Source organism: Duganella kummerowiae (assembly GCF_053572355.1).
The window spans coordinates 1-40492 of sequence record NZ_JBKFEH010000016.1 but is presented as its reverse complement, the minus strand read 5'-3'; the positions used below and the strand labels follow the sequence as shown (position 1 = coordinate 40492).

Sequence of the window (40492 nt, the reverse complement as noted above, 5' to 3'; positions counted from 1 at the left end):
GTACACGGTGTCGGGGCGGTCGAACTGGTCCAGTTCCTCGCCGTTCTGGGTTGTCAGTTCCCAGCCCAGGGTCTCGATGAATACCTTGTGGCGATAACGGGCCATGTCCGTGTACAGCGCCGTGGAGAGTGCCCCAGTGTGTCCTGCGATAACGTTCATTCCCGCCCCCAAAGTGTCCAGATACATCCGTTGTCGATGTTGTCATTGGACGCTTTTCCAGGGCCTGGCGAAACTGTCACTATTTACAGCGGAAGCGGAGAGCCGGCGGGCGTGGCTGTCCGGCGGCGTGGTTGCGTGGGGAGTGGGCACACCGGCCCAGGCGCGGCGGGGAAGGCAGGGGATGGGGCGCGATGCCGGCGCACGCCGGCAGGGCGGAGCGGCGCGGCGCCGCCAGGCCGGCGTCAGCCGGCCAGCAGCGCGCGGCCGGTGGTGCGGCCGGCGGTGCGGCCGGCGCTGGCGTCCGGCGTGCGGCCGGCGCGGCGCGGGGCGGTCCCGCCATCGAGTTTGAAGGCCGCCACCGATGCGGACAGCAGGCTGGCCTGCTGCTCCAGCGAGGCCGAGGCGGCAGCCGCCTCCTCCACCAGCGCGGCATTCTGCTGGGTGGTCGCGTCCAGCGTGGCCACCGCCTGGTTGATCTGGCTGATGCCCACTTCCTGCTCCTGGCCGGCGGCGCTGATCTGGACGATGATGTTGGCCACGCGCTCGATGCTGGCCACGATTTCGCCCATGGTGGTGCCGGCTTCGCGCACCTGGCTCACGCCGCCGTCCACCTGGCTCACGGAGTCGCTGATCAGGGCCTTGATGTCCTTGGCTGCTTCGGCGCTGCGGTGGGCCAGGCTGCGCACCTCGGACGCCACCACGGCGAAGCCGCGCCCCTGTTCGCCGGCGCGGGCCGCTTCCACGGCAGCGTTCAAGGCCAGGATGTTGGTCTGGAAGGCGATGCCGTCGATCACGCCGATGATGTCGGCAATGCGGGTCGATGCGGTGCGGATGGATTCCATGGTGTTGATCACGTTGCCCACCACCTCGCCGCCGCGCGCCGCCACCTTGGAGGCGTCCTGCGCCAGCTGGTTGGACTGGCGCGCATTGTCGGAATTCTGGCGCACGGTGGCGGTCAGCTCTTCCAGCGAGGACGCCGTTTCCTCCAGGCTGGCGGCCTGCTCCTCGGTGCGGCCGGACAGGTCCAGGTTGCCGGTGGCGATCTCGGAGGTGGCGGTGGCGATGCTGGCGGCGCCGTCGCGCACGGTGCGCACGGTGTCGGCCAGTTTGGCCTGCATGGTTTCCAGCGCGCGCATCAGCTCGGTCATTTCATCGTTGCCGCGCACTTCGATATGGCTGGACAGGTCGCCCTCGGCCATGCGCGAGAACAGCGTGACCGACTGGCGGATCGGCCCCAGGATGGAACGCAGCAGGGACGCTGCCGCCGCCAGCATCAGCAGCACGCCGCCGATAATGGTGCCGGCGGTCAGCCAGCGCTGGCTGGCGTAGCGCGCCTGGCTGTCGGCGTAGTGGAGCGCATTGGAATCGGCCTGGAATTCGCCCAGCTTCTGGGCGCTGTCCGACAGCCTGGCAAACAGCGGCTGCATCAGCGTCATGGTGATCTTGTCGGCCAGGGCCGCATCCTTGGCCCTGAGCGCGCGCACCAGAGGCAGGTAGGCCTGGTCGATGAAGGCCTTGCGGTCCTGGTCCACCTGGTCGGACAGGCGCTTTTCGTCGGCGTTCTGGGGCAGCGACAGGTAGCGCGCCCAGGCCTTGTCGGAGACGGCCATGAAATTCTCGGCGCGCCCCAGGGTTTTGTCGGCGTCCGGCAATTCCGGATGCATGGTGACGCGGTCCAGCACCAGGCGTGAGCGGGCCAGCGCCAGTTGGGATTCGCCGATGGCCATGGCCGAGGGCATGGTGTTCTCGTTGGCGTCCTGCAGGCTGAGATTGACTTGCTGCATGCCGTACAGGCCGCTGACGCCGGCAATCACGATCAGCAGGCCCAGCAGGGCCATGGTCGCGATCAGCCTGAATTTGATGGTGATCTTCATGATGAAACACTCCGTATAACGAAGGGGATAGCCGCGAAGGAGGAGGCCAGGCAGGCTCGGCACTCGGGCGGCATCGGGCAGCGAGGTGGCTGCGTTAATCGGTACGAAACGGGGGTCTGGTTTCATCGCGAGCAATGGAATTGCCGCATGGATACAATTCTACGCCTGAGTGTGACAATTTGAAAGAATTTTGTGACTAGCAAGCAGCATCTTGCCGCGAGAATGTTACAAGGCCTCGGCCGGGCTGCATGCGTACGCAGTTGCGGCACCATGCCTGGGCGCGCAGACTGTGTTCAGGCCGTTTCCGGCCGCGCGTCTGGCCGACCATGCTTCGCGCTGCCAATGTAGAGGCAGGCAATCAGGTAGCGCTGGACAACGATCAAGCGTCCGGTTTGCCTTTCCTTGCCGGAAGGAACGGATCGAGCAACTGGCCGCCGAGGCTGTCCGCCAGCGGGGTATCGGTGCCGTAGGCGGCCGGCCAATGCCGGGGCAGATAATGGGTGCCGAACACCCGGTCCAGCAGCGGCAAGGTGGAGGCGTAGTTGCGGTTGATGTGGTCGTGGCGGCTGTGGTGCCAGTGGTGGAAGGCGGGCGTGGCCACCAGCCATTCCAGCGGTCCCAGCCGCCAGCGCAGGTTGGCGTGGATGAAGTATCCCCACATGGTGCCCGCCACCAGCAGGAGGGCTGGCGCCCCGCTGCCGGCCATGCTGGGACCGGCCAGGCCCAGCAGGTAGAGCGGCACCAGGCCGAACAGGCGGGTGACGATCATGTCCACCGGGTGGGTGCGGGTGTTGGCCAGGAAGTGCATGTGTTCGGTGCTGTGGTGCACGGCGTGGTAACGCCACAGCCAGGGCAGCTCATGGCTGAGCCGGTGACCCCAGTAAAAGCCGGTTTCCCCCACCAGGAACACCAGCAGCAAGCGTACGGCGCCGGACAGGCCATGGACGGCATCGGTCAGGCTGGCCGGCACCAGCTGGCGCGCGGCAGCGGCCAGCAGCGCGGCCGGCACGCTCAGCAGGACGATGGGCACCAGGCTGCTGATCACATAGTAGGCCAGGTCGTGCAGGCGCTCGCGGCGGGAGCGCGGCGGGTGCTCGCAGCCGTACCAGCGTTCCAGCGGGACGAAGATGGCGCTCAGCAGCGCCAGCCAGGCGCACAGGCGCAGGACGGCGCCCAGGAAGTCGTTCAGGGTGGGCATGATGGACGCGGTGGAGGATGACGGCGCCAGTGTAGCCGCTGATGGCGGCGCGGTGTAAGGGCCGGCAGGCCGGCCGCGGCGTGCGCCGCGGACCGGGTCGGCGCGGCGGTTCCGTTCAGGCCTGCCGGCGCGCGGCGCGGCGGCGCGCCATGACGCCGACCAGGCCCAGGCCACCCAGCAGCATGCCCCAGGTTTCCGGTTCCGGCACGGCGGCCGTCAGCGACACGTTATCGAGCAGCAGGAACGGCGGGGCGCCAGCCGAGCCGCCGTTGGCCAGGAAAGACAGCACCTGGGAAGCGCCGCTGGCGGTGAAGGTCATGCTGGCGGTTTGCCAGCCGCTGAAGCCGCCGCTTTGTATGCTCAGCGGGCTGGTGTTCTGGGTGCTGCCGCCGAAGCTCACGGCCCAGTAGTCATTGATATTGGCCTTGTCGAAGCCGGCCTGCTGGCCCAGGGCGTAGTCGAAGCTCAGCGTGTACAGGCTGTTGGCGGCCAGTCCGGTGACGGTTTGCGACAGCGCGCCGGCGTACCATTGCGGATCGGAGGCGAACACATTGCCGCCGGTGGGCGAAGCGGTGATGCCGTTGGCATGGCCCAGGTCGTCCCGGGTGCGCAGCGCGATGGCCGAGGCATTGGTGGTGTAGATGGCGCTGTCGAGCACGAAGTTGTAGCCGGCGTCCCTGGCATTGCCATTGTAGGCGCTGTTCCAGCCGACCAGCGTGGTGCGGCCGGCGTCGCCGTTGGAGGTCAGCTGCTTGTTGGTGCCATTGGTGGTTTGCTCGAAACCGCCATTCTGCACCAGGTTGGTGGCGGCGTGGGACGTACCCGAAGCCAGGGCGGCGACGGCGGAAAGGGACAGCAGCAGGGATGTGATGCGCATTGCGAAAGCTCCAGTGTGACGAGTCGTTGGTAGGGTGACTGCCGGCAATTGCTGGGCCGACGACAGTTCGGTACAGGGTTGCGGCACCGAACTGGCTATTGCATTGCGGTTATTGTAACAGAGATTAATCCATAAAAACTAAAATGTTTTTTAGGAACGTTTAATTTCCATATAGAACTTCGTTGATTCTTACCCGCGCCGCACTACAATTGGCTCATGGAGCAGCCATATGGGGTTCCGGGGACGCGTAACCGTAATTATTTTAAAAAATAGCAACTTCCTCGACCGCCCGTTGTACAATCATCCACTGCCGGGGGCGGCCGATGGCGCACCGTCCCGCCACCCGAGCCGACGCCACGCCATGCCAACAGCCCTTCATCAAAGGTCATCGAAGTGAGTAGAAATTCATATCGCCTTCCTCACCTGCTGCTGGCGATGGCACTACCTATCACTCCTCTGGCCGGCGCGGCCAGCCTGGCCAGCGTGGCCACGATTTCCTTTGCCGAACAGCCCCCGCGCCTGCTGCGCGGAACCAGTTTCTATAGCGCTACGCGCGGGGTCCATCTGGAAAACGGCGACATCGTCGACACCGGCGCCGGCGGCATCCAGATAGAAGGCGTGGCCGGTGCTATCCTGGCGCTCGGCCCGTCCAGCCGGGTGTATTTCAAACTGACGCCTGGCGAGTCGGAACTGCAATTGCTGAGCGGCTGGCTGAAGGTACAGCCGGCCCGCGCGCCTGGCGGCCATCCCCCCACGGTCATCAGCGGCGCCGTCAAATTTTCCTCGAACGCCTCGGTCATCGTCCACGACGATGCCGGCGTCATCGAAGTGTTCGTGGAAGACGGCGACGCCGCGATCACGGAGTCCGCCATCGGCAAGCCGCCGCGTACCATCAGGATGGCGCGCGAGCAATATGCCGCGGGCAGCCCGGCGGCGCCATTCAAAGTGCTGGCGCGTCCTTCCAAGGAATTCCTGGCAGGCTTGCCGCCCCCTTTCCTCGACCGCCTGGTCCCGGTCAACCTGAAAGGTTATGCGGCGGAACCGAAGCAGGACGGACCCGCCAGTTACGCCCAGGTCTTGCCGTGGCTGACCGATGTCCCGGCCCTGCGCCAGCTGCTGCAGCGCCGTTTCAATCCGGTCGCCACCAAGAGCCCCGCGGCCACGCGCCGCTGATGAAAGGCGCCGCCACAACTGCCGCCACGCCAAGTCGCACTATTCTTTTTCCCCACATCCATAACCCCTTACTGCCGCCGCCACTACCGCTATGAAAATGTCGATTGCCGCGAAGTTCAACATCGTGTTCCTGACCATTTTCGGGGGCGGTTTTGTCGCCGCCAGCGCGGTCACCAACTATCTGCTGCAGGACAATGCACGCGAGGAGACGCTGCAGAACGCCCGCATGCTGATGGAAGCGGCCAGCGCCGCGCGCAGCTACACCTCGACCCAGATCGTTCCCTTGCTGGAAACGCGGCTCAAATACGAGTTCCTGCCACAGTCGATCCCCTCCTACGCCGCCACCGAACACCTGAATCATCTGCTCAAGTCGCACGCCGATTTCAGCTACAAGGAAGCGACCCTCAACCCGACCAATCTGCGCGACCGCGCCTCCGATTGGGAGGCCGACATCGTCAACACCTTGCGCGCCAAGCCCGCGCTGAAGGAAGTCGTTGGCGAGCGCAACACCTCGACCGGCCCGGCACTGTACGTGGCCCGTCCCTTGCAGATCACCAACGCCGCCTGCCTGCGCTGCCACAGCGTGCCAGACGCCGCACCCAAGACCATGCTGGATATCTATGGCCGCAACAACGGCTTCGGCTGGAAACACATGGAGGTGATCGGCGCCCAGGTCGTGTCGGTGCCGATGGAAGTGCCGCTGCGCCGCGCCAGTCTGATGCTGCGCACCTACATGTTGTCGATGCTGGGCATCTTCGCGTTCTTGTTCGTGGCGCTGAACATCATGGTGCACTTGTTCGTGACGCGCCGCATCACCCAGATGTCGCGCCTGGCCGACCAGGTCAGCATGGGCCAGTTCAACGCCGAGGAACTGGACGTCAAGGGCAACGACGAATTGTCGGTGCTGGCGCGTTCCTTCAGCCGCATGCGCACCAGCCTGGCCAGTGCCATGAAGATGCTGGAAGAATAAGGCGCTGGCACAGTCATGCTGGAACAACTGGGTAAATACCGTATCGAAAGCATCCTCGGCAAAGGCGCCATGGGGGTGGTGTACAAGGCCTTCGATCCGCACATCGAGCGGGTGGTGGCGCTCAAGACCGTGCGCAAGGAACTGTTCAGCGACGCCCAGCAGGCCGAACTGATCAACCGCTTCAAGAACGAGGCGCAGGCGGCCGGCCGCCTGCAGCATCCGAATATCGTCATGGTGTACGACTACGGCGAGGACAGCGAATCGGCCTACATCGCCATGGAGTTCATCGACGGCACGCCGCTCAACACCTTGATGGTGCCTGACCAGCCCACGCCCCTGGCGCGTGTGACGGCCTGGATGAGCGACCTGCTGACGGCGCTCGACTATGCCCATGCGCGCGGCGTGGTCCACCGCGACATCAAGCCATCCAACCTGCTGATTACGCGCACGGCCCAGGTCAAGATCAGCGATTTCGGCATCGCCCGCATCGAGTCCTCTACGCTGACCCAGACCGGCGCCATGGTAGGCACGCCGAGCTACATGTCGCCCGAGCAGTTCCGCGGCGACGTGGCCGATGGCCGCTCGGACGTGTTCTCTGCCGGTATCCTGCTATACCAGTTGCTGACTGGGGTGCGGCCCTTTGTCGGCTCGTCCTCGGTGGTGATGCAGCGTATCCTCAACGAAATGCCGGTACCGGTGTCGCAGCTGCAGCCTGCCTTGGGGACGGCGTACGACCGCGTGCTGGAACGCGCCATGGCCAAGGCGCCGGAGCAGCGCTACCCATCGGCGCGCGCCTTCCTCGACGCCCTGTCCCAGATCGGGCGCCAGGATGGCGCCGATCCGGACGCCACCACCATGGCCGACGCCGACCGTACCGTGATGGCGGCCAGCCTGCACCCCATGCCACAGCCGGCCGGAACCGGCGGCAGCCACACCCTGGCCGGAACCGGCGCCCTCAGCGCGACCATGACGCCATGGAAGCTGGAAGCCCTGCCCGAAATGGAAACAATCCTTTCGCGCCAGATAGGCCCGATGGCGAAATTCCTGCTGAGGAAAGTGGCGGCGCAAGCGGACGGCATCGACCAGTTGGCCGACATGCTGCTGCCGCACATTCCCTCCGATATCGGCCGGCTGGAATTCCAGCAGGGCGTGGCGCTGCTCAAGAAGAAGCTCGATGCCAGCGGCACCGGCAGCGGCACGGCCGGGCTGCGCACCGGCACCAGCGGCCCCGCATCCACGGCCGGCACCGGCCTTGGGACCGGGCTCAGCACCGGGCGCTCCGAGATCCGCATCCCGGTCGCGTATGACGAGGCCTTCGTCGACAGCATTGCTCTCAAGCTGTTGCCGCTGATCGGCCCGATCGCCAAAGTGGTGGCAAAACGCGCCGCACGCCAGACCAACGACCGTGGCGACTTCCTGCGCCTGGTGGCCGAGCATATCGAGTCGGTGCCCGAGCGTACCCGCTTCCTCACCGAACTGGGCGGCGCCTGATGCGCGCCGCATGGCCATGAGCAGCTGGCAGCCGCTGTCGAGCGGCCAGCCGCATCGCCTGCCAGCCGGGGTGGCAGTGGGCGCTACCGACGTCGGCACGGTACGCACCAGCAACGAAGACAACTTCCTCATCGATGAGGCGCTGGGACTGGCCATGGTGGCCGACGGCATGGGCGGCCACGCCGCCGGCGAAGTGGCCAGCGCGGCCGCCTTGACGACGCTGCGCGACTATCTGCGCGCACACGCGGCGGCCCAGGACGGTGCCGACGGCGAGGCCGACGTCGACGCCACCTGGTTCGACCCGGCCATGCGCAGCGTCAGCCTGGTACATGACGCCATCGACGCCGCCAACCATGGCCTGTATGCGCAGAATCTGGCGCGCCAGCAGCCCGAGGGCGGCATGGGCACCACCCTGTGCGGCTTCTGGCAGCCTGCCGGCAGCGCGGCGCTGGTCCTGTTCAATGTAGGGGACAGCCGCCTTTACCGGCAACGCAACGGCCTTCTGGAGTTGCTGACGCGCGACCAGACCCTGTACCAGCAGGCGCTGGAAGCCGGCATGATCGAGAATCTGCCGGCCAGGAATTTGCTGCTGCAGGCGATAGGCCCCTCGCCGCGCATCCTGCCGGAGGTCCTGAGCCAGTTGCCGCAGGCCGGCGATGTACTGATGCTGTGCAGCGACGGCCTGCACGGCGCGGTGCCGCATGCCGAGATGCAGCAGGTGCTGGCCGCCGCCAGCGCCGACAGCCTGGCCGCCAGCTGCGCACGCCTGATCGCCCTGGCCAAGGCCTACGGCAGCCGGGACAACATCACCGTGCTGCTGACCTGCTGCGCCGCAGCGCCGGTGGCGCCAGTAGCGCCGCGATGATCAGACCCCGGGCCAGCCGTGGCCGCGCCAGTCGCCATCGAGCAATGCGGCAAAAGCGGATGGCGGCGGCAGGCCACGGCTGAGCGCCACGCAAGGCGCCACCTGCGGCGAACCATCGGTCCACCACAAGCCCTGCCCCGCCAGCGCGGCGGCGGCGATGCCGCGCAGCAGGCCGGAGGCGCCGGCCGCCTGCAGTTGCGGCTCCAGCCCCTGCGCCTGATCCAGGGCGATAACCGTTGCCGGCGCCGACACCAGCGACGGCGCCTCCAGCGCCGACAGCGCGGCATCAAAGGCGTCCAGCGAAAACTGCTCCGCCAGCGATGACAACGCCAGCTCCTCCAGTCTTGCATGCCAGGCAGCGTGGCTGGTCAAACAATCCGGCAGCGAGGTACCGGCTGCCAGTTCGGCCGCCAGCGTCAGGGGAAAATGCCGCCCGACCCGGTCCACGCTGGGCATCATCAACCCGGCCCACGCCGAGTGGCCACAGACCCCGGGCGCCAGCGCGAAGTGCCAGATCGGACTGTTCATGTAAGTCGCCAGCCAGCGTGCGCCCAGCGCAGCCTTGCTGGCCTGCAGGCCCTGCTGCAGCCAGCCATCCCAAGGTTGTACGAAGGCCGGCGCCAGGCGGCGCGAGACAAAGTCCCCATGGCTGGTGACCTTGCCGAAAAATCCCGCGCCCGGCGCCAGGTGCATCGCGCTCACCAGCCGGCCGGGCAGCGGAACTGCTCCAGCGCATCGCGCCGGAACGGGTTGATGACGCTGCTGGCGTTGAGCTGATACACCACCTTGCGGCCGTCCAGGTCATAGGTCAGCTTGTAGCGTTCGCCCTGGGCGCTGGGCTCCAGCAGGCCTTTGTCCAGCAGGTGGAACCAGGCCCACGGCCCGTCCGCGCGCAGGTCGGTGCGCGCGGGGGGCGTGGCTTCCAGATGCACCTGGCCGCTGCCCTTGCCGCTGGGCAGGGCGATCTGCACCGGCCGCGCGGTGGTGCCGGCCGCATAGACCACCGGCTGGCCGTCGAGGTCCAGCGTGACCTTGCTGAGCGCCGCATCGGCGCTAACCGGTGTCAATTCGAAACGTAGCGAGGGCTGTCGGCCACCGGCGCCGAAGAACATGTCGCGCAGGCGCGCCGCACGCTGGAACTGGTTCAGCACGTCCTGCGGCACGCCCAGCGGGGCGCCGCCGGTGGCGCGCCACTTCCACTGGCCGCCAGCCATGTCGACCTGGGCCGCCAGGTTCTTGGCGAAGAAATCATCCATCACGCCGCCGGGGCCAAAGAATTTGCCGAAATCGTCAGGCGTGACTTCCTTGGCGGCGCTGCGCACCAGCGGATAGCGGCCGGCGATGGCGTCCTGGCAGAAGGCGGCGGCAGACGCACTCCACAAGGCCTGCAGGCGTGCCCGCTCGCTGCCCAGGGTCAGGCCGGCGCCGGCGCCATCGATTTGCTGCAGCATGCCGCCCAGCGGCGCCGGCTTGCCCTCGCCCTCGCGTTTCAGGCGCTGCATGGTGTCGGCCGGCGGCGGCGGGCTGCCGGCGCGGCGCGCGCCGTCCGCCGCGTCGAAGTAGGCCGACGCATCCTTCAGCATGGCGAGCAGGCCGTCCAGCGGCGCCGGACCGGGCGCGCCCGCCGTACCGACCAGCTTGTGCAGCGCATCGAAATGCAGGTCGACCGGATTGACGGCCTTGGCTTCCGGTGGCGGCGCGTCATCGCCGCCCAGGGCCGATTCCAGTTTCTGCCGCGCCGCCGCCAGCTTGCCGCGCACCGCCTCGTCCAGCGCGGCGGCGGCCGCTTTGCCGCCGGTACCCTCGAGTGTGGTTTCCTTGGCGGCGGCCTGCATGAAGGCGCGCAGCGGCGAATCGGCGGCGGCCAGGGCGTTGGTCACGCGCGCGCCCTGCTCCAGGGTCGAGAATGGCACGATGCGCACATCGGCCAGCAAACCATCCCACTGCTTGATGTAGTCCGTGTAATACAACTGCAGCACGGCCGAGCGCATCTGCTCACCACTGACGGCGGCCAGTGCGCCTTCCGATTCGCGCCGGTCCAGCACCCAGCTGTCCTTGGCGACGTCCAGCATGGCCTGGGGCAGCTGCTTGAGCAGCTCGCGGTAGCCGGCCACGCTGTAGACCCCGGAAATACCGCGTGTCAGCGGTTCGCCGCTGGCGCGCGACAGCAGCAGCGAGACGTCGCGCCCGACCGCGCGGTTGACACTGAACTCCGGCAGCCGGGCCTGCGCCACCTGCCGCTTGAGCCGGTTGTAGACCCGCTGCGGCAGCGGCATCATGGCCAGCGTCAAGCGGGTTTGCGCGATCAGCCCGGCATCCAGCGCGGGCGGTTCGGCGCTATCGTCGCCGCTGTCGAACAGGGCCGCCACGTGGGCCGCCAGCTGCTCGCGCTGCTCGGGCGTGGCGTCCGGCAGATGACGGCGCCAGTCCAGTCCCAGCCAGGCCTGCACCGATTCGGCGTCCAGATGCATGGGCTGGCCCAGCATCAGATATACGCGCAAGGTCTCGTACAGGAATTCCTGGTTGTTGGCGTCGCCGCGCCGCAGGGTATCTTCCAGCCGCCCGGCGATGCGTGGCAGCAGCGCGCTGCGCAGCAGGCGCCGGTACAAGGTGTAGGCGCCCGCGCCCAGCTTGTCGGCCTGGTTCAGGCCGAAACGGTTAAACAGCGGCACGCCGGCCTCGCGATCGGCGTAGCCGCCCGGCAGCGCGCGCGCGGCATCCAGCAGAGGCAGCAGGGCCAGCACACTGCCCTGGGCCGGCGTGGCCAGTGCCAGCTGGCTGATCTGCGCGGTGCGCGCTTCCAGGTCGGCCACGTAGCGCTGATTGCGCACATAGCTGGTGCCCAGGCCGGCCGCCGTCACCAGCAGCACCAGCCCGGCCACGCCTCCGGCCAGCCAGCGCAAGCGCTGGCGGCGCAGCTCGAACTTGCGGTCGGCGCCGGCCAAGCCGGCTTCCTTGAAGATCACCTCGCGCAACAGCGTGGTGATGAAATAGCTGCGCCCGCTGGCGGCATTGGGCGCCAGCACCTTGCGGTCCAGTCCAAAGGCGGAGGCCAGCGACACCATCACGCGGTCGATCGGGCTGCCCTCCTGCGTGCCGCTGGTGAAATACACGCCGCGCAGCAGCGCGGGCTGCTCGAAGCGGGTGGCCTGGAACACCTCGTTAAGGAAATCGCCCAGCACGTCGCCGATGGCGGCAAACTGCTGCGGGAAGCGGTACAGCAAGGCGCGCCGCTGGAGGTCGCGTTCCTGCTGCATGCGTGCCAGCACGCGCACCTGCAACTGGCGCTCCAGTGCCGCGAAGCGCCCGGCAAAGCCGGCCAGCGCCTGGCCGGGCTGTCCGTCGGGGTCGGCCTCGAAGGTCATGCCCCAGACCTGGGCCCGCTCTTCGCGGCCCAGGTCATCGAAGAACTCGACGAATCCGGCCAGCAGGTCGCACTTGGTGACCGTGACATAAATCGGGAAGCTGCTGCCCAGCCGCTCGTGCAGCTCCTTGATGCGGGCGCGGATGGCCAGGGCCTGGACCTGACGTCCAGCCGGCCCCTGCTGCAGCAGATCGGCCACGCTGACGGCGACGATGATGCCGTTGATGGGGCGGCGCGGCCGGTGCCGTTTCAACAGGCCGAGAAAACCGATCCAGCCGGCCTGGTCGAGTTCACTGTGGCTGTCCTGGGTGGTGTAGCGCCCGGCAGTGTCCAGCAGCACTGCCTCGTCGGTGAACCACCAGTCGCAATGGCGGGTGCCGCCCACGCCGCCGATGGCGCCCGGACCCAGCGTGTCGGCCAGCGGGAACGTCAAGCCCGAATGCAGCAGCGTGGTGGTCTTGCCGCTGCCCGGCGCGCCGACCAGCATGTACCACGGCAGTTGGTACAGATACTGGCCATTCCATTGTTTCTTTCCGGGCGCCGCCTTGCGCAGCACCGCCAAGGCCTCCCGCATGCGCTTGGCCAGCAAGGCCTGCTCCTGCAGCGCCTCCTGCTGCTGCGCCTGGCCGGCGGCGGGCGCGGCCTCCTCCGGCGGCGCCAGGCTGGCCATCAGGCGCCGGTTGGCCAGCGTCGCGGCGATCCAGCGCCAGATGAAATAGCCGGCCCAGGCCAGCAGCAACAGCAGAATGATGAACCAGCGCACGCCGCTGGAGGCGAACGGCTCCTTGCCGTCAAAGGCCAGCAGCGGCCCCTCGAACCACACCAGCAGCGACAGCAGCAGCACGCCCAGCAGGGTCAGCACCCAGCGCTTGAACAGCCAGGAAAATAATCGTTTCATAGTTGTCCGCCGCGGCGGCCAGAAAATGTCAAAAACATGCGGCACATCATGGCGCCAGCGCCGGGGTCAGCACCACGATCTCGACGCGCCGGTTGCGCGCGCGATTGACCGCGCTGTCGTTGGCGACCTGTGGCTCGGTGTCGCCACGCCCTTCCGCGCTGTAGCGCTGCGGCGGACCCGCGCGCTGCGCCAGCACCGCCGCCACCCCGGCCGCGCGCGCCTTGGACAAATCATAGTTGGACGGGAAGCGCGCCGACAGGCCGGGCTTGGTGTCGTCGGTGTGGCCGATCACGATGACCTTGCCGGGCAAGGTGCCGAGCGCCGCGCCGATACGCTCAAGCAGGGGCGTCAGCTTGCTCTGCACCTCCGCGCTGCCGGAGCCGAACATGCCATCGCCGCGCACGGTGATGACGCAGCGCTCGGCAGTCTCGCGCACGCTGACCAGTCCCTGTGCCACTTCGGGCGCCAGGAAGCCGGCGATGCGGGACGCCGCCGGCGGCGCCACTGCCGGCGCTGGCGCAGGCGCCACGGTGCGCGCCACGCGTATCCTGGACAGGCCGGCGAACACGGGGTCGGAAGCGCGGTTCAGGACCACGCTGCAGACCAGTTGCACAATCAGCAGCAGCACGGCGGCCGCCGCGATCAGCACCCATACCGGCGTGCCGCGCAAGGGCGAGGCGGCGGCGGGCGCAGTGCCACGCCAGGCTGGCGAGAGGTCGGTTTCGTAGGCGCCGCGATGCTGGCGTATCAATTGCAGCAGGCGCTCGCGCAACGTCGCCAACTGGGCCTGGCCCTGGTCGAGCACGCGATAGCGCCCCTCCAGCCCGAGCGACAGGCAGACATACATCAGCTCCAGCAAATCCAGGTTGGCGGCCGGGTTCTGGCTCAGGCGCTGCAGGATGAGGAACACCTTTTCACCGCCCGAGGCCTCATTGTGAAACGCCACCAACAGGCTGCGCGTGCCCCACACCCCGCTGCCCCAAGCCGTGCTGGCGATGGTTTCATCGAGCAGTGTGCACAGGATGTAGCGGGCGGCGGCGATGGCTTCGCTGTCGATGCCGTCCGCGCGGGCCTCGGTCTCGAAGACCTTGAGCGCCAGCGCCAGGCGCTCGCGCAACTGCTGCAGATCGGGCGGCTGGGCCGTGGTGCGCAGCGGCACCACCAGGTCCAGCAGCGCATTGGCGGCGCGTACCAGCGGATTGAGGCCGCTGCCGGATATCTTGTGTACCGCGCTGGCGGCGGTGGTCGCGGTGGCGGCGCCCGCCGTGCCGGCCGGCTGGGTGGCCGGCGGCGTTGCGGCGCGCCGCCCACCCGGCGTCGGGACCATCATGGTGGCGTCCGGATCCGGCTGCGGTTCGAGTGGGTCCTGTGTGCTCACGTATGCCTACCTTCTGATGGCCCAGAACTGCATCTGCAATCCCGGAAAATCGCCCGCCACATGCATCGCGAATCCGGCCGACTGGTGCAGGTGCTGGAAGTATTCGCTGCTGCGGTCCAGCTCGAAATAGGTGTAGCCCGCATAAAACGGCAATTGGCGCGGGGCCACCGGCAAGGCGCGCAGCCCTATGCCCGGCAACTGCAGGTTGACCAGGTCGCGGATCTTCTCCACCGAACCGATCTTGACCTGGGCCGGGAACGCGGTGCGCATCATCTCGGCCGGCATCTGGGCGTTGACCGCCAGCACAAAGGTAGCGCTGCGCAGCAGCTCCTTGTCCGGCAGCACCGCCACCCGGATGCCGAACTGGCGCTCCTCGAGCGTGATCGGTACCGCCTGCGCATCCATCACGGTGGACAGGGCGCGCCGCAGGTCCACGATCAGGGGCGCGAAGGTCTCGGCCAGCGCGTCATGGCGGTACGGGCCGTAGGAGGCGGCGCGCTTGCCGGCTTCGGTAAAGGTGGCCAGTTCGCCAGCCAGCTCCAGCATGGCGCTGTACAGCCGTTCAGGATGTACGCCGGTGGCGCTGGCCAGGTGGCTGAACAGCGGCTGCACCCGGTTGAGCAGCTGCAGCAGCAGGAAATCGGCAATTTCCGCGGCCCCGGTGGCGCCGGGCTGAGACAGCCGCGCGGCCAGCGCCTCGGCGCGCTGGTGCAGCAGGCCCACCAGCTCGTCGGCGAAGCCGGCCAGCCGGGGTGCTGCGCGGAAGTCCAGGCATGGCGCGCAGTACTCGGGATCGAGCACCACGCGGTTGTCGGCGCGCCGTTCGACGATGCGGGCGATGCCCAGGGTGGCATAGGCATGCACCACTTCGCTTTCCAGCGCGATGCGCAGCCGCAGCTTGCCGATCTGTACCAGGGCGCTGTTGTCCAGGCCATTGCTGTCCCAGACCTCGTAGTCGTCGCTGCGGTGGCGGGCGAAATTATCCGGGCCGTCCAGGTTGGCCACTTCCGCCACGCCGTGCCGGCGCAGTGGCAGGGCCAGCACCACCAGCACGTTGCGCGCATCGGCAGGCACTTCCAGCGGCAGCGGCAATTCGTCTTCGGCCGGCAGGTCGAATGGGGTACCGTCCGGCAGCACTGCGCGGCACGCCATCAAGGCCAGCTTGCCCAGCGCCAGTTGCTGCTCATCGAGCTTGAGACCGGCAAAGCCGTAGCCATAGGGCGTCAGGGCGGACACCCGGGCCTCCAGCTGGCTCTGCCAATAACGGTCGTGCTGCTGCAGATGCTGCGGCTGCAGCAGCATGCCTTCCGACCAGACCACCTTGTTTTTCCACGCCATGATGCCTCGTTGTCTAATTGATCCCAGGCTTGTTGCCAGCCCGGCGCAGGCGTTCGACCTGCTCTTCGTATGCTTGCGCGAACTTTTCGCTGAACAGGCGCTGTACGTCATCGTCGGCCTCGCGCGCGATCTCGCCGTACAGTTCCACCAGGCTGTCCCATAATTTCGCCTTGCGCGAGCTGCTCAGCATCTTGTCCATCACGCTGGGCACGGCCAGCCGGCTCTCGATACGGGCCGGGTCGAAGCGCTGCAGCACGGACGCCAGCGCGGCCCGCATGCCGGCGATGACGGCCAGCTCATGCGCCTTCACGTCGTCAAAGGCGCTGCGCATGGCCTGCACCGGCGGCATGTAGCCGGCCATGGCGTTGGTCAGCATCTGGGTCAGTGCGCTGTCCGGGTTGGGGAAGAATTTCAGCGGATTGTTGGCGCTGACCGAGATCATGGTCATGTCGATCCGGCTTTCCTTCTTGGTGAGGGCGCGCGCCATCAGCACATCCATGGCGCCAGCCGTGGCCTCGCGCAGCATGGCGCCCACGGTCTCGGCCACCTGCACCCCGGAGCGGTTCAGCTGCAGGTCCGGCAGTCCCAGTCCGCGCAGCAGGGCTTGCAGGATGTCGCTGTCGCTGTCGGACCGTGCTGCGCCGGCCGCTGCGGGAGGGGGCGCGCTAACGGCAGGCACGGCAGGTGCGGTTCTGTAAGCGGGCGCCATCAGCGTATGCGCATCGTCGGCGCTGGCGGCCGCGCTGTTCAGGAAGGCGGCGAGCGGCGCCGACGGCGCCTGGGGCGATGCCGGCGGCGCTACCGCCATAGGGGGCGGCGCCGCCTCAGGCGACGTCGGCACTGGCGCTGCGGACGGCGCCGGCGCCGCTGCGAAAGCTGGCGGCGTCAACCCTGCGAACAGGTCTGGCGCCGGCGATGTCAGCGGCGCTGGCACAGGGGCTGCTGCGCGCGGCAGCAGGTCGGCCAGCGGATCGTAATCGTCCGGGATGGCAAAGGCGGCCGCAGGACGGGCCGCCGACGCCGGCGCCACCGGGCCGGACGTCGGGCCGGACGACGGCGCGGCTGCGGCGGGCAAGCGGAACGGTACCAGCTCCGGCGACACATGGTCGCTCTCGGCGGCGCGGTATTGCGGCGCCAGGTTCAGGCCCAGATCGCCAGGCAAGGCCGCCGGCGCGGGCGGCGTGCTGGCGAACAGGTTCAGCCCGAGAGGATCATCCATGGCCGAGCCGGCGCCCCCGCCCGGCTCGATGTCCAGGATGCGCGCAGCGGCCAGGCTGTCGATGCCGGCCGCCGCCAGCGGGGGCGGCGCCACCGGCGCCGGCACCAGCTCCAGCGGCGGCAGTTGCACCGGCGGCGGGGCCGGCGGCGGCTCGAACAGCGGCAGCGCCGTATCGTTGAGCGGCGCCGGCGGCAGCCACGGCGCCGGCGCCGCGGCCGCAACGGCGATCCGCGCCTCGAGCTGATAATCGCCGATGACGAGACGGTCTCCATCGTTCAGCGCTATCTCGCGGCCCTTGCCCAAGGGCCGGTCATTGATCACGCTGGGATTGCTGCCCACATCTTCGAGGAAATACGTTCCGGCGCGACAGCTCACCCGCGCATGCACGCGCGAAATATATTTACCGGGATCGTCAAGCACCAGCAAGTTGTCGGGCGAACGGCCCAAGCTGCCGCCGGCGTCGGTGAAATGCCCCACCGGCGCCTGCGGCGCCGGCTGGTTGCGATAGCTGAGGATACTCAAGGTTAACAGCATCGGGTCAATGGTGATAAGTGGGACGTGAAGTCTCGGCCCTACCGGAAAGATCAGGCTGGACGGTGCTGCGGACTGGCACAACAGAGGCTGTCATGGCGAGCTCCAATTATACGTTGGGGCCAAGCGCATCGGCGCTAGAAATTGACCAAAGGCCACAATTTCAGTCCTGCGCCCGGCACCGCCTGCGGGCGCCATCAATTGATCTTCACGAGGCCGCCGGCCAGCGTCGTCAAGGAACCGCCATCGAGCTCCATCATGGCCCCGGCCTTGACCTGGGTTTTGGCGTCGGAGGCGATCGCGATCTCCACCGACTTGATGGTGATCCTGGCCGCTTCGATCTTGACGCTGCTGGCGCCCACCTTCAACTCGATCGAGGTGCCGGCTTCGATGACGATGGTCTGCCCCGCCTTCACCTTCTGGTTGGCGCTGACGTCCAGCGTCTGGTCCTTGCCGACCTTGATCTTCTGGTCCTTGCCAACCTCGATGGTTTCCATGTTGCCGATCTTGACCTGCTGGTCATGTCCGACGTCCAGCCGGCGGTCGTTCTTGATGGCGATGTCCTGGTCGCCCTTGTCGGCGGTCTCGAAGCCGACCTTGAGCTGGTCGTTGTTCTTCACCACGCGCAGGAAATCGCGCTCGGCGTGCAGATACACTTCCTCGCCGTCCTTCTTGTCCTCGAAGCGCAGCTCGTTGCAGCCCTGGCCATCCTTGGACGAATTGGACATGATGGTGGACCTGGTCTGCCCGGCCGGCAGCGCATAGGGCGGCATGGCGTCCGAGTTGTACACGCAGCCCGTGACCAGCGGCCGGTCAGGATCGCCCTCCAGGAATTCGACCACCACCTCCATGCCGACACGCGGGATGAACATGGCGCCCCAGCCCTTGCCGGCCCAGCCCTGCGAGACCCGCACCCAGCAGGAACTCTTCTCGTCCTCGCTGCCCTCGCGGTCCCAGTGGAACTGCACCTTGACCCTGCCATACTTGTCGGTCCAGATTTCCTCGCCAGCCTTGCCCACCACCATGGCCGTTTGCGGTCCCTGCACCAGGGGCTTGCGCGCCACCGGCTGCGGGCGGAAGGCGTGTTCGGTCCCGACCGCTCCCAGCGCGACCAGGAACTCGGCGCCGCCACCGCTGCCGCCGCTGCGATAGTCGTTACCCCTGAGCACATAGGTGGCGTCGGTCACCAGGAACTCCCGGTTCTGGTCGGTGCGCGGGTGTTCGGCCAGCTTGAACAGGCCGCCCGTGTACAACGCGCGCGCATTGCTAGCCGCGTCGATGCGCTCGCACTGTCCATGCAGCGTTTCCATGCGGCGCCTGGCCTGCGCGCTACCATCGGCGACCGCCGTGTACAGGCCCGGATAGTCATACATGTCGAAGGCGGTCTGCCTGAAGGCGGCCGGAATGGCGGATTTGACTTTCAAGCCGCCGCGGGCGCTGGAAGCGGCTTGTTCGAAATCGAAATCGTTGAGCGCATAGCCGCTGGACTGGATTTCGCCCGACATGGACCACGACGTCACCGCCTCCTCGTGGTGGTGGGGCGCACCGTCGCCGCCGAAATACTTCAAGGCTCCGCCGGCGATGGGCTGGTGGGCGCCGTAGGAATCGGCCAGCACCATGACGTGCCTGTGCTCCTCATGGGTGAAGTAAAAATAGATGCCGGCCTGCTCCAGCAGGCGGCAGACAAAATTGAAGTCCGTCTCGCGGTACTGTACGCAATACGGCAACGGCTTATGGTTGTCGCTGAGTGCATTGCGCGACAGCTCCACCAGGCCGCCATACTGGGGGGCGCCGCACACGTCCGCCACGATGTCCGGGATGGATTTATCCTGGAAGATGCGGCAATCGGAGCAACGCGTCAGCAGCCACAGCCCGGGATGGATGGTGGCCTCGTACAGCGCGCCGTCGCCATCCCAGCCGTTGCTGCGGAAACGCGTGACGACGCCGTGGAAATGACGCAGGCCGCCATCCTCCAGCGCCAGGTGCACCGCCATGGTCTTGCCCAGCACGTCGGCGATCTGGATGTCCGGATTGCTGCTGGACAGTTGCACGCGGAATTCCGACAGCCGCCCCAGCTGCTCGCTGCCCTCCATGCTGCGGAACAGCAGCGTGTCGGCCGCCAGCGCGGAGGTGACGGATATCTCTCGTTCGGTCTGTGTTGCGGGCATCGGCTTCTCTATTTTGCGGTATCAGGGTATCAGGGTCTTGACGGTGCCGGGCATGCTGATGGCGATCACGCCGCCCCAGTTGCACATGCATTTGGAGACGTTGTCCAGCGCCGGCATATTGGCAATCAGCACGGTGGGGGCTCCAGGCGCCCACGGCGTCACGGTCATCGGAATACATGGCATGGGGGTCAGCACGCCGAGCGCGGCGGCGGTGGCAGCCGCCACCGTGGGATTGGCCAGCGACATGCAGGTACCGAACGGCATGATGTTGACCATGGGCTTGTGGTCCATGATGTTGGCCGCCGGCGGCCCTTCGCACAGCACCCTGTTCGTCGGCAGCACCATCAGCGAGGACGGCGCCGCGCCAAAGCTGCAAGTCATCATCGCACCCGTCGATACCTGGCTAGGCATGCTCTCTCTCCTGTGCGCGCAAGCACGCTTTTGTGCCCGCCAGTATGGCGGAATAAGTAGGTCGCCGCAATGTTTTGCGATAAGCTGGACGCCTTGCCACGACACAGGACATCCCATGCGCAAAACCTCCGCCATTGCCCGCAACCGTCCGGCGCCGCTCGACGCCGCGCTGCGCCTGGCCATCGACGCCCACCGTGGCGGCCAGGCGGCCGAGGCCGAACGCCGCTACCGCGCCATCCTGGCCAAGGCGCCCCGCCATCCGGATGCGCTGCACTACCTGGGTGTGCTGATGCACCAGCAGGGGCAACGCGACAGCGCGCTGGCCCTGATCGGCCGCGCCCTGTCCCTGGCGCCGGACTATGTGGACGCCCGCAACAACCTGGGCAACGTGCAGAAGGAACTCGGCCTGGCCGCCGAGGCGGCCGAGACCTACCGCGCGGTGCTGGCGGCCCGGCCCGAGTTCGCCCCGGCCTGGAACAACCTGGGCGTGGTGCTCAAGGCCCAGGGCCTGGCGGCCGAGGCGGTGACGGCCTACCAGCGTGGCCTGGCGCTGGCGCCCGACTTCGCCGAATGCTGGGCCAACCTGGGCAACGCGCTGCGCGCGCTGCACCAGCCGCAGGATGCCATGACGGCCTACCGCCGCGCCATCGAACTGGCGCCGCAAAGCATGGACGCCTATCACAACCTGGGCCAGGCCCTGGTCTCCAGCGGGCGTCACGAGGAGGCGCTGGTGGTGTACCGCGAGTGGCAGCTGCAGCAGCCGGACAATCCGGCCATCGCCCATATGATCGCCGCCGTGGCGGGCGGCGCGGCGCCGCAGCGCGCCAGCGATGGCTATGTGCAAAGCACCTTCGACCGTTTCGCCAGCAGCTTCGACCAGGTGCTGGCCGGCCTGGGCTACCGCGCACCTGCCATCTGCGGCGCGCTGGCGGCCGACCTGCTGGGCGCGCCGCAGGCCGCGCTGGACGTGCTCGACGCCGGCTGCGGCACCGGCCTGTGCGCCCCCATCCTGCAGCCCTATGCACGCACGCTGGACGGGGTCGACCTGTCGCCCAAAATGCTGGAGCAGGCCAAGCTGCGCGGCGGCTACCGCCGCCTGGAGGAGGCCGAGCTGACCGCCTGGCTGGCGGCCCATCCGGCCAGCTACGACCTGGTGGTGTCGGCCGACACGCTGTGCTACTTCGGCGCCCTGGACGAGGCGCTGGCCGCCGCCGCCGCCGCCCTGCGTCCCGGCGGCCACCTGGTGTTCACGCTGGAAGAATTGCGCGCTGCGGAAGCCGTCGCCGATGCCGACGCCGCACCCTACCGTCTCAACCCGCACGGCCGCTACAGCCACAGCGAAGCATACGCGCGCGATGCGCTGGCGCGGGCCGGCCTGAGCGTGCTGGAATTGCGGCGCGAGGTCCTGCGCACCGAGCTCGATGCGCCGGTGGCCGGATTGGCGGTCGCGGCGCGGCGCTGAATACTGGCCGCTCATCGCGCCGCGCCCGGCGCCATGCGCTCGATGCCGGTTTCGCGCAGGATCACGCGGGCGTTGATGGCGTTGTCCAGACCCGGCTCCGCGCGGTGCCAGTGGTCCTGCTGGCGGCGTATCACCAGCACCACCGGCAGCGCCCCTGTCTTGCCGTCGCCGCCGCGCTGGGCCGCCAGCAGCCGCGCCAGCGGCTCGCAGGCAAAGCGGTTGCAGATGTCGCTGCGCATATCCCGTGGCAGGCTGCAGCCATGCCGCGTGTGGTTGATGCAGGAGCGGGCCTGCGGCGCCGGCGCGACGTGCTCCAGATAAGCGGCCACCACCTCGGCGGGAGACAGCTGCGGCCGGGCGTCCATGAAGCGGCGCAGGGTGGCCGCGCTCAGGTAGGCCTGCTCACCGCCCCGGGTACAGCAGCCGCCTCCGCACAGCGCGCACAGGCGGCCCGGCATCGCGGACACGGCGGACGGCATGGCAGCGGAAGAGGTACCGGCGGCGGGCGCGCCGGCCGACGGCATACCGCTGGCCTCGGCCACGATGCCGAGCAAATGCGCGCGGTAACGCTCGCGCCGCCGGGCCGACAGCGGACGCGCGCGCCGCGGTCCCGTCGGCAGCAGCAGCTGCAACGGCTCCAAGGCCTGGGTGTCACGCAGGCGTGTGCGCAAGGCGGCCCAGCCGGCGGCGTTTTCCGCCACCTCGGCCAGTTTTCTTGCCGCCGCCGCAGCCGCCACGTCCGCCAGATGCCGGCGATGGCGGGCCTGCATTTGCAGATAATGGCGGAAGCCCGGCTCGCCCATCTCGGCGCGCCGGCTCAGCACCATGCGGCAGGCGATGGCCGGGCAGCAGGGATAAGGATCGTGCGTCGCCGCGCCGGCGACACGCGCCACTTGCGTTGGGGCGCCACACACGACACAGCACGTCAGCTCTTTTGGACGCATGACCACTCCGCCGTACTGTAGCAATAATTGAGGTTCAAACCGATGCATACACTTGCGTTCCGTTCGGCCATCCCGCCTCGCTTGCTTGAAAATATTCCGGTGACGCGATAGCGGCCATGAAATTGAAGGTCTGGTTTTTTTTCGCGCTGACGACCGATGCCCAGCTTTTCAAATCCAGCGTCATATCCGCCTCCCCTTGCCATGCCTGGCGCCAAATATCAGGTCGATTTCATTTTCTCGGCCAACAGCGCGGCGACCTCACTGGAATCGCGCTCCAGCATCCACAGCATTTCGTCCGGGCTGTAAAGCTCGGCGACAATGCCCTGCGCCAGCGCGCAGTTGTGCGTCACCAGATGCTTGGCGATCACATGTGCGTGGGCGGTGCGGTTGACGCCTTTGGTGCCCTTGGCCAACTTATAAATGGCTTTGCCCATGCCATACAGGCTGACGCCGATGCCGAGTCCGACGGTGCCGCCGACTTTCTTGATCCGCTTGTTACCCTTCTTGTTGATCAGATAGGCCAGCGCCTCCTGCACTTTCTGGTGCTCGGCGGCGTCCTTCTCGGCCTTGGCGCCATCCGGGCCAATCAGGTCGCAGGGCATGCCATCGGCCCGCTCCAGCAGGGCGTTGAGCACTTTCAGGTGGCGGTGGGTCTTGAAGGCCGAGCGGGCCGAAGCAGTGATCGAACCCAGCGTGATGGCCGCGCCGCCGACGATCAAGCCGATGCCGGTGGCCGAGGCGGCGGCGGCGCCGGTGAACAGGGCAATGATGGTGGTGGTGCTCAGCGCCTGCTGGGTCACCTGGATGCCGACGCCGGCCACGCCGGATCCTATGCGCACCGTCTTGGTGACCAGGGGCCAGCGCGACGGCACTTTGGCAAATGCTGAAAAGACCATGTCGGGGGACTCGACCGCGATGTTGAGCGCATCCTGATTATTCGGGTAAGAACTGGGTACGGCGGGTGGGGTAGGCATGTTGTAGTCTTCCGATCAAGGTGATAGTCGCGGCAATGGCGCGCCACAGGGTGGCGCGTGTCAAGCGTTGTACCAGTCTGGCGCGATGATACGCACGCCATCGACGGGAACGAAGCGCGCATAGCCCTCCCCCAGGCGGTTGGGATGCGCCGCCGAGGGCTCCTGGGTCCATGCGTTGGAGAGCGTAACCTGTACGCTGTAGCGCCGGCACGCTTCGATGAAACGCTTGAAGTCGCCGATCGACTCGCTGCCGATATGGGCGCCGCCGGGCGTGAATGCGATCACCGGCAGATCCACGTCGTCGAGAAATGGCCGGGCCGCCTCGTCGCTGTGCCACAGGACATTGCGGCCGACGCGGGAGTTGATGAGCTGGCAAATCATATAAATACGATTGGTGATGTTGCCCAGCTTGGTGCCCTGCCCGCTGGCCGTGAACTGGCTTTCCAGATGTTCGACGCGCTGGCGCTCGGCCGGCGTGGTCGAGCCCCGCACGGTACCGAGCGGCCGGTGGTCAGCGCCGCCGGGACCGGCGTTGTAGCTGTTCTCGTACGGCCACACGGCAAACAGATCGTAGTCGCCGGTGACGGCCTTCAGGTGCGGGGTGGTGGTGGACAGACCATGGTCGGGCGGATTGGTCATGGCCAGCATGGGTTCGTACAGCCGGTTGCTCGGATGCGGCTGGTCTACCACGTTGCCGGTGTCCTGTACCCAGTGCGGACCGCCCCTGCTGTGATCGAAGCACACGCTGTACAAACCGCCGCCTTCGGGGATGAGCACATAGTTGAACTTGACGCCGGCCTTGTCGGCCACGCCTATGTAGTTATTGCCGCTGGAGACCAGGCGTATGTATTCCATGTTCATCAGCCACTCGATGCGGTCGCGCGACAGGATCAAGGGTGTGGTCGACGCATTCCAGCCCTGGTTTTCCTTGTCTGCGTACAAGGCTTCCATATGCTTTTCATGGTTGAAGCCGGCCTTGGCCAGGCCGTACTTATTGAGCCGGGGATCGCGCATGACGAAGCCGGCCATCGGCCCCCAGTCGCAGGATTTGCCGTGGATGCGGTAGCCCTTGGTGTCATAGCCTTCCGCCAGCAGGCCGTGGCAGGTGGGTCCGGTCTTGCGGACCATGATCACGCATTTCTGCTCCTGCGCCACGTCGAGAAAATGCTTCTTGTGGGTGAGCGGCATGCCGATTTCGCCCACCACCCAGGTGTCGTCGTTAAATCTCATCGCTGGTCCAGTACATCATGCCGAGGATATTGGGATTGGCCAGCGCGTTGGAATACATGAGCGAACGGGCGAACCGCAGATGTGTTTTGACCTGCACGCCGGTGGTGGCGGCCGCCAGGATCCTGGCCTGCTTCTTGACGTTTTCCTTGATCTTGCTGTGGTGCGACTTGCCGTTCATGGCGGAGGTGCCGCCGGCGGTGTAAAGCATGTTGCCCAGCACACTGCGGCACAGCTTAGGGATCAGGCCCCAGTTGGTGCATTTGTCGAATTTCAGTATCAGGAACCCGCCGCCGAAATCAGCGCTGGTGACAAAGTCCCTGACGTCCTGCAGCATGGCCTGCAAGGGTAGGCCCTCGGCACCGGCGCGCAGCCGCGAGCGCTCGATGTTGGCGGCGCCGGGCAGGCCAGCCACGCCGCGCACCTTGTCCTCCTTGACATGCAGCTTGCCGTCCGCGTGGAAGGCCTTCATCTCGGTCTGCTTGACACCATGCGCGACATTATTGGTACGGAAAGCGGCGATGCGCAGGTCGAAAAAGCGCACGCCGGCACCCGCCTGGCCGCCGGTGTCCAGGGCCTGCGTCTGCGCGTTGTCGTCGCCGGTGATGCCGGCGTCATGGCTGCCGGCGAATACTATCTCGTTGAGCTGCTTGTGGGCGCCCAGGTCTGCGTATTTGATCATGCCATCTCTTCTCGTTTGCCTTGCTTGTGCGGTGTCTGCCGGCGGGCAGGCAACTAGAACGCGGTGGGAAACGTGGTATGCACCCACAACACGTCCGCGCCCAGCTTCATCACCTGGCAAGCCGCCTTGGTGATTTTGGCCTTGGTGCCGTTTTCATCCTTGCCGTACCAGTCACCGGTGACGACAGCTTCAATCCTGCGATTGTCCGGGTTGTCCTCCATAAAGCTGCCTTCAGGACTGGCTTTGTCCAGCCTTTTGAGGATCTTCTGCCCTTGCTTCGAGTTCAGCAGTTGCATGGTCACCTCCGCAGCGACGTCGGCGTTCTCGTAGGTCGACTTTCCTCTCTCCGCTGTGCCGTCTACGTGGCGATAGCTATGCCCGACGTCATTTCCCAGCGCCGCGAACTGCCGCGCCGACAGATCGCTGCGCACCGATCGCCATTGTTTGAACAAGTTGTAATCGGCGCGATCGATTGCCGCTTTCGCATCTGCTTTGGTATAAATCTTTGCCACTCCCATATCACCTCCCTATCGGTCGTTGATCGTCAGTCCAGCACAGCTGCATCAGGCAAGACGGGTCCTGCTATGCAGTAAATTCGTAGGAAAACTCGCCATCCGCCACATCCACCTTTACGCCATCGACGCTCTTACCGTCCAGCATGCGGTTCAGGAACTCTTTTGAGATATCGGGCAGCATGGTATTGGTCAGGATCGCATCGATCATGCGCCCACCCGATTCACCCTCGGTGCAGCGCGACACCACCAGCCTGACCACCTCCTCGCTATAGCTGAACGGGATCTTGTAGCGCGCCTCGACGCGCTTCTTGATGCGGTTCAGCTGCAGCCTGACGATCTCGCCCAGCATCTGGTCCGACAGCGGGTAGTAAGGAATCGTCACCAGGCGCCCCAGCAGGGCCGGCGGGAACACCTTGAGCAGCGGCGCCCGCAGGGCCTTGGCGATATCATCCGGTTCCGGCATCAGCTCGGGGTCCTGGCACAGGCCGGCGATCAGCTCGGTGCCGGCGTTGGTGGTCAGGATGATCAGGGTGTTCTTGAAATCGATGAAGCGCCCTTCCCCGTCTTCCATGAAGCCCTTGTCGAACACCTGGAAAAACATCTCGTGCACGTCCGGGTGGGCCTTTTCCACCTCATCGAGCAGCACCACCGAATACGGCTTGCGGCGCACCGCCTCGGTCAGCACCCCGCCTTCGCCGTAGCCGACGTAGCCCGGCGGCGCGCCCTTCAGCGTGGACACGGTGTGCGCCTCCTGGTATTCGCTCATGTTGATGGTGATGAGGTTCTGCTCGCCGCCATACAGGGCCTCGGCCAGCGCCAGCGCGGTCTCGGTCTTGCCGACCCCGGATGTGCCGGCCAGCATGAACACGCCGATAGGCTTGCTCGGGTTGTCCAGGCCGGCGCGCGAGGTCTGGATGCGCTTGGCGATCATTTCCATCGCGTGGTCCTGGCCGATCACCCGCTTGCCCAGCGTGGCGGCGATATTGAGGATGGTCTCCATCTCGTTTTTCGCCATGCGGCCGACCGGGATGCCGGTCCAGTCGCCGACCACCGCCGCCACCGCCTGGTAATCCACCGTGGGCAATATCAGCGGGGTCTCGCCCTGCAGTTCGCTCAGCTGCGTTTGCACCGTCTTCAGCTGCGCCAGCAGGTCGGCGCGCTGCTCGGCCGACAGCGGCTCGGCGGGCGCCGCAGCGGCATTCCCGGCGCCGGCAGCCGCCTCCAGCTTGCTGCCCGTGCCTTCCACCGGCCGGGCGCCGTCGCGCAGCCGGGCGCGCAGCGACAGCAACTGATCGACCAGCGCGCGTTCGTCGTTCCAGCGCTGTTCCAGGCCGGCCAGGCGCTCGCGCTCCAGTCCCAGCAGCTCGCTGGCGTCGGCGGCGCGCTTGCCGGTGTCGATGCCGATGGCGCCTTCGCGGCCGATGATGGCCAGCTCGGTCTCCAGCGCGTCGATGCGCTTGCGGCTGTCGTCCACCTCGGCCGGGGTGGCGTGCAGGCTGACCGCCACCCGCGCGCAAGCGGTGTCGATCAGGCTGACCGACTTGTCGGGCAGCTGGCGCGCCGGGATGTAGCGGTGCGACAGCTTCACGGCCGCTTCCAGCGCTTCATCGAGGATCTGCACCTGGTGGTGTTTTTCCATGGTGGAGGCGACGCCGCGCATCATCAGGATGGCGCGTTCCTCGCTCGGCTCGTCCACCTGTATGCTCTGGAAGCGCCGCGTCAGCGCCGGATCCTTTTCAATGTGCTTCTTGTATTCGGCGAAGGTGGTGGCGCCTATGGTGCGCAGGGTGCCGCGCGCCAGCGCCGGTTTCAGCAGGTTGGCGGCGTCGCCAGTGCCGGCCGCGCCGCCCGCGCCCACCAGGGTATGGGTCTCGTCGATGAACAGGATGATGGGCTTCTGGCTGGCCTGCACCTCATCGATCACCGAGCGCAAACGCTGCTCGAATTCGCCCTTCATGCTGGCGCCGGCCTGCAGCAGGCCGACGTCCAGGGTCAGCAGCTGTACTTCCTTCAGCGAGGGCGGTACGTCGCCGCGCGCGATGCGCTGGGCGAAGCCTTCCACCACGGCGGTCTTGCCGACACCGGCCTCGCCTATCATGATGGGGTTGTTCTGGCGCCGGCGCATCAGGATGTCGACCATCTGGCGGATCTCGTCATCGCGCCCCACGATAGGGTCCATCTTGCCGCTGCGGGCCTGCTCGGTCAGGTCCACAGTGAATTTCTTCAGCGCGTCCTGCTTGCCCAGCGCGGCCGGGGCGATGGCGCCGGAGGCCTCGCCGGGCGCCGCGCCGCCGCCGCTGAAGCCGTCGGTGGCCACCATCTTCGCTTCCGGCGACTCGCCCAGCAGGCTGGCGAAGTTGTCCGTCAGATGTTCCAGCTTGACCTTCTCGAATTGCCTGGACATGCCATACAGCGCGTTGCGCAGGCCGCTGGTCTTCAGCAGGCCGATCAGCAGGTGGCCGGAGCGTATCTGCGATTCGCCGAACATCAGGGTGCCATAGACCCAGGCCCGCTCGACCGACTCCTCCAGCTGCGAAGAGAGGTCGGTGACCGAGGTCGAGCCGCGCGGCAGGCGGTCCAGCGCCGCCGTGATGTCACGCGCCAGTGCGGCCGGGTCCAGGTCGTATTGGCGGATGATGCGCACCAGGTCGGAATCCTGCAGTTGCAGGATCTGGTGCAGCCAGTGCACCAGTTCCACATAAGGGTTGCCGCGCAGCTTGCAAAATACCGTGCTGCTCTCTATCGCGCGGTAGCACAGACTGTTGAGTTTTCCAAACAACGCGACGCGGCTGATGTCGGCCATGGCGATTCCTTTTCGTTGGCGGTGCCGGCCCGAAGGCCGATGGTTAAAGACTATGCTGTGCTGCGGGGTGAATCAGCATCTGGCCGGGATCGCGCGGCGGCGGCGTACTGGCCAGCCAGGTGCTCCAGCCCAGCCGGGTGGAGCCGTCCAGGCGCAGCGGCGGCACCTGCTCTTTTTTCAGCACCAGGCGCAGGTCCCAATCCAGGGTCAGGCCGGCATAGTTCCTGACCCAGGCCTGCAGCCGCCGCAGGCTGTCGCCGCCCGGCATGAAGCGCTGGTAGTCGGCGTAATCGAGCGGGCCAATCACGATGCGGAACTTGTGCTGGCAATCCCACACGCTGCGTCCCAGCAGCAGCGAGCTGCCCAGGCGGTTGCCATCCCCGGCGCGGCCGATGCGGCTCTGGATCGCGGCCGGCAGCCGCATCCAGTGGCCGACAAACTGTTCGACCTGGAACGGCAGCTGGAAGTATTCACGCAGGATGCTGACCAGGCCGGAGGCCGGACGCGTCTTGTTGGCCAGCAGGCCGGCGAAATGCAGCTTGGCGAAGTCGGTGATCTCGTCGCGCTCGCGCAATGCCGGTGCACCTATGCCGAACAGGCTGCCGACGAAGCTGGAAAAGCGGTCGCCATCGGCGCGGTCCAGGCTGATGACCGGTTCGGCCGTGGCGCGGGCGCGGTAGAACAGCGCCAGCATGCGGTGATGGAACACATCGAGAAAGGCCAACATGGTGGCGTCACCGCCATGGCGCAGGCGGTCGCGCACATATTCGGTGAGATGCACCGGCAGCGGGCCGTTGGCCCCCAGCAGGCCGAAGAAATTGACCGCCAGCCTGGCCCGCGCCTCGCCGTCGGCACGCTTGAAGCCGGCCAGGGCGGCAGGGTGGAAGACCAGCTCCGGGTCCTGGCCGAAACGCACCGCATCGTCGCGCGGGCGCAGCGAGGCGCCGATGCGCGGCAAATCCGGACGGGCGTTTTCAAGCAGGCGCAGCACCTGGAAAAAATCCATGCGCGCGGCTTGCGCCTCCAGCTGGCGTTCCAGCTCTACAGGATCGCGCATGCGCCCACCCTGGCCGGCCAGCGCATGATCTCGCCGCGTCCCATGGTCCGTATCACCGTTTCGGTGTAGGAGTTGATCGACACGTACTGGGCGAAGAACTCGCCCAGTACCGCTCCCAGCAGGAATGGGCCGGTGCCCTCGAACGCGGCGTCGTCCAGCGTGACCGTGATCTCGATACCGCGCCCCACCGTGATCGGGCCGGGCGACGGCATGCGCCGCGTGACCGCCTTCGAGGCGATCGAGCGCACGCCCTCGACCTGGCGCTGCGCGTTGAGGTCATTGGGATGGCAGTACAGGGCCAGCATCTCGCGCAGCGCCAGCGCGCCCTGCTGCGGATCGCTGTCAATCAGCGACAGGTAGTTCAGCGACAGCTGGTTGAGCAGGCGCCAGGCCATGCTGCCTTCGGCAAACGAGGGCCGCGGCTGGCTCGGTCCGGCCACGCAGCGCACCGCCGTCACCGGGGCGCCATCGTCGAGGATGAAATCGGTCTTGCCTATGCCGACCGGCATCGACAGCGGCAGGTCGCGGTTGGTGCACCACACCGACAGGCCCAGCTGGCGCAGCCCGGCGTTGTACGGCGCCTCGGCGGCGTCCACGATGGCAATGAAGGTTTCGCTGCCGACGTAGCTGGAACGCGGCCCGTCGCGGCGCTGGCGCTGCGACACCAGGCGCGCTTCGCGCCGGACCTGGAAAAACGCCTGGCCCTGGCGCGCCGCACCCAGGTCCTTGGCGGCGTAGAAAGGCTGGAAGGCCTGCTCCGATCCCGGTCCGCTGGCGTAGCCGGTGACCGATTCGACCTGGAACACTTCGTAGTCCATGGGCCGGGTGCGGTCAACCAGCACGTGGTGTTCGAACTGCTCGCCGCTGACGTTGATACGGTCGGCGCGGCGCTGGAACAGGTTGACGGCCGGGGTGCAGTGCAAGGCGAAGTGGGACGCGTCCAGGGTCTTTTCCAGCAGCACGTCGCCCCGGCTGAGCAGGATGGTGATCTCGACCTCCTTGTCGGGGCACTGGCGCAGCGCGGCGCCCAGGCCGGCCAGTTCGACAAACTGGAAGCGCTGGGGGAAGGCGAAATATTCCTGCAGCAGGCGGTAGCCCTGGAAGCTGCGCTTGCCGCTCGGCAGCAGCGCCTCGCTTTCCGCCAGGCCCAGCGGCCGCAGCGCGGTCCGGGGCAGCAAGGCGTGCCAGGCGGCCGGACGCGCCACGGGCGTCACCAGCACCGCCTCCACACTGCCCAGCAATGCTTCAATTATCCGTACCGGCATGTCTTCGGCGCCGCGCACATGCAGAGCCAGGATGTCGAGCGCCAGGTCCTTGAAGGCGGCGCCGGTGCTGCGCAGGCGCAGCCGGACGCCGGCCTTGACCGCAGGCGGCCATGCCACGTTGAGGCCGGCCTGGCTGCCGCTGTGGGTAAAGAATTTCGCTTCCGCCAGTTCCACCGGCCACAGGGTCAACGCGTGCGCCGTGCGGTATTCGCAGGCCGTGTTGTCGCCCTTGCCCAGCACGCTGCGCATGGCGCTGCCGCGCGGCACCAGGTAGCCCGGCTGCAGGGCTGGATTGCTCAGGTCGGGCTGCAGCTGCACCACCGCCATCGACGGCGTAGGCGCCAGGTAATGGGGATAGACCAGCTCCGACAGATGCTGGGTAAAGCGCGGAAATTCGGCGTCTATCTTCATCTGCACGCGCGCGGCCATGAAGCTGAAGCCTTCCAGCAGGCGCTCGACGTAGGGGTCGGCGCATTCAAAGCTGTCCAGCCCGAGGCGGCCGGCGATCTTGGGATAGTCCTGGGCGAACTCGCCGCCCACCTCGCGCAAGTGCTGCAGTTCCTGGCTGTAGTAGCGAAGGAAACGCGGGTTCATGCATGCCCCCTGCCGTTCAGTTCCGACAGCTGCACGGCGCCGCGCTCCAGGTCGAGCTCGGTCTTCAGGTACAAGCGCTCGGGATAGGGCTGGGCCCACAGGTCGCCTTCGATATCGAAGGTCAGGGTATTTCTTTCCACCGTGCTGGCGCGCGCCTTGACGCTGACGCTGGCGCGTATCAGGCGTGGTTCGAAATCCCAGATGGCCTGGCGTATGCCGCGCTCCAGCTGCACGATGTCTAGGCCGTTGAGCGCATGGCCGGACATGGCCGGGATGCCGTAATTGAGCACGGAATTGGCCACCTGCGGCAGCTTGGCCTCATCCAGTACCGACAGCAGATTGGTGGTGTTGAGCAGCCAGGCCAGGTCGCGCAGTACGCCGGCGCGCAGCGTGCGCAGCGACAGCACGCGCCGCTCGCGCGGCTCGCTGCTGTTGTCCGGCTCGTCGTCGCTGAGACGGTCGAGCAGGCTGGGCTGCAAGCGCTCGCGCGGGGCCAGCTCAGCCATGGGACTGCTCCTGCCGCTCCTGCTGCTGTCCATCCAGGCCGGCGCCATCCTCCGGCCCGGCGTCGAAATCGATCACGCGCACGTCCATCAGCGCATAGTCGGCGCTGTCGGTGGCAAACATGCGCTGTCCCAGGCCGGCCTCGCCCGCGCCATGGACCACCCACTCGGTGCGGCGCGCCAGCAACAGGCCGTCGTCGGCACTGGCGATGGTGCCCGGGTAGCGGGTCGGTATCAGTCCCACGGTTTGCGCGCCATTGGCCCAGGTAAAGGTGGCGGCGCTCCAGACGGTGTCGCGCAGGTCGGCCGGCGGATCGAGTTCGATGCGCCGGATGCGGCACAGCGGTATCCAGAAATAGCGGCCATTGACGATCGCTTCCAGCACCGGGCCCAGGCGCGGATCGGCGTCGGCCAGCCAGGCGAACGGCGTGCCGTCCACGCTGCCGGTCGAGGCCGGTGCGGCCTCGAAGGCCTGGGCCCGCGCCGCGGCGGCCCGCTCCGGGTCGCTCACATCGTGCTGCAGCGCGTCGATCAGCTGCGCCAGCCAGGGCTGCGGCTCGCCAAAGATCAGCGGCGCGCGCTGGCCCGCGAAAATCGCGGCGCGCAGCGCCTCGCACTGGATCGCTTCGCGATAGGTCTGCACCATGGGCAGCGCGCCGGCGTCCAGCTCTCCCACCACATTGAGCTGGGCCAGTGCGCGCGCCCAGTCGCCGCGCACGCACAGCAGCTGGAACAGGAAGATCCGCAGCTTGGCGTCGGCGGCGTTCTTGCGCACCTCGGCCTGCAGCGCGGCCAGGGCGCCGGCCAGGTTGCCATCTTGGATCAGCTGTCGGGCGGTCATTCCATGCTCCCCCGCCGGCGGGCGGTAAAAAATTCGGTATTGCGGGATGGCGCCGGCGGCAGTGCCGCCAGCGCCGCGGCTTACTTGACTTCGCCGTGGTTCTCGGCGATGTTCCAGGTGAAGGTCTTGTCACCGGCCACGGTGCCCTTCGAATCCTGCGGGGTGTAGGCGAAGCTGACCTTGCCGAAGTTCAGGGTCACGTTCTCGGTCAGGCGGTCTTCGCCGCCGCTGCCGCCGGTCGACACCGAGGTCACCATCACTTCTTCCATGGTGATGCTGATGTACTTGTTCTGGCCCTCGCCGGCCTTGCGCGCCAGCAGCACCACCTTGTCGATGTGCGAACCCTTGGCCAGCGCGTTCATCAGCGCGTTGCTGGAGCTGTCGATGTATTTGGTGAACGACAGGTCCTGGAAATTGGCCTTGCCGGCGCCGCCGCCGCCGCCGGTGTGGGTGCTGCCGGACTGGCTCATGCCCCAGCTCCAGGCCAGCACGTCGATGTCGCCCTTGGGACCCTGCACCTTGTCGCGCGACTCGCCTTTGATCGCGGCGCCCATGTTGATGAACATATCCAATGCCATTTTATTCTCCTGAGTTGCCGGTCATGGACCGGCGTTGATTGAACATTGCTGCGGCACGCGGCGCGCGCCTCAGCCTTTTGCGGATGGCAACTTCGACACCAGGCGCAGCGACACGGTCAAGCCTTCCAGCTGGTAATGCGGGCGCAGGAAGAACTTCGAGGTGTAGTAGCCGGGGTTTCCTTCAACTTCCTCCAACACCACTTCTGCCGCGGCCAACGGCTTGCGGGCCTTGGTCGATTCGCTGGAGCTGGCCGGATCTCCGTCGACGTACTGCATGATCCACTTGGTCAACCAGCGCTCCATGTCGGCGCGCTCCTTGAAGGAACCAATCTTGTCGCGCACGATGCACTTCAGGTAGTGCGCGAAGCGGCAGGTGGCGAACAGGTAGGGCAGGCGCGCGGCCAGGTTGGCGTTGGCGCTGGCGTCCGGGTCGTCGTATTCGGCCGGCTTGTGCAGCGACTGGGCGCCGATGAAGGCAGCGAAGTCGGTATTTTTCTTGTGCACCAGCGGCATGAAGCCGTTGGCCGCCAGTTCCGCCTCGCGCCGGTCCGAGATCGCGATCTCGGTCGGGCACTGCATGTCCACGCCGCCGTCGTCGGTCGGGAACGTGTGCACCGGCAAGCCTTCCACCGCGCCGCCCGACTCGATGCCGCGGATGCGCGAGCACCAGCCGTATTCCTTGAACGAACGGTTGATGTTGACCGCCATGGCGTAGGCCGCGTTGGCCCAGGTGTAGTTCTTGCTGCCGGCGGCCGAGGTGTCTTCTTCGAAATCAAAGGCCTCGACCGGGTCGGTCTTGGCGCCGTAGGGCTGGCGCGCCAGGAAGCGCGGCATGGCCAGGCCGACATAGCGCGAATCCTCGGACTCGCGGAACGAGCGCCAGGCGGCGTGCTCCGGGGTCTGGAAGATCTTGGTCAGGTCGCGCGGATTGGCCAGCTCCTGCCACGATTCCATCAGCATGACGGAGGGCGCGGCGGCGGCAATGAAGGGCGCGTGGGCGGCGGCCGCCACTTTCGCCATGCTCGACAGCAGTTCCACGTCGGGCGCGCTGTTGTCGAAGTAGTAGTCGGCCACGATGGCGCCGAACGGCTCGCCGCCGAACTGGCCGAATTCTTCCTCGTACATCTTCTTGAAAATGGGACTCTGGTCCCAGGCCGTGCCCTTGAACTTCTTGAGCGACTTGCCGAGGTCATTCTTGGAGATGTTCATGACGCGGATTTTCAGCGTCTCGTCGGTCTCGGTGTTGTTGACCAGGTGATGCAGGCCGCGCCAGGCGCCTTCCAGGGTCTGGAATTCCGGCGTGTGCAGGATCAGGTTGATCTGGTCGCTGAGCTTCTTGTCGAGCGCCGCGATCAGGCCCTCGATGGTGGCCAGCACGTCGCCCGAGACGATGTTGCTGCCGATCAGGGCTTGCTCGGCCAGCGTGCGCACGGCGTTCTCCACCGATTCCTTGGCCTTGTCCGACTGCGGCTTGAATTCCTTTTGCAACAGGCTGCCGAATTCGCTGAATTCTATGCTGCCAGCAGCCTGTTCGCTTTGTGCTTGATGTTCTGCCATCTTGTTCTCCGACCGGTCAGGTTATTCTTGTGGCTTGGGAGCCGAAGTGAGCGCCTGCATCAGCGCCGGTTCCGCCAGCAGCTTGGCGATCAGTTCCTCGGCACCGGTCTTGCCATCCATGTAGGTCAGCAGGTTGGACAGCTGGCCGCGCGCCTCCAGCAGCTGGTTCAGCGGGCCGACCTTGCGGGCGATGGCGGCCGGCGTGAAGTCGTCCATGTTTTCAAACGTCATCTCGACGCTCAAGTTACCCTCGCCAGTCAGCGTGTTGGGCACTTGCACGGCGACGCGCGGCTTCATCGCCTTGAGGCGCTCGTCGAAGTTGTCGACATCGATCTCCAGGAACTTGCGCTCCGCTACCGGAGCCAGCGGATCGGCCGGCTGGCCGGACAGGTCGGCCAGCACGCCCATGACGAAGGGCAGCTGGATTTTCTTTTCGGCGCCGTACACTTCGACGTCGTATTCGATCTGCACGCGCGGTGCGCGGTTGCGTGCTATAAACTTTTGACTGCTCTCTTTGGCCACGATCACTACCTCCAATGATTGAAAAACACGATGCCCCGCCCACTGCGCTTACGTCTGGCGCCCTGCTTTTGCTCCTGCCCCGCGGCGCGCCCGGCGTCCGGCTTCACCCTGCTGCCCCTGTCCCTTAATAGCCCTGCTCCTCCTGCGGCCCGCGCAACACATTCACCTGGTGCACCGCGTCCGGCGCGATATCCTCCATGATTTCCATGAAGCTCTTGGGCACCAGCCGCTTGGCGCGCAACAGCAGCAGCGGCAAGGGACTGGACGGCTCATGCCGTTCGTAATAGCCGATCAGCTTGTCGAGCATGCGCACCACGTCATCGCGGCTAGCGATCTCGCCACTGATGCCTGCCGCGCGACGCGGCGTGCCGCCGGCGCCATCACTGACGTAGTCGGCCTCATCGTCGCCCTCGGCGGCCGCCTCGGCCTGGGCCTGGTCCTGGTCCTGCGAGGCCAGAAAATCACGGCCGCGCTTGAGCAGGCGTATCAGCCCCTCCAGGTTCAGCGACTGCGCCCTGCCCACATGGCGCTCCAGCAGCAGTTCGATATTGGTGGCGCTTTCACAGGCGCGGGCCAGGGCGTCGCGGGCCACCGCCAGCGCCTCGGCGTTGGTATCGCGCAGGGCCAGCTCCAGCGAGGCGGTGGCAATCTTCTCGGTGCCTTCCGGCGCCGCCAGCTCGCCATTGGCGATCTCGAGAGTCCGCAAGCTCAAGGGCCCCAGCCCCGGCAGCACCACCAGGGTGGCTTCTTTCAGGTCCTTGAGCACCGTGGTGCGGTCGGTCAGGACGGCCAGCGAATTGATGCGCAGTGTGGGGTCCATACCGTCGTCGGCGTCCAGCTGCGGATGCACGCTGTCCCAGCGCTCCGCCAGCAGGCGTTCAATCAGCCTCAGGCCGTCGGCCAGTCCAGGGACCCCGTGCAGCGCCAGGCTGGCACGCAGCAAATGCAACGCCGGGCGCAGGTCGCGGCTGCGCGCCAGCAGCGCGCGCGCCGCCTTGGCGACAAGCTTCCAGTCCGGCGGCACGGCGGGCGTGATGGTGTCGCCATATTGCACTTCGGGCTTGCCCAGCACATCGACTTCGAGCGCGACAAAATCGGGGTCATATTCGAGGTCCGGGCCGCAGGGACTGGCGCTGTCAAGTTCCTGCAAGAACTCGTCTGTGTCTATCGTGCTCATATCCGCGTGCTGTTCGGTATAAACTGGTCACCAGGCATCGCCGGTGTCCGTCTCGTATTTCTTTCGCGTATTTCTTGCCAGGGCCGAGGCAGGAAAAGGGGTGTTGATGCGTGCTGCAGGCCGCTGGCGAACGCCACTATACGCCAGAAAAACTGTTGCAAACAAAAATTATATTTTTACAACAACACCCTGTATTTGATTGCAAAATATTATCGAATGTGCATATATTTGTAGTTCAGGAACGATCTAATTTCTATTCAGAAATTGCAATTCCCGCTAGTCATGATCACTCGGCTTTGATAGTCTTACTGAAACGTTTCAGGCATCCCCGCAGCATAGGGCGATCGCCGCGACTCGTCTGTAGCATGAACGTGCTACAGACGACGCGGCGGCAACCGTGAGAGCATGAATCGCTAGCGGAGGGACACAGCGTGCCACGGTAGGTGAGTGGGCGTGTCCCTGGCCGCAGACGTCCGCAGTAAGCGCCGGTGTGTTGCTATGCTGCATATATAGAGCAACTGTCGCTCCGTTCCTGGGCATACATATAAGGGTAGCAATCCTTGGAGCTACCGGAGTATCCTAGCGATATGACCGATTCCGACGACGACCGCACCGTGCTGGCCCCGGGCCACACCCTCCCCCCTCGCGCCCTCCCGGTGGCCCATTCCGAAGGCGGAGGCAATGCCCTGGCCAAAGGCACGCGCCTGGGAGAATTCGACATCACGGAAGTGCTGGGCGAAGGCGGCTTCGGCATCGTTTACCTGGCCTACGACCATACGCTGGAGCGCCACGTGGCGCTCAAGGAATACATGCCCTCGGCGTTCGCCTCGCGCTCGGCCACCATGCAGGTGTCGGTCAAGAGCGAACGCGAGGCGGACACCTTCGATGCCGGCCTGCGCAGCTTCGTCAATGAGGCGCGCATCCTGGCGCAGTTCGACCACCCGTCGCTGATCAAGGTCTACCGTTTCTGGGAAGCGCACGGCACAGCCTATATGGTCATGCCCTACTACCAGGGAGCGACGCTCAAGCAAACCCTGCTCGCCCGCAGCGCGCCGCCCGACGAAGCCTGGCTCAAGGCGCTGCTGGCGCCGCTACTCGACACCCTGTCCCTGATACACGCGCACCAGTGCTTCCACCGCGATATCGCGCCGGACAACATCATGATGCTCAACTCGGGCCGGCCGCTGCTGTTGGACTTCGGCGCCGCCAGGCGCGCCGTGGAAGGCATGCAGCAGGCCTTCACGGTGATCTTCAAGCAGAACTACGCGCCCATCGAACAGTATGCGGAGATGCCCGGCATGACCCAGGGTCCGTGGACCGATCTGTACGCGCTGGCCTCGGTGGTGCATTTCGCCATGACCGGCGCGCCGCCCCCGCCGGCAGTGGGACGCCTGGTGCAAGATCCCTACGTGCCGCTGGCCAGCCGCTATGCGGACAGTTTCAGCGCCAGCTTCCTGCGGGCGATCGACCAGGCGCTGGCGGTGAAACCGGAAGACCGCCCGCAAAGCGCGGCCGCCATGCGCGAAATGCTGGGGTTGGCGGAAGGATACACGGAGATAGCGCCGTCTGCCTCGACGGCGCCCGCGAAAGCAGCGCCGCCCGTGGCCGCTGCTCCCGCGCCAGTCCCCGCAGGCGGCAAGCGCGGCCTGCTGCTGGCTGCCGGCGCTGTGGCGCTGGCGGCCATGATAGCGGCCGGTGTTTTCCTGTCGCGGGACAAACCTGAGCCCGCACTGGCCGCAGCGCCTTCGGCCGTACCGACGCTGGCGCCGACCGTGCAGCCAGCGGCTGCCGCCCCGGCGCTTGAGCCGTTCAACCCGCTGGCAGCCTTGCAGCAAGTGCTCGACGGCGCCAGCGCGGAGCGCGGCGTGTCCGTGACCACGGATAAATCCAGGGTGCGCATCAACAAGGACAAACTGGGCTTTTCCATCCACGCCAGCCGGGCCGGCTATGTCTATGTCCAGATGGTGGGTACGGACCGCAACAATTTCTACCTGCTGTACCCCAACGCGCTGGACAAGAACAACTACATCAAGGCCGGGCAAACCCTGGTGCTGCCGGGCGCCGGCTGGCATCTGGCAGCCGGCGGCCCGGCAGGTATCGACCAGTTCGTGGCCATCGTGTCCGATACCCCGCGCACCTTCGAGGCGGCCGGACTGACGGCCGTTCCCGGTCAGCCGTTTTCGGAATTCCCCATCGCCCAAGCACAGGCACTGCAGCGGGCCTACACGGGCAGTACGCCCCTGTTTGCCGGGGCGCCGAAGTGCGCCGCCGGCGGCGAGTGCTCGCCCACCTACGGCGCGACCAAATTTTCCATCGAGGAGGTCGCGCCCTAGGCCTACGGCGCGCTTACTTGGACAGGTTCACCAGGGTAACGCGGCGGTTCTCGGCGGCGCCCGGATCGGTCTTGTTGAGCACCTCGGTGTCGCCCTTGCCGACCGGTTCCAGCCGTGCGCGGTCGATCCCGTGCGCCTTGACCAGATAATCGCGCACGGATTCAGCCCGCAGTTGCGACAGCTTCAAGTTGAGCGCTGAGGTGCCGCGCGGATCGGCGTAGCCTTCGATGCCGAACCGGAAGCTGGACAGCTTGTCCGACGCCAGGGCCGCGCCCACCGTATCGAGGATGCGCTTGGCGCCTGCCGTCAGCGCTGCCGAGTTGGTCTCGAAGGTAATCAGCAGCGAGGCGCTGGCGCGCTTGGGCGTAGCCTGCGGCTCGTCGCGCATGACCCGTATGCTGCGCGTGCGCACCGGCTCCGGGGCCGGCGTGAGCGCGTCGATCAAGGCATCCTGGGTGACTTTAGCATCAGTCATGACGGGGGTGTCCTGCGCCATGGCCGGCAGTGCGGCGGCCAGCAGGAAGGTGGAAATCAGTGTGCGCAACAGCATGGGAACCTCGTGGTGTGGATGGTCTGGATACGGGCGGGCGTATAGCGGAACTATACGGCAAGCGCCCGCTCCCGGGCCAGCGGCGGTTTAAAAATCCTGGCAACTGTTGCGTTGACCCAGGCTCAGGCAGTTGCTCAGGTTGGGACTGACTTTCACCCGCGCCCATTCCACGCCCAGCGCGTCGTCGCCGGCCAGCGCGCTGCCGGTGAAGGTGCCGGTGGCCACGCACACCCGCGGCGAACCGACATTGTTGGTGTACACATTGCTGGTCTCGAAGGTCACGTCGCGCAAGATGGTGGGACGCTCGGTTTCCAGCGCCGCCAGCGGACCGTAGCCGGGCAGCACCTGCAGGGCGCTGGCGTTGCCTGCGGCCTGGACGAAGCGGTAGTTTTGCGCGTTCAGGCCGCCGCCCTGCAGCGCGTAGCTGCCGGGTGGCGAGGCGGCCGTGGCCGTGGTGGTGAACACCAGCGTGCCGGTGGTGGCGCTGGCCAGCGTTTCGCCCAGCACAAAGCCGCTCACGCTGCCCGTGTAGGACGGTGCTGCGGCCCCGGCATATTGCTGCGCCGGGTTGGCGATGTAGGTGAGTACGGCCGGCGCCACGGTCAGGGCGCCCGGCAGCACCTGCACCAGGTAGCCGGTAGCCGAACTGAACATGCCGGTGGTGCCGTAGGTGCCCACGCCGGAAGTGCTGGTGGCCGCCGTCGTAAAGCCGCCCGACAGCGAGTTGGCCGTGGTGTCACCATTGACCAGGCCGCTGACGGCGTAGCCCAGGGCCGGATTGGCCTCGCCATACGTGCGCTGCTGCTGGCTGCCGGTCACCGTGACGGTGGGCTGGGCCCGGTAAATGAAGCCGTCGCCGGTCAGGCTGGCGGCGCAGGCGGCGCCGTAGGCGCAATGGTAGTGATTCGGCACCGCCAGCGCACTCCCCAGCCCGCCACGGGTTTCGCCCACCCAGGTGTCGGCGTACACCTGCCAGCGGGGGGGGGGGGGGGGG

General features: G+C 66.7%; 34 protein-coding genes. 6 read left to right on the top strand and 28 right to left on the bottom strand.

The annotated features are described in order from the left end of the window. The 4 genes from ACLB1G_RS21335 to ACLB1G_RS21320 all read right to left on the bottom strand — a co-directional run. Positions 1-159: acyl-homoserine-lactone synthase (locus ACLB1G_RS21335; RefSeq protein ID WP_491629255.1), on the bottom strand; the 159-nt coding region annotated here is incomplete at its 3' end. A gap of 242 nt (positions 160-401) precedes the next feature. Next, entirely contained in the window at positions 402-2033 is a 1632-nt protein-coding gene (locus ACLB1G_RS21330; RefSeq protein WP_491629253.1) for a methyl-accepting chemotaxis protein, read from the bottom strand. Between the two features lie 379 nt (positions 2034-2412). Further along, a complete protein-coding gene (locus tag ACLB1G_RS21325; RefSeq protein ID WP_491629252.1) occupies positions 2413-3231 on the bottom strand; it encodes a sterol desaturase family protein in 819 nt (272 codons plus the stop codon). Between the two features lie 115 nt (positions 3232-3346). Beyond that, positions 3347-4108: a PEPxxWA-CTERM sorting domain-containing protein gene (locus tag ACLB1G_RS21320; protein WP_491629251.1), complete on the bottom strand. Its 762-nt coding sequence runs from the start codon at positions 4106-4108 to the stop codon at positions 3347-3349. Between the two features lie 435 nt (positions 4109-4543). On the opposite strand from ACLB1G_RS21320, the gene ACLB1G_RS21315 reads away from it, so the two are divergent. The 4 genes from ACLB1G_RS21315 (at position 4544) to ACLB1G_RS21300 (ending at position 8607) form a co-directional block, all read left to right on the top strand. Then, positions 4544-5281, top strand: a complete 738-nt coding sequence (locus ACLB1G_RS21315) for a FecR family protein (protein WP_491629250.1) — start codon at positions 4544-4546, stop codon at positions 5279-5281. 91 nt (positions 5282-5372) lie between these two features. Further along, the gene (locus ACLB1G_RS21310; protein WP_491629249.1) at positions 5373-6251 is read left to right on the top strand and encodes a Tll0287-like domain-containing protein; all 879 of its coding nucleotides are present in this window, start codon (positions 5373-5375) and stop codon (positions 6249-6251) included. Positions 6252-6266: 15 nt separating this feature from the next. Beyond that, positions 6267-7742, top strand: a complete 1476-nt coding sequence (locus ACLB1G_RS21305; RefSeq protein WP_491629248.1) for a serine/threonine-protein kinase — start codon at positions 6267-6269, stop codon at positions 7740-7742. 16 nt (positions 7743-7758) lie between these two features. After that, positions 7759-8607: a PP2C family protein-serine/threonine phosphatase gene (locus ACLB1G_RS21300; RefSeq protein ID WP_491629247.1), complete on the top strand. Its 849-nt coding sequence runs from the start codon at positions 7759-7761 to the stop codon at positions 8605-8607. Here ACLB1G_RS21300 and tagF read toward each other — a convergent pair whose 3' ends face one another. From tagF to ACLB1G_RS21265, 7 genes are all read right to left on the bottom strand, one after another. Then, a complete protein-coding gene (gene tagF, locus ACLB1G_RS21295; RefSeq protein ID WP_491629254.1) occupies positions 8608-9300 on the bottom strand; it encodes a type VI secretion system-associated protein TagF in 693 nt (230 codons plus the stop codon). Between the two features lie 5 nt (positions 9301-9305). Further along, positions 9306-12869: a type VI secretion system membrane subunit TssM gene (tssM, locus tag ACLB1G_RS21290; protein ID WP_491629246.1), complete on the bottom strand. Its 3564-nt coding sequence runs from the start codon at positions 12867-12869 to the stop codon at positions 9306-9308. Positions 12870-12915: 46 nt separating this feature from the next. Then, positions 12916-14247, bottom strand: coding sequence for a type IVB secretion system protein IcmH/DotU (gene icmH / locus ACLB1G_RS21285; protein WP_491629245.1), 1332 nt, complete (start codon positions 14245-14247; stop codon positions 12916-12918). A gap of 6 nt (positions 14248-14253) precedes the next feature. Further along, a complete protein-coding gene (tssK, locus tag ACLB1G_RS21280) occupies positions 14254-15585 on the bottom strand; it encodes a type VI secretion system baseplate subunit TssK (protein ID WP_491629244.1) in 1332 nt (443 codons plus the stop codon). Positions 15586-15598: 13 nt separating this feature from the next. Beyond that, complete coding sequence (gene tagH, locus ACLB1G_RS21275) at positions 15599-17326, bottom strand: type VI secretion system-associated FHA domain protein TagH (RefSeq protein ID WP_491629243.1); 1728 nt, start codon at positions 17324-17326, stop codon at positions 15599-15601. A gap of 206 nt (positions 17327-17532) precedes the next feature. Then, positions 17533-19503: a type VI secretion system Vgr family protein gene (locus ACLB1G_RS21270; protein WP_491629242.1), complete on the bottom strand. Its 1971-nt coding sequence runs from the start codon at positions 19501-19503 to the stop codon at positions 17533-17535. A gap of 21 nt (positions 19504-19524) precedes the next feature. Continuing rightward, on the bottom strand, positions 19525-19914 hold the full coding sequence (locus ACLB1G_RS21265) for a DUF4280 domain-containing protein (protein WP_491629241.1): 390 nt from the start codon (positions 19912-19914) through the stop codon (positions 19525-19527). Positions 19915-20029: 115 nt separating this feature from the next. Here ACLB1G_RS21265 and ACLB1G_RS21260 point away from each other — a divergent pair, with 115 nt between their 5' ends. Further along, positions 20030-21376 carry a class I SAM-dependent DNA methyltransferase gene (locus tag ACLB1G_RS21260; protein ID WP_491629240.1) on the top strand — a complete coding sequence of 449 codons (1347 nt, stop codon included), beginning with the start codon at positions 20030-20032 and terminating at the stop codon, positions 21374-21376. Between the two features lie 11 nt (positions 21377-21387). Here the strand turns inward: ACLB1G_RS21260 and ACLB1G_RS21255 are convergent, their stop codons facing one another. The 15 genes from ACLB1G_RS21255 to tssA form a co-directional block, all read right to left on the bottom strand. Continuing rightward, on the bottom strand, positions 21388-22269 hold the full coding sequence (locus ACLB1G_RS21255; RefSeq protein WP_491629239.1) for a hypothetical protein: 882 nt from the start codon (positions 22267-22269) through the stop codon (positions 21388-21390). Between the two features lie 85 nt (positions 22270-22354). After that, on the bottom strand, positions 22355-22504 hold the full coding sequence (locus ACLB1G_RS21250) for a hypothetical protein (RefSeq protein ID WP_491629238.1): 150 nt from the start codon (positions 22502-22504) through the stop codon (positions 22355-22357). Positions 22505-22538: 34 nt separating this feature from the next. Then, positions 22539-23294, bottom strand: coding sequence for a hypothetical protein (locus ACLB1G_RS21245; RefSeq protein WP_491629237.1), 756 nt, complete (start codon positions 23292-23294; stop codon positions 22539-22541). 60 nt (positions 23295-23354) lie between these two features. Then, complete coding sequence (locus ACLB1G_RS21240) at positions 23355-24524, bottom strand: anthrax toxin-like adenylyl cyclase domain-containing protein (protein ID WP_491629236.1); 1170 nt, start codon at positions 24522-24524, stop codon at positions 23355-23357. Beyond that, entirely contained in the window at positions 24514-25203 is a 690-nt protein-coding gene (locus ACLB1G_RS21235; RefSeq protein ID WP_491629235.1) for a hypothetical protein, read from the bottom strand. Before ACLB1G_RS21235 ends, ACLB1G_RS21240 begins: the two co-directional genes overlap by 11 nt. A gap of 53 nt (positions 25204-25256) precedes the next feature. Continuing rightward, entirely contained in the window at positions 25257-25715 is a 459-nt protein-coding gene (locus tag ACLB1G_RS21230; RefSeq protein ID WP_491629234.1) for a hypothetical protein, read from the bottom strand. A gap of 70 nt (positions 25716-25785) precedes the next feature. Continuing rightward, positions 25786-28521: a type VI secretion system ATPase TssH gene (gene tssH / locus ACLB1G_RS21225; protein WP_491629233.1), complete on the bottom strand. Its 2736-nt coding sequence runs from the start codon at positions 28519-28521 to the stop codon at positions 25786-25788. Between the two features lie 43 nt (positions 28522-28564). After that, entirely contained in the window at positions 28565-29578 is a 1014-nt protein-coding gene (gene tssG, locus ACLB1G_RS21220) for a type VI secretion system baseplate subunit TssG (protein ID WP_491629232.1), read from the bottom strand. Continuing rightward, entirely contained in the window at positions 29563-31437 is a 1875-nt protein-coding gene (gene tssF, locus ACLB1G_RS21215) for a type VI secretion system baseplate subunit TssF (RefSeq protein WP_491629231.1), read from the bottom strand. The genes tssG and tssF overlap by 16 nt, the downstream gene beginning before the upstream one ends. After that, entirely contained in the window at positions 31434-31943 is a 510-nt protein-coding gene (tssE, locus tag ACLB1G_RS21210) for a type VI secretion system baseplate subunit TssE (protein ID WP_491629230.1), read from the bottom strand. Before tssE ends, tssF begins: the two co-directional genes overlap by 4 nt. Continuing rightward, positions 31936-32781 carry a type VI secretion system accessory protein TagJ gene (locus tag ACLB1G_RS21205; RefSeq protein WP_491629229.1) on the bottom strand — a complete coding sequence of 282 codons (846 nt, stop codon included), beginning with the start codon at positions 32779-32781 and terminating at the stop codon, positions 31936-31938. The genes tssE and ACLB1G_RS21205 overlap by 8 nt, the downstream gene beginning before the upstream one ends. An 80-nt stretch (positions 32782-32861) precedes the next feature. Continuing rightward, the gene (locus ACLB1G_RS21200; protein ID WP_491629228.1) at positions 32862-33359 is read right to left on the bottom strand and encodes an Hcp family type VI secretion system effector; all 498 of its coding nucleotides are present in this window, start codon (positions 33357-33359) and stop codon (positions 32862-32864) included. Positions 33360-33428: 69 nt separating this feature from the next. Further along, positions 33429-34916, bottom strand: coding sequence for a type VI secretion system contractile sheath large subunit (tssC, locus tag ACLB1G_RS21195; protein ID WP_491629227.1), 1488 nt, complete (start codon positions 34914-34916; stop codon positions 33429-33431). A gap of 21 nt (positions 34917-34937) precedes the next feature. Next, positions 34938-35438 (bottom strand): type VI secretion system contractile sheath small subunit, encoded by a 501-nt coding sequence (gene tssB, locus ACLB1G_RS21190; RefSeq protein ID WP_491629226.1) that lies wholly within the window; start codon positions 35436-35438, stop codon positions 34938-34940. Between the two features lie 124 nt (positions 35439-35562). Then, positions 35563-36615: a type VI secretion system protein TssA gene (tssA, locus tag ACLB1G_RS21185; protein WP_491629225.1), complete on the bottom strand. Its 1053-nt coding sequence runs from the start codon at positions 36613-36615 to the stop codon at positions 35563-35565. A 587-nt stretch (positions 36616-37202) separates the two neighbouring features. On the opposite strand from tssA, the gene ACLB1G_RS21180 reads away from it, so the two are divergent. After that, positions 37203-38948: a protein kinase domain-containing protein gene (locus ACLB1G_RS21180; protein WP_491629224.1), complete on the top strand. Its 1746-nt coding sequence runs from the start codon at positions 37203-37205 to the stop codon at positions 38946-38948. 13 nt (positions 38949-38961) lie between these two features. Here the strand turns inward: ACLB1G_RS21180 and ACLB1G_RS21175 are convergent, their stop codons facing one another. Together ACLB1G_RS21175 and ACLB1G_RS21170 are read right to left on the bottom strand one after the other, a co-directional pair. Then, a complete protein-coding gene (locus ACLB1G_RS21175) occupies positions 38962-39498 on the bottom strand; it encodes an OmpA family protein (protein ID WP_491629223.1) in 537 nt (178 codons plus the stop codon). A gap of 87 nt (positions 39499-39585) precedes the next feature. Then, the coding region (locus ACLB1G_RS21170) for an MBG domain-containing protein (RefSeq protein WP_491629222.1) at positions 39586-40492 on the bottom strand (907 nt) is incomplete at its 5' end.

Bases quoted from the DNA above. Each gene is read 5' to 3' on its own strand.
- tssE (WP_491629230.1), bottom strand. From the start codon at position 31,943: ATGGCTGAGCTGGCCCCGCGCGAGCGCTTGCAGCCCAGCCTGCTCGAC.
- ACLB1G_RS21310 (WP_491629249.1), top strand. From the start codon at position 5,373: ATGAAAATGTCGATTGCCGCGAAGTTCAACATCGTGTTCCTGACCATT.
- ACLB1G_RS21175 (WP_491629223.1), bottom strand. From the start codon at position 39,498: ATGCTGTTGCGCACACTGATTTCCACCTTCCTGCTGGCCGCCGCACTG.
- tssK (WP_491629244.1), bottom strand. From the start codon at position 15,585: ATGGCGTGGAAAAACAAGGTGGTCTGGTCGGAAGGCATGCTGCTGCAG.
- ACLB1G_RS21205 (WP_491629229.1), bottom strand. From the start codon at position 32,781: ATGACCGCCCGACAGCTGATCCAAGATGGCAACCTGGCCGGCGCCCTG.
- ACLB1G_RS21265 (WP_491629241.1), bottom strand. From the start codon at position 19,914: ATGCCTAGCCAGGTATCGACGGGTGCGATGATGACTTGCAGCTTTGGC.
- ACLB1G_RS21180 (WP_491629224.1), top strand. From the start codon at position 37,203: ATGACCGATTCCGACGACGACCGCACCGTGCTGGCCCCGGGCCACACC.
- ACLB1G_RS21200 (WP_491629228.1), bottom strand. From the start codon at position 33,359: ATGGCATTGGATATGTTCATCAACATGGGCGCCGCGATCAAAGGCGAG.
- ACLB1G_RS21240 (WP_491629236.1), bottom strand. From the start codon at position 24,524: ATGAGATTTAACGACGACACCTGGGTGGTGGGCGAAATCGGCATGCCG.
- tagF (WP_491629254.1), bottom strand. From the start codon at position 9,300: ATGCACCTGGCGCCGGGCGCGGGATTTTTCGGCAAGGTCACCAGCCAT.
- ACLB1G_RS21270 (WP_491629242.1), bottom strand. From the start codon at position 19,503: ATGCCCGCAACACAGACCGAACGAGAGATATCCGTCACCTCCGCGCTG.
- ACLB1G_RS21235 (WP_491629235.1), bottom strand. From the start codon at position 25,203: ATGATCAAATACGCAGACCTGGGCGCCCACAAGCAGCTCAACGAGATA.
- ACLB1G_RS21305 (WP_491629248.1), top strand. From the start codon at position 6,267: ATGCTGGAACAACTGGGTAAATACCGTATCGAAAGCATCCTCGGCAAA.
- ACLB1G_RS21330 (WP_491629253.1), bottom strand. From the start codon at position 2,033: ATGAAGATCACCATCAAATTCAGGCTGATCGCGACCATGGCCCTGCTG.
- tssF (WP_491629231.1), bottom strand. From the start codon at position 31,437: ATGAACCCGCGTTTCCTTCGCTACTACAGCCAGGAACTGCAGCACTTG.
- ACLB1G_RS21300 (WP_491629247.1), top strand. From the start codon at position 7,759: ATGAGCAGCTGGCAGCCGCTGTCGAGCGGCCAGCCGCATCGCCTGCCA.
- ACLB1G_RS21245 (WP_491629237.1), bottom strand. From the start codon at position 23,294: ATGCCTACCCCACCCGCCGTACCCAGTTCTTACCCGAATAATCAGGAT.
- ACLB1G_RS21320 (WP_491629251.1), bottom strand. From the start codon at position 4,108: ATGCGCATCACATCCCTGCTGCTGTCCCTTTCCGCCGTCGCCGCCCTG.
- tssM (WP_491629246.1), bottom strand. From the start codon at position 12,869: ATGAAACGATTATTTTCCTGGCTGTTCAAGCGCTGGGTGCTGACCCTG.
- tssA (WP_491629225.1), bottom strand. From the start codon at position 36,615: ATGAGCACGATAGACACAGACGAGTTCTTGCAGGAACTTGACAGCGCC.
- ACLB1G_RS21260 (WP_491629240.1), top strand. From the start codon at position 20,030: ATGCGCAAAACCTCCGCCATTGCCCGCAACCGTCCGGCGCCGCTCGAC.
- ACLB1G_RS21250 (WP_491629238.1), bottom strand. From the start codon at position 22,504: ATGACGCTGGATTTGAAAAGCTGGGCATCGGTCGTCAGCGCGAAAAAA.
- ACLB1G_RS21325 (WP_491629252.1), bottom strand. From the start codon at position 3,231: ATGCCCACCCTGAACGACTTCCTGGGCGCCGTCCTGCGCCTGTGCGCC.
- tssG (WP_491629232.1), bottom strand. From the start codon at position 29,578: ATGCGCGATCCTGTAGAGCTGGAACGCCAGCTGGAGGCGCAAGCCGCG.
- tssC (WP_491629227.1), bottom strand. From the start codon at position 34,916: ATGGCAGAACATCAAGCACAAAGCGAACAGGCTGCTGGCAGCATAGAA.
- tssH (WP_491629233.1), bottom strand. From the start codon at position 28,521: ATGGCCGACATCAGCCGCGTCGCGTTGTTTGGAAAACTCAACAGTCTG.
- ACLB1G_RS21315 (WP_491629250.1), top strand. From the start codon at position 4,544: ATGGCACTACCTATCACTCCTCTGGCCGGCGCGGCCAGCCTGGCCAGC.